This window comes from Cupriavidus taiwanensis LMG 19424 (assembly GCF_000069785.1).
GTDB classification, from domain to species: Bacteria; Pseudomonadota; Gammaproteobacteria; order Burkholderiales; family Burkholderiaceae; genus Cupriavidus; species Cupriavidus taiwanensis.
In genome coordinates this window covers 2,927,501-2,982,927 of record NC_010528.1, presented here as the reverse complement: position 1 = coordinate 2,982,927, position 55,427 = coordinate 2,927,501, and the positions used below count along the sequence as shown (strand labels likewise).

General features: G+C 68.7%; 54 protein-coding genes (2 of these 54 running past the window's edge). 26 read left to right on the top strand and 28 right to left on the bottom strand.

All coding sequences use genetic code 11. From position 1 onward, the window contains the following. The 3 genes in view from RALTA_RS13710 to RALTA_RS13700 are tightly spaced (each overlapping or abutting the next) and all read left to right on the top strand, a layout consistent with a single transcriptional unit that may run on beyond the window. Positions 1-193 carry the 3' end of an efflux RND transporter periplasmic adaptor subunit gene (locus tag RALTA_RS13710; protein WP_012354034.1) on the top strand. It extends 1,013 nt beyond the left edge of the window, so 193 of the gene's 1,206 nt are visible here — the last part of the coding sequence; its start codon lies off the left edge, out of view; it ends in the stop codon at positions 191-193. Then, positions 190-3,378: an efflux RND transporter permease subunit gene (locus RALTA_RS13705; protein ID WP_012354033.1), complete on the top strand. Its 3,189-nt coding sequence runs from the start codon at positions 190-192 to the stop codon at positions 3,376-3,378. The genes RALTA_RS13710 and RALTA_RS13705 overlap by 4 nt, the downstream gene beginning before the upstream one ends. After that, complete coding sequence (locus RALTA_RS13700; protein ID WP_012354032.1) at positions 3,375-4,823, top strand: efflux transporter outer membrane subunit; 1,449 nt, start codon at positions 3,375-3,377, stop codon at positions 4,821-4,823. The genes RALTA_RS13705 and RALTA_RS13700 overlap by 4 nt, the downstream gene beginning before the upstream one ends. Positions 4,824-4,945: 122 nt before the next feature. Here RALTA_RS13700 and RALTA_RS13695 read toward each other — a convergent pair whose 3' ends face one another. The 3 genes from RALTA_RS13695 to RALTA_RS13685 all read right to left on the bottom strand — a co-directional run bounded on the left by RALTA_RS13695 (position 4,946) and on the right by RALTA_RS13685 (position 7,859). Then, complete coding sequence (locus RALTA_RS13695) at positions 4,946-6,304, bottom strand: MATE family efflux transporter (RefSeq protein ID WP_012354031.1); 1,359 nt, start codon at positions 6,302-6,304, stop codon at positions 4,946-4,948. Continuing rightward, on the bottom strand, positions 6,297-6,812 hold the full coding sequence (locus RALTA_RS13690; protein ID WP_012354030.1) for a winged helix-turn-helix transcriptional regulator: 516 nt from the start codon (positions 6,810-6,812) through the stop codon (positions 6,297-6,299). Before RALTA_RS13690 ends, RALTA_RS13695 begins: the two co-directional genes overlap by 8 nt. Positions 6,813-6,944: 132 nt before the next feature. Next, entirely contained in the window at positions 6,945-7,859 is a 915-nt protein-coding gene (locus tag RALTA_RS13685) for a LysR family transcriptional regulator (RefSeq protein ID WP_012354029.1), read from the bottom strand. Positions 7,860-7,865: 6 nt separating this feature from the next. Between RALTA_RS13685 and RALTA_RS13680 the strand changes: the two genes are divergently transcribed. The 4 genes from RALTA_RS13680 (at position 7,866) to RALTA_RS13665 (ending at position 13,050) form a co-directional block, all read left to right on the top strand. Next, positions 7,866-9,479 (top strand): acyl-CoA synthetase, encoded by a 1,614-nt coding sequence (locus RALTA_RS13680; protein ID WP_407637494.1) that lies wholly within the window; start codon positions 7,866-7,868, stop codon positions 9,477-9,479. A 52-nt stretch (positions 9,480-9,531) separates the two neighbouring features. Next, positions 9,532-10,548, top strand: coding sequence for a Bug family tripartite tricarboxylate transporter substrate binding protein (locus RALTA_RS13675; RefSeq protein ID WP_012354027.1), 1,017 nt, complete (start codon positions 9,532-9,534; stop codon positions 10,546-10,548). A 108-nt stretch (positions 10,549-10,656) separates the two neighbouring features. Further along, on the top strand, positions 10,657-12,147 hold the full coding sequence (locus RALTA_RS13670) for a chloride channel protein (RefSeq protein ID WP_081479479.1): 1,491 nt from the start codon (positions 10,657-10,659) through the stop codon (positions 12,145-12,147). Positions 12,148-12,318: 171 nt separating this feature from the next. Beyond that, positions 12,319-13,050 (top strand): hypothetical protein, encoded by a 732-nt coding sequence (locus RALTA_RS13665; RefSeq protein ID WP_012354025.1) that lies wholly within the window; start codon positions 12,319-12,321, stop codon positions 13,048-13,050. Between the two features lie 43 nt (positions 13,051-13,093). Here RALTA_RS13665 and dapB read toward each other — a convergent pair whose 3' ends face one another. Both dapB and RALTA_RS13655 read right to left on the bottom strand, forming a co-directional pair. Continuing rightward, a complete protein-coding gene (dapB, locus tag RALTA_RS13660; protein WP_012354024.1) occupies positions 13,094-13,903 on the bottom strand; it encodes a 4-hydroxy-tetrahydrodipicolinate reductase in 810 nt (269 codons plus the stop codon). Positions 13,904-13,948: 45 nt separating this feature from the next. Continuing rightward, a complete protein-coding gene (locus RALTA_RS13655) occupies positions 13,949-14,398 on the bottom strand; it encodes an Lrp/AsnC family transcriptional regulator (protein WP_010809873.1) in 450 nt (149 codons plus the stop codon). 127 nt (positions 14,399-14,525) lie between these two features. Here RALTA_RS13655 and RALTA_RS13650 point away from each other — a divergent pair, with 127 nt between their 5' ends. From RALTA_RS13650 to RALTA_RS13640, 3 genes are all read left to right on the top strand, one after another. Next, positions 14,526-15,707, top strand: a complete 1,182-nt coding sequence (locus RALTA_RS13650; protein ID WP_012354023.1) for a saccharopine dehydrogenase C-terminal domain-containing protein — start codon at positions 14,526-14,528, stop codon at positions 15,705-15,707. Beyond that, positions 15,704-17,221 (top strand): L-piperidine-6-carboxylate dehydrogenase, encoded by a 1,518-nt coding sequence (gene amaB, locus RALTA_RS13645; protein WP_012354022.1) that lies wholly within the window; start codon positions 15,704-15,706, stop codon positions 17,219-17,221. Before RALTA_RS13650 ends, amaB begins: the two co-directional genes overlap by 4 nt. A 143-nt stretch (positions 17,222-17,364) precedes the next feature. Continuing rightward, positions 17,365-17,565 carry a hypothetical protein gene (locus RALTA_RS13640; protein ID WP_025585764.1) on the top strand — a complete coding sequence of 67 codons (201 nt, stop codon included), beginning with the start codon at positions 17,365-17,367 and terminating at the stop codon, positions 17,563-17,565. A 54-nt stretch (positions 17,566-17,619) separates the two neighbouring features. Here the strand turns inward: RALTA_RS13640 and RALTA_RS13635 are convergent, their stop codons facing one another. From RALTA_RS13635 to hemA, 6 genes are all read right to left on the bottom strand, one after another. Next, positions 17,620-18,243 (bottom strand): UbiX family flavin prenyltransferase, encoded by a 624-nt coding sequence (locus RALTA_RS13635; protein ID WP_012354020.1) that lies wholly within the window; start codon positions 18,241-18,243, stop codon positions 17,620-17,622. An 8-nt stretch (positions 18,244-18,251) separates the two neighbouring features. Beyond that, positions 18,252-18,563: a Grx4 family monothiol glutaredoxin gene (grxD, locus tag RALTA_RS13630; RefSeq protein ID WP_012354019.1), complete on the bottom strand. Its 312-nt coding sequence runs from the start codon at positions 18,561-18,563 to the stop codon at positions 18,252-18,254. A gap of 121 nt (positions 18,564-18,684) precedes the next feature. Beyond that, complete coding sequence (gene prmC, locus RALTA_RS13625; protein WP_041232212.1) at positions 18,685-19,578, bottom strand: peptide chain release factor N(5)-glutamine methyltransferase; 894 nt, start codon at positions 19,576-19,578, stop codon at positions 18,685-18,687. A gap of 155 nt (positions 19,579-19,733) precedes the next feature. Further along, positions 19,734-20,063, bottom strand: a complete 330-nt coding sequence (locus RALTA_RS13620) for a hypothetical protein (RefSeq protein ID WP_012354017.1) — start codon at positions 20,061-20,063, stop codon at positions 19,734-19,736. Between the two features lie 192 nt (positions 20,064-20,255). After that, the gene (gene prfA / locus RALTA_RS13615; RefSeq protein WP_012354016.1) at positions 20,256-21,338 is read right to left on the bottom strand and encodes a peptide chain release factor 1; all 1,083 of its coding nucleotides are present in this window, start codon (positions 21,336-21,338) and stop codon (positions 20,256-20,258) included. Positions 21,339-21,437: 99 nt separating this feature from the next. Further along, entirely contained in the window at positions 21,438-22,742 is a 1,305-nt protein-coding gene (hemA, locus tag RALTA_RS13610) for a glutamyl-tRNA reductase (protein ID WP_012354015.1), read from the bottom strand. A gap of 166 nt (positions 22,743-22,908) precedes the next feature. Between hemA and RALTA_RS13605 the strand changes: the two genes are divergently transcribed. Then, a complete protein-coding gene (locus RALTA_RS13605) occupies positions 22,909-23,154 on the top strand; it encodes a hypothetical protein (RefSeq protein WP_041232211.1) in 246 nt (81 codons plus the stop codon). A 70-nt stretch (positions 23,155-23,224) separates the two neighbouring features. On the opposite strand, the gene RALTA_RS13600 is transcribed toward RALTA_RS13605, so the two are convergent. Further along, positions 23,225-23,992 carry a 5'-methylthioadenosine/adenosylhomocysteine nucleosidase gene (locus RALTA_RS13600; RefSeq protein WP_012354013.1) on the bottom strand — a complete coding sequence of 256 codons (768 nt, stop codon included), beginning with the start codon at positions 23,990-23,992 and terminating at the stop codon, positions 23,225-23,227. Positions 23,993-24,141: 149 nt separating this feature from the next. On the opposite strand from RALTA_RS13600, the gene RALTA_RS13595 reads away from it, so the two are divergent. Genes RALTA_RS13595 through RALTA_RS13585 form a run of 3 tightly spaced genes read left to right on the top strand, consistent with a single transcriptional unit; the run spans position 24,142 to position 26,794 of the window. After that, positions 24,142-25,188: a DUF2157 domain-containing protein gene (locus RALTA_RS13595; RefSeq protein ID WP_012354012.1), complete on the top strand. Its 1,047-nt coding sequence runs from the start codon at positions 24,142-24,144 to the stop codon at positions 25,186-25,188. Beyond that, positions 25,185-26,300, top strand: a complete 1,116-nt coding sequence (locus RALTA_RS13590) for a DUF4401 domain-containing protein (RefSeq protein WP_012354011.1) — start codon at positions 25,185-25,187, stop codon at positions 26,298-26,300. Before RALTA_RS13595 ends, RALTA_RS13590 begins: the two co-directional genes overlap by 4 nt. Continuing rightward, positions 26,297-26,794 (top strand): GDYXXLXY domain-containing protein, encoded by a 498-nt coding sequence (locus RALTA_RS13585; RefSeq protein WP_012354010.1) that lies wholly within the window; start codon positions 26,297-26,299, stop codon positions 26,792-26,794. Before RALTA_RS13590 ends, RALTA_RS13585 begins: the two co-directional genes overlap by 4 nt. Positions 26,795-26,865: 71 nt before the next feature. On the opposite strand, the gene ychF is transcribed toward RALTA_RS13585, so the two are convergent. Beyond that, positions 26,866-27,957 (bottom strand): redox-regulated ATPase YchF, encoded by a 1,092-nt coding sequence (gene ychF / locus RALTA_RS13580; RefSeq protein ID WP_012354009.1) that lies wholly within the window; start codon positions 27,955-27,957, stop codon positions 26,866-26,868. Positions 27,958-28,240: 283 nt separating this feature from the next. Then, the gene (locus RALTA_RS13575; protein WP_012354008.1) at positions 28,241-28,486 is read right to left on the bottom strand and encodes a hypothetical protein; all 246 of its coding nucleotides are present in this window, start codon (positions 28,484-28,486) and stop codon (positions 28,241-28,243) included. A 260-nt stretch (positions 28,487-28,746) separates the two neighbouring features. Between RALTA_RS13575 and RALTA_RS13570 the strand changes: the two genes are divergently transcribed. The 5 genes from RALTA_RS13570 (at position 28,747) to RALTA_RS13550 (ending at position 36,332) form a co-directional block, all read left to right on the top strand. Then, positions 28,747-30,036, top strand: coding sequence for a UbiH/UbiF family hydroxylase (locus RALTA_RS13570; RefSeq protein ID WP_012354007.1), 1,290 nt, complete (start codon positions 28,747-28,749; stop codon positions 30,034-30,036). 54 nt (positions 30,037-30,090) lie between these two features. After that, entirely contained in the window at positions 30,091-30,849 is a 759-nt protein-coding gene (locus RALTA_RS13565) for a DsbC family protein (protein ID WP_012354006.1), read from the top strand. A gap of 112 nt (positions 30,850-30,961) precedes the next feature. Then, positions 30,962-31,969: an acrylyl-CoA reductase (NADPH) gene (gene acuI / locus RALTA_RS13560; RefSeq protein WP_012354005.1), complete on the top strand. Its 1,008-nt coding sequence runs from the start codon at positions 30,962-30,964 to the stop codon at positions 31,967-31,969. Positions 31,970-32,053: 84 nt separating this feature from the next. Further along, a complete protein-coding gene (locus tag RALTA_RS13555) occupies positions 32,054-33,868 on the top strand; it encodes a M61 family metallopeptidase (RefSeq protein WP_012354004.1) in 1,815 nt (604 codons plus the stop codon). Positions 33,869-33,932: 64 nt separating this feature from the next. After that, complete coding sequence (locus tag RALTA_RS13550; protein ID WP_012354003.1) at positions 33,933-36,332, top strand: FUSC family protein; 2,400 nt, start codon at positions 33,933-33,935, stop codon at positions 36,330-36,332. A 67-nt stretch (positions 36,333-36,399) separates the two neighbouring features. Here the strand turns inward: RALTA_RS13550 and RALTA_RS13545 are convergent, their stop codons facing one another. Both RALTA_RS13545 and RALTA_RS13540 read right to left on the bottom strand, forming a co-directional pair. Beyond that, positions 36,400-37,731, bottom strand: a complete 1,332-nt coding sequence (locus RALTA_RS13545; protein WP_012354002.1) for an ABC transporter ATP-binding protein — start codon at positions 37,729-37,731, stop codon at positions 36,400-36,402. A gap of 15 nt (positions 37,732-37,746) precedes the next feature. Next, positions 37,747-39,501, bottom strand: coding sequence for an ABC transporter permease (locus RALTA_RS13540; protein WP_012354001.1), 1,755 nt, complete (start codon positions 39,499-39,501; stop codon positions 37,747-37,749). Between the two features lie 305 nt (positions 39,502-39,806). Here RALTA_RS13540 and RALTA_RS13535 point away from each other — a divergent pair, with 305 nt between their 5' ends. Next, positions 39,807-40,085 (top strand): acylphosphatase, encoded by a 279-nt coding sequence (locus RALTA_RS13535; RefSeq protein WP_012354000.1) that lies wholly within the window; start codon positions 39,807-39,809, stop codon positions 40,083-40,085. A 12-nt stretch (positions 40,086-40,097) separates the two neighbouring features. On the opposite strand, the gene RALTA_RS13530 is transcribed toward RALTA_RS13535, so the two are convergent. The 8 genes from RALTA_RS13530 to rpe all read right to left on the bottom strand — a co-directional run bounded on the left by RALTA_RS13530 (position 40,098) and on the right by rpe (position 47,449). Next, positions 40,098-40,871: a uracil-DNA glycosylase gene (locus tag RALTA_RS13530; RefSeq protein WP_012353999.1), complete on the bottom strand. Its 774-nt coding sequence runs from the start codon at positions 40,869-40,871 to the stop codon at positions 40,098-40,100. Between the two features lie 29 nt (positions 40,872-40,900). Next, positions 40,901-41,530, bottom strand: a complete 630-nt coding sequence (locus tag RALTA_RS13525; protein ID WP_012353998.1) for a CYTH domain-containing protein — start codon at positions 41,528-41,530, stop codon at positions 40,901-40,903. A gap of 11 nt (positions 41,531-41,541) precedes the next feature. After that, positions 41,542-42,345: an indole-3-glycerol phosphate synthase TrpC gene (gene trpC, locus RALTA_RS13520; protein ID WP_012353997.1), complete on the bottom strand. Its 804-nt coding sequence runs from the start codon at positions 42,343-42,345 to the stop codon at positions 41,542-41,544. A 26-nt stretch (positions 42,346-42,371) separates the two neighbouring features. Continuing rightward, entirely contained in the window at positions 42,372-43,400 is a 1,029-nt protein-coding gene (trpD, locus tag RALTA_RS13515) for an anthranilate phosphoribosyltransferase (protein ID WP_085960202.1), read from the bottom strand. Positions 43,401-43,462: 62 nt separating this feature from the next. Beyond that, a complete protein-coding gene (locus RALTA_RS13510) occupies positions 43,463-44,032 on the bottom strand; it encodes an aminodeoxychorismate/anthranilate synthase component II (protein WP_012353995.1) in 570 nt (189 codons plus the stop codon). 20 nt (positions 44,033-44,052) lie between these two features. Then, complete coding sequence (trpE, locus tag RALTA_RS13505) at positions 44,053-45,570, bottom strand: anthranilate synthase component I (RefSeq protein WP_012353994.1); 1,518 nt, start codon at positions 45,568-45,570, stop codon at positions 44,053-44,055. A gap of 437 nt (positions 45,571-46,007) precedes the next feature. Further along, complete coding sequence (gph, locus tag RALTA_RS13500; protein ID WP_012353993.1) at positions 46,008-46,751, bottom strand: phosphoglycolate phosphatase; 744 nt, start codon at positions 46,749-46,751, stop codon at positions 46,008-46,010. Continuing rightward, positions 46,748-47,449, bottom strand: coding sequence for a ribulose-phosphate 3-epimerase (gene rpe, locus RALTA_RS13495; RefSeq protein ID WP_012353992.1), 702 nt, complete (start codon positions 47,447-47,449; stop codon positions 46,748-46,750). Before rpe ends, gph begins: the two co-directional genes overlap by 4 nt. Positions 47,450-47,706: 257 nt before the next feature. Between rpe and apaG the strand changes: the two genes are divergently transcribed. After that, positions 47,707-48,081, top strand: a complete 375-nt coding sequence (gene apaG, locus RALTA_RS13490) for a Co2+/Mg2+ efflux protein ApaG (RefSeq protein WP_012353991.1) — start codon at positions 47,707-47,709, stop codon at positions 48,079-48,081. Positions 48,082-48,094: 13 nt separating this feature from the next. Here apaG and RALTA_RS13485 read toward each other — a convergent pair whose 3' ends face one another. Beyond that, on the bottom strand, positions 48,095-48,310 hold the full coding sequence (locus RALTA_RS13485; protein ID WP_012353990.1) for a hypothetical protein: 216 nt from the start codon (positions 48,308-48,310) through the stop codon (positions 48,095-48,097). 124 nt (positions 48,311-48,434) lie between these two features. Here RALTA_RS13485 and mltA point away from each other — a divergent pair, with 124 nt between their 5' ends. Beyond that, positions 48,435-49,580 carry a murein transglycosylase A gene (mltA, locus tag RALTA_RS13480; RefSeq protein ID WP_012353989.1) on the top strand — a complete coding sequence of 382 codons (1,146 nt, stop codon included), beginning with the start codon at positions 48,435-48,437 and terminating at the stop codon, positions 49,578-49,580. 73 nt (positions 49,581-49,653) lie between these two features. Here mltA and paaK read toward each other — a convergent pair whose 3' ends face one another. The 3 genes from paaK to paaG are packed head-to-tail and all read right to left on the bottom strand — an operon-like array spanning position 49,654 to position 52,330. Continuing rightward, entirely contained in the window at positions 49,654-50,958 is a 1,305-nt protein-coding gene (paaK, locus tag RALTA_RS13475; protein WP_012353988.1) for a phenylacetate--CoA ligase PaaK, read from the bottom strand. 51 nt (positions 50,959-51,009) lie between these two features. Beyond that, positions 51,010-51,462: a hydroxyphenylacetyl-CoA thioesterase PaaI gene (paaI, locus tag RALTA_RS13470; RefSeq protein WP_012353987.1), complete on the bottom strand. Its 453-nt coding sequence runs from the start codon at positions 51,460-51,462 to the stop codon at positions 51,010-51,012. A gap of 43 nt (positions 51,463-51,505) precedes the next feature. Continuing rightward, a complete protein-coding gene (paaG, locus tag RALTA_RS13465; RefSeq protein WP_012353986.1) occupies positions 51,506-52,330 on the bottom strand; it encodes a 2-(1,2-epoxy-1,2-dihydrophenyl)acetyl-CoA isomerase PaaG in 825 nt (274 codons plus the stop codon). Positions 52,331-52,593: 263 nt separating this feature from the next. On the opposite strand from paaG, the gene RALTA_RS13460 reads away from it, so the two are divergent. The 4 genes from RALTA_RS13460 to RALTA_RS13445 all read left to right on the top strand — a co-directional run. Continuing rightward, positions 52,594-53,385, top strand: coding sequence for an amino acid ABC transporter substrate-binding protein (locus RALTA_RS13460; protein ID WP_012353985.1), 792 nt, complete (start codon positions 52,594-52,596; stop codon positions 53,383-53,385). A gap of 106 nt (positions 53,386-53,491) precedes the next feature. After that, positions 53,492-54,145: an amino acid ABC transporter permease gene (locus tag RALTA_RS13455; RefSeq protein ID WP_012353984.1), complete on the top strand. Its 654-nt coding sequence runs from the start codon at positions 53,492-53,494 to the stop codon at positions 54,143-54,145. A gap of 37 nt (positions 54,146-54,182) precedes the next feature. Then, complete coding sequence (locus RALTA_RS13450; RefSeq protein ID WP_012353983.1) at positions 54,183-54,935, top strand: amino acid ABC transporter ATP-binding protein; 753 nt, start codon at positions 54,183-54,185, stop codon at positions 54,933-54,935. Positions 54,936-55,022: 87 nt separating this feature from the next. Further along, a protein-coding gene (locus RALTA_RS13445; protein ID WP_012353982.1) for an enoyl-CoA hydratase crosses the window boundary here: on the top strand, positions 55,023-55,427 show its 5' portion. Its footprint extends 372 nt past the window's final position; the window shows 405 of its 777 coding nt (coding positions 1-405); its start codon is at positions 55,023-55,025; the stop codon falls past the right edge of the window.

Sequence of the window (55,427 nt, the reverse complement as noted above, 5' to 3'; positions counted from 1 at the left end):
GACCGGCGACAACTGGGTGGTGCGATCCGGGCTGAAGCCGGGCGAACGGGTTGCCGTGAGCGGCACGCTGCGGCTGGCACCCGGGGCGCCTGTCAAGGCGGTGCAGGCCGGGCCAGGCGCCGTGCCCGCCGCGGCCAGCGGCGTGGCGGCCGCGCCGGCACCCGCCGCCGCCACGGCGGGAGGCAAGCCATGAAGCTTGCCCACTTCTTTATTGACCGGCCGATCTTTGCGTCGGTCGTCTCCATTGTCATCACCGTGGGCGGGCTGGTGGCGCTGACCAAGCTGCCGATCGCCCAGTTCCCGGACATCACGCCGCCGTCGATCACGGTCACCACCAGGTACCCGGGCGCCAGCGCGGAAGTGGTCGCGCAGAACGTCGCCGCGCCGATCGAGCAGCAGGTCAATGGCGCCGACCGGATGATGTACATGAACTCGACCAGTTCATCGACGGGTGACCTGACGCTGACCACGTACTTCGAGATCGGCACCGATCCGGAACTGGCTCAGGTCGACGTGCAGAACCGCGTCAACCTGGCGCTGCCGACGCTGCCGGAAGCCGTGACCTCGCAGGGCGTATCGGTACAGAAGCGTTCGTCGGCGTTCATGATGGTCATCGCCATCTATTCGCCGGACGCCAGCTACGACCAGACCTTTGTCGGCAACTACGCCAACATCTACGTGCTGGATGCGCTCAAGCGCATTCCGGGCGCCAACCAGTCCTCCATCTTCGGCAGTCCGGACTACGCCATGCGCATCTGGCTGAAGCCGGACCGCATGGCATCGCTGGGCATCACCACCGAGGACGTGAAGAACGCGGTGGCCAACCAGAATCAGCAGTTCTCCGCCGGTCGCATCGGCCAGTCACCCACCGACGGCGCCGTCCAGCTGACCTTTCCGATCGCCACCAAAGGCCGCATGACGGAGCCGGCCGAGTTCGACAACATGATCCTGCGCGCGCAGTCCGGCGACGTCGCGCTGGTGCGCCTGAAGGACATCGGGCACGCCGAACTTGGCTCCAAGGATTACTCGCTGCGCAGCCGCTACAAGGGCAAGACGGCCACGCTGATGGCGGTCTACCAGCAGCCCGGCGCCAATGCGCTGGACGTTTCCAAACAGGTGCGCGCCACGCTGGCGGAGCTGAAGAAGAGTTTCCCGCCGGGGCTGGAATACGAAATCGCACTGGACACCACCACCTTTGTGCAGGAATCGATCGACGAGGTGGTGCATACGCTGCGCGACGCCGTGATCCTGGTGATCCTGGTCGTGTACCTGTTCCTGCAGAGTTTTCGCGCCACCCTGGTGCCGATCCTTGCCGTGCCGGTGTCGATCATCGGCGCCTTTGTCGGCATGAGCGCATTCGGCTTCTCGGTGAACATGCTGACCTTGTTCGGCATGGTGTTAGCGATCGGCATCGTCGTGGACGATGCCATCGTGGTGATCGAGAACGTCGAGCGCAACATGGTCGAGTTCAAGCTGCCACCCAAGGAGGCTGCCAAGAAGGCCATGGACGAAGTCAGCGGTCCGGTGGTCGCCATCGTGCTGGTGCTGCTGGCAGTGTTCATTCCGGTGGCATTCCTGTCAGGCATTACTGGCCAGCTCTACAAGCAGTTTGCCATCACCATCGCGGTGTCGGTGGTGCTGTCGGGCGTGGTTGCGCTGACGCTGTCGCCGGCGCTGGCGGCCATTCTGCTCAAGCCCGGCGAACACAAGAAGAACCGCTTCTTCACCTGGTTCAACGATTCGTTTGACAGGCTGGTGGCCGGCTATGACCGGTCGCTGCAGGTGGTCATCAAGCGTACCGCGATGTCGATTGCGATCATCCTCGCGATGATCGCCGTCAGCGTGCTGATGTTCATGCGCATTCCGGGGTCGTTCCTGCCGGTGGAGGACCAGGGCTACCTGTTCGGGGCCGTGGTGATGCCGGATGCCGCCAGCCTTGACCGCACCGGCAACCTGTCGTCGCGCGCGGAAGCATGGCTGTCGAAGCAGCCCGGTGTGTCCTCGGTGGCAACGGTGGACGGCTACAGCCTGATCGATTCCCAGAACAAGGCCAATGCGGGCACGCTCTTCGTCACGCTCAAGGGCTTCGACGAGCGCGGCGAGGGCGAGAGCGCCGAGGACCTGATCCTCAAGGCCAAGAAGGAGTTCTCCACCTACCAGGACGGCGCGGTCATCCCCATCAACCCGCCCTCGATCCCCGGCCTGGGCACCACGGGCGGCTTCGAGTTCTGGCTGCAGAGCACGGCGGACGGCACTTACCTGCAGCTCGAGGAGAAGGTGCACCAGTTCATCGCCAGGGCGCGCCAGCGGCCGGAACTGACGGGCGTCAACTCCACCATCAATTCGCGCTCGCGCCAGTTCATGGTCGAGGTGGACCGGGAGCGCTCCGAAACGCAGGGCGTGCCGGTCGAGGCGGTCTACTCCGCGCTGCAGACCATGTTCGGTTCGCTTTACGTAAGCCAGTTCCCGAAGAACAGCCGGCTGTTCCAGGTGATCCTGCAGGCCGAGCCGAAGTACCGCTCGCGTCCCGAGGACCTGGACAACGTCTATGTGCGCAACCAGAAGGGCGAGATGGTGCCGATCAAGGCGGTGACCACCACCAAGTACGTCCCTGGCGCCGACATCGTCACGCGCTTCAACAACTTCCCCGCGGCCAAGATCATGGGCGACGCCGCGCCGGGATACAGCTCGGGGCAGGCCATCGCGGCCATGGAGGAAACCGCGCAGGAGGTGCTCGGCGTCGGCTACGCCTATGCCTGGAGCGGGCAGGCCTATGAAGAAAAGACCGCAGGATCCACGGCGGTCTATGTCTTCGCCTTCGCCTTGCTGATGGTGTTCCTGATCCTGGCGGCGCAGTACGAGAAATGGTCGTTGCCGATCGGCGTGCTGCTGGCCGTGCCGTTCGCGCTGTTTGGCGCCTTGCTGGCCATCCTGATGCGCGGCATGCTCAACGATGTCTATTTCCAGATCGGCCTGACCGTGCTGATCGCGCTGGCGGCCAAGAACGCTATCCTGATCTTCGAGTTCGCCGTGGAAATGCGGCAGAAGGAGGGCCTCAGCGCCTATGACGCGGCCATTCACGCCGCCAAGCTGCGCCTGCGGCCGATCATCATGACCTCGCTGGCGTTCATCCTGGGCTGCGTGCCGCTTGCCATCGCCAGCGGCGCCTCGGCGGCGAGCCGGCAATCGCTGGGCACGGGCGTGATCGGCGGCATGCTCGGGGCCACGGTGATTGCGCTGTTCTTTATCCCGATGTTCTTCTGGGGACTGGAGGTGCTGGCCGAGCGCAAGCCCAGGGAAAAGGCGGCGGGCGGTGCGGCGCCGACCTCGGGCGACGGCCCGCCCCAGGCCAGGCCATCGGCCGGAGAACCATCATGAGCGCGCGTGCGTGGATGCTGGGAGCCTGCGCGGCGGCCGCGCTGGGCGGATGCGCCATCGGCCCGGATTACCAGCGGCCGGCGACGCCGGACGTGGCCCAGTACCGCATCGACACCGGCCCGCTGGCAATTGCCGCCGACAGCGACTGGTGGAACCAGTTCAACGATCCGGTGCTCACCGCGCTGGTGGACGAGGCCCTTGCCAACAACTTTGACGTGCGCATTGCGGCGGCGCGCATCGACGAATTCCGCGGCCAGCTGATGGTGGCGCGCTCGGGGTTCTTTCCGCAGCTGAACCTGTCGGCGTCAGCCGCGCGCCAGCGCCTCGGCACGTTCAACGGCACCCCCTTCGCCGGGCTCGACGGCCCGCGCAACACCTACCAGCTGCTGGCCAACGCGAGCTGGGAACTGGACCTGTGGGGCCGCATCCGCCGCCAGGCCGAGGCGGCCGAGGCCAGCCTGTGGAACGCGGAATACGCCCGCCGCGGCGTGGTGCTGTCGCTGGCGGCGTCGGTGGTCCAGGGCTATGCGACGTTGCGGGGGCTCGATGCGCAACTCGACGTCGCAAAGCAGACACTGGCTTCGCGCGGCGACGGGCTGGACATTTTCAGGCAGCGGTACGAGGGCGGCGTCATTTCCCAGATGGAGCTGGCGCAGGCCGAGAACGATTTCTACGTGGCCGAGGCCAGCATCCCGCCGCTGCGCACCGCCATTGCGCAGACCGAGAACGCGCTGTCCGTGCTGATGGGGCGCGAGCCCGGGCCGATCGAGCGCGGCAAGGCGGTGACAGCCTTGCAGGCGCCTTCCATCGGCGCGGACATGCCCGCCACGTTGCTGTCGCGGCGTCCGGACGTGCTGCAGGCCGAGCAGTCGGCCATCGCGGCCAACGCGCAGCTTGGCGCGGCGCAGGCACTGTACCTGCCGGCGGTCAACCTGAGCGGCTTGTTCGGCGCCATCGCCAGCTCGCCGGGAGCGCTGTGGCACAGCGCTTCGCAGGTGTGGGGATTCGGCGCCGGCCTGACCCAGCCGGTGTTCCAGGGCGGCGCCATCCGCGGGCAGGTGCAGACCGCCTCGGCGCAGCGCGACCAGGCCATGCTGGCCTACCAGCGCACGGTGCTGGAGGCACTGGCCGACGTCAACACCGCGCTGGCCAACGGCACCGAGACGCGCACCCGCCTTGGCAGCCTGCGCGAGCAGGAAAAGAGCCTGACGATCTATGCGGACCAGGCCTTCGCACGCTATGAGGGCGGCTATTCGAGCTACCTTGAAGTGACCAATGCCCGCGAGAAGCTGTTCAACGCACAACTGGCGGTGATCCAGGGCCAGGTGGACACGCTGACCAGCACCGCCGCGCTGTACAAGTCGCTGGGCGGCGGCTGGCCGTCGGTGCCGCAAGCGGTGCGCGAGGCGGGCATGCAGGGGGATGCGAAGGTGCTGGCGAGGTAGGCGAGCCGGCGCTTTTCAGGCGATGGCTGCCACGGCGGGCAGCTTCGGCGATTGCCCTTGTGTACGCTCCCTCGCCCGCACGGGAGCGCGAGCAAACCGGCGATGTTGGCCCGGTCACGGCTTCATCGGGCCGACCATTCCCCCTGCCTGACCCCCAGCGCCGTCACCACGCCATAGGCCGTGATCCCCAGCGCCACGCCCAGGAAATGCCCGTCCAGGCCCATGCCGAACACATTGGCCAGCAGCCAGCCGCCGCCCGCGGCCAGCGCGATCCGGCACAGCCCGGCCGCCACCGGCCAGCGCATGCGGCCCGCGCCCATCGAAGCGAAGTACAGCGCCATGCCGAGCCCGAAGCCGCCGAATGCCGGTCCCACCCACGACAGTGCGCGCGCGGCAATGGCGATCACTTCGGGGTCATTGGTGAACAGGCCGGCAAAGCGCACCGGCGCCAGGCCCACGGCGGCGCCGGCGGTGCCGGCGATGGCCAGGGCCAGCAAGGCGCCCACCCAGGCGGTGCGCCGCGCCGTATGCCAGTCGCCGGCACCCACGGCGCGGCCGACCAGCGCCGTCAGCGCCGAGCCCACGCCGAAGGCCAACGGGATCATCAGGAATTCCAGCCGCGCCGAGATGCCGTAGGCCGCCACCGCCGCGGTACCATGGTGGCGCAGCTGCGCGGTGACCAGGATGGTGGTCAGGTTGGCGACCGAGGCCAGCGCGCACGCCACCAGGCCCACCGACAGGATGCGCGCGAACAGCGGCCTCGACAGCCGCACCCGCAGCACCGGCACGAAGCCCGCGCCGCCGCGCGCCACCACGATCGCCATGGCCAGCGCCGCCGCCCACGATACCGCCGCCAGCGCCGCGCCGATGCCGGCCAGGCCCATGCCCGCGGGCTCGGCCAGCAGCCACGACAAAAGCGGGAAGGCGATCCACATCAGCGCCAGCACGCGCGCCGCCAGGGCATGGCGGCCGCCGCCGCGCAGCACCGACGCCAGCGTGTTGGCCAGCCAGGCCGGGACGGCGCCCGCGCCGAACAGCCAGATGGCATAGGTGGCGCCCGCTTCGGCGGCGGTGGCGCCGGCCACCGTGCCCAGCACCGCGTGCGGGAATCCTGCCAGCACCACGGCAAACGCCAGGCCCGCGATCACGGCGATCCACAGCGCGTGCATCACCAGCGCCGAGGCATCGTCACGCTTGTTGGCGCCCAGTGCGCGCGCGATGGCCGCGACCACGCCGCCGCCCATGGCCCCGGTCGACATCTGCTGCAACAGCAGCGCAAACGGCAGCACCACGGCCCAGCCGGCCAGCGCCGCCGTGCCCTGGCGCGCGGCCAGCCAGGTTTCGATCAGCTGGGCCACCGCCTGCAGCAGTGCAATCAGCGCGGTGGGGCCGGCCAGCTTGCCGATGCGGCGGGCGATCTCGGTGGCCGGCACCGCGTCGGCGGGCAGGGTGCAGGCGGGCAATGCGCGCGTGTCAGTCATGGCCGTGCTCCGGCCCGGCCGCTGCGGCCTCGGTGTCGCCGAAGCGCCTGCGCAGGAAGCGGCCGGCACCCGGACCCGGCAATACGCGCACGTCGTCCAGCGTGATGGCACTGCCGTCGGCGCGGGTCAATGCCGGCTCGGCGATCTCGGTGCCCGTGCGGCGGTCCTGCAGCAGCGTCAGCGGTCCCTTGTCGTCGGTCATCCAGCGGTCGGCCCACGCCTTGAGCGCCACGTAGGCCGGGAAGAAGTCGCGGCCCTTTTCGGTCAGCTGGTAGATATGGCGCGCGCCGCCCTCGGGCATCACGCGCGCCAGCAGTCCGTGCGTCACCAGCGTCTTCAGGCGCGCGCTGAGGATGTTGGGGGCGATGCCCAGGTTGCGTTCGAACTCGTCGAAGCGCGTGCTGCCGTAGAAGGCCTCGCGCAGCACGAGGATGGCCCAGCGTTCGCCCAGCACGGCCATCGAGCGGGCCACCGGGCAGGGCATCGCGGTGAAATCGGTAGGGGGCATGGGTCTCCGCCGTTGAGTGCTGCTTGCTTTCGATTTGCAAGCTGGCTGTAGCATAGCTTGCAAATCGCAAGTTTGCAGGCGGGCCGATGCCATGACCCGCGAAAGCGTGCGTTCACCGGCCAGCGGTGCCGGCTACTTCACCGCGTCCCGGAATACCTCGAGCTTGCCCAGTTCCTCGCGCAGGAAGCCGATCAGCGCGCGCGTGGCCATCGACGGATGCAGGTTGGGCGTGGTGATGATGAACAGCTTGTTGCCCAGCCCCTCCGGGCGCCAGTCCGGCAACACCGGCACCAGATGGCCGGCGCGCACCTCTTCCCAGCCGATATAGACCGGCAGCATGCCGATGCCGTGGCCTTCGCGCACGGCTCGCGCCAGGAACAGGAAGTGCTCGGACTGCAGCGTGGGCGTCAGCGCCACGTCCACGCGCTGGCCGTCGCGGTACAGCGACAGCGGGAACTGCCGCGGGGGGAAGGGCGGACACAGGAAGCTGCAGCCTTCGAGATCCGGCGGCACCTGCACGGGCGCAATGCGCGCGAGGTATTGCGGCGCTGCATACAGTTGCCAGCGGATGTCGCAAATTTCGCGCGCCACGTGGTCCAGCGGCGGCGCCGAGGTGACCTTCAGCGCCACGTCGATCTCGGCGGCGATCAGGTCGTTGACGCGATTGGCAAAGAACACGCGCAGCGTGATGCCGGGATGCTTCTGCGCGAACTGCAGCAGCAGCGGCGCGATATAGGCGTCACCCAGCCCGGTGGGCACGCTGACGCGCACATGGCCGCGCAGGGTTCGCCCCAGGCTGTCGATCTCCGCCTGCGCCGAGGCCACTTCCTGCAGGATGCGCACGCCGTGCTGGTACAGCGCGTGGCCGGGTTCGGTCAGCTCGAGCCGGCGCGTGGTCCGGCGCAGCAACTGCGCGCCCGCCTGGTGCTCCAGCTCGCGCAGCTGGCGACTGACCTGCGAACGCGTGACGCCGCGCCGGCGCCCGGCTTCGGCAAGGTTGCCCGCATCGACGATGTCGACGAAGGCCTGGATCAGGTTCAGGTCCATCGGGAATTGCCTGCAGCATTGTCACGTCTGGCGCAACATTGTGATTCCACTGGGCCGGATTGTCGATATGCGGCGACGCCGATACAGTGGTCGGCTGACGAAACCCACAGGCAAGGAGACAAGCGGATGGCCACGGATCTCTGGTATGAAGACATGCACCGCAGCGGTGACGACTTGCTGGCGCGCGGCGCCCGCCTGGCCGGCGGCCTGCGCGCGCTGGGCGTGCAGGAGGGCGACGTGATCGCGGTCCTGCTGCGCAACGACCCGGTGTATGCCGACGTGGTCCATGCCTGCCGCATCGCCGGCTGCTACTACTGCCCCATCAACTGGCACTTCACCGCCGAGGAAGTCCGCTTCCTGCTGACCGACAGCGGCGCCAGGGTGCTGCTGGTGCAGGACGACCTGCTGCCCGCGGTGCGCGACGCGGTCCCGGCCGGCATGCCGGTGCTGTCGGTGGGCGGTCCCGCGGCAGGTGCTACCGAATACGAAGCCTGGCTCGCGCAGCAGCCCGCCTACGACGGCCCGCGCGTGGCGCCGCGCGGCCATATGGCGTACACCTCCGGCACCACCGGCCGGCCCAAGGGCGTGCTGCGCCAGGCGCTGCCGCTGGAAGGGCTCGAGGAACAGCTTGCGCGCATGCGTTCGGTGGTGCGGCAGACCTACGGACTGGAGCCGGGCTGCCGCGCGCTGATGTCGGCGCCGCTGTACCACAGCGCGCCGGGCTCGTTTATCCAGAACGCGCTGCAGATGGCCGAGCGCCTGGTGCTGACGCCGCGCTTCGACGCCGAACAGGTGCTGGCGCTGGTGGAAAAGCACCGCATCGACGTGCTCTACCTGGTGCCCATCATGTACGTGCGCCTGCTCAAGCTGCCGCCCGAGGTGCGCGCCAGGTACGACCTGTCTTCGATCCGCTTCGTCGCCTCGACCGGGTCGCCGTGCGCACCCGAGGTCAAGCGCGCGATGCTGGAGTGGCTGGGCCCGGTGATCCATGAAACCTATGCCTCCAGCGAAGCCGGCATGATCACCGTGGCCACCCCGGCCGACGCAGCCGCGCGTCCGGGCACCGCCGGCAGGCCGGTCGACGACGCGCAACTGCGCATCCTCGACGAGCACGGCCGCCAGTGCGCGCCCGGCGAGATCGGCCTGGTCTACGTGCGCCAGCCCGCTTACCCGGACTTCACCTACCGCAACAATGAGGCCGCGCGCGCCGCCATCGATCGCGACGGTCTGGTGACGCTGGGCGACATGGGCTATGTCGATGCCGACGGCTACCTGTTCATCTGCGACCGCGCCTCGGACATGGTGATTTCCGGCGGCGTCAACATCTACCCGGCGGAGATCGAGCATGAGCTGGTGCGCTACCCCGGCGTGGCCGACTGCGTGGTGTTCGGCATTCCCGACGCCGAGTACGGCGAGCGCCTGCTGGCGATGGTTCAACCGATGCCGGGCGCGGAGATCCGCGAGGCCGAGGTCATCGACTGGCTGCGCCAGCGGCTGTCCGGCTTCAAGGTGCCGCGCAGCATCGTGGTCGAGGCGCAACTGCCGCGCGACGAAACCGGCAAGCTCGCCAAGCGCCGGCTGCGCGACCGATACTGGGAAGGCCGCCAGCGCCGCGTCTGAGCGCACCGGTGGGACTGCGAAGCACAAGCCGATCACGACAGGAGGAGACGCGATGCAGAACGAACCGACCAAAGCAACCGCAGCCAACAAAAGGCGCGCCTGGCTCGCCGCATTGGCGGCCGGCGCGGGCTGCGCGCTCGCCATCTGGGGCGGGACCGTGCAGGCCGCTTATCCGGACCACCCGCTCAAGCTGGTGGTGCCGTACACGCCGGGCGGCTCGACCGACCAGTTCGGCCGCGCGCTGGCCGACGGCATGTCGCGCCAGCTCGGCCAGACCGTGGTGGTGGAAAACCGCCCCGGTGCCGCCACCATGATCGGCACCACCAGCGTGGCGCGCGCGCCGGCCGACGGCTACACCATGGTGCTGGCGACCAACGGCAGCATGGTGCTCAACCCGATGCTGTACAAGAAGATCCAGTACGATCCGCCCAAGGATTTCCGCATCTTCAGCATCGGCGCCGAGGCCCCGCTGGTGGTGGTCACCAACACCCGCGTGCCGGCCAACAATATCCGCGAGTTCGCGGCCTACGCCAAGGCCGAGGGCGGCAAGCTGAACTATGCCTCGGTGGGCCTGGGCAATGCGCTGCAGCTGGCCACCGAGATGCTCAAGACCGAACTGGGCATCGGCGTCACGCACGTGCCCTACAACGGCAGCGCCCCCGCGCTGGCGGCGCTGCTGGCCAACGACGTGCAGCTGATGGTCGATGTGGTCAGCACCTCGCTGCCGCATATCAAGGCGGGCAAGCTCAAGGCGCTGGCGGTCACCGGGCGCAGCCGGCTGGATGTGCTGCCGAACGTGCCGACGGTGGCCGAGAGCGGCTATCCCAACTTCCAGGCCGCCACCTGGTTCGGCCTGGCCGTACCCGCGCAGACGCCGCCCGAAGCCGTGGCCAGGCTTCAGGCCGCCGCCGACCATGTGCTGAAGGACCCGCAGTTCCGTGCCACGTTCAGCGCCCTGGGGCTGCTGGTGCAGCCGCCGCGCACGCAGGCCGAGATCGACCGCTATATCGAGGCCGACCGGGCGCACTGGGGCAAGGTGATCAAGGCGAACAACATCTCGCTGGACTGACGCGCGGGTTGGGGGGGCGGGGACCAGGTGGCGATGGGCGTATAGTTGCAGGTCATCAAGGCGGCGGGGCGCGTTCCCCGCCGGATGCCTGTGCACGCCCCAAGCCACATGCCCGATCGCGACCCCAACGATCCCAAGCCTTCCGCATCTTCGTCCGACGCTCCGGGTGCCAGCCCGGACCTCCAGGCGCAGCCCGACGCCGGCACGCCGCCCCCCGATCCCCGCCTGCTGAACCAGTTCAGCCGCCGCGCGCGCGTGGCGGCGTGGCGCAAGTCGCGCCAGGCCGGGCGCATCTCGCGCACCACGCTGCGCTATGCCGTGTTCATGTTCGGCGCGGGCTGCGTCGGGCTGTTCTCGCTGGTGTTCGCTTGGATCGCCGAGGTCGCGCTGCACTGGAACCGCCAGTTGACTCAAGCCACGCCGTGGCTGGCGTTCGTGATGCTGCCGTTCGGGCTGGCCGCGCTGCGCTGGCTCACCATCCGGCTGGCGCCGCAGGCGCGCGGCAGCGGCATCCCGCAGGTGATCGCGGCAGTCACGTTGCCGCCGTCGGGCCCGGCGCAGACGCTGCTGGTGTCGTTGCGCCAGTCGATGTGGAAGGTGGTGCTGACCGCCGCGGCGCTGCTGGCCGGCGCCTCGGTCGGGCGCGAGGGCCCGTCGGTGCAGGTGGGCGCGGCGGCGATGCTGGCCTGGGGCCGCTGGTGCCAGGAAAAACTGCGCTTTCGCATCGGCTTCCATCCCAATGCGCTGATCGCCGCCGGCGCGGCCGGCGGGCTGGCGGCGGCGTTCAACACGCCGCTGGCCGGCGTGGTGTTCGCCATCGAGGAGCTGGGCCGGGGCACCGCGGTGCGGTGGGACCGCCTGGTGCTGTCGGGGGTGCTGACCGCCGGTTTCCTGTCGCTGGCGGTGCTGGGCAACAACCCGTATTTCGTGGTCAAGGTGCCGATGCTGGGTTTGCATGAAGCCTGGGGGCCGGTGCTGCTGTGCGCGCTGGTCACCGGCGTGCTCGGCGGCGTGTTTGCCAAGGCGCTCAAGGGCGGCGTGCCGGCGCTGCTGCCCGCGGCGTGGCGCGACTGGCCGGGGCGGCACCCAATATGGGTAGCGTTCGGCTGCGGGCTGGTGGTGGCGATGCTCGGCTGGGCCACCGCGGGTGCGACCTTCGGCACCGGCTATGAGCAGGCCGCCGCGCTGATCAACGGCGAATCGCATGCGACGCTGTGGTTCGGGCTGGCCAAGCTGGCGGCGACGGTGGTGTCGTACTTTGCCGGCATCCCCGGCGGGATCTTCACGCCCGCGCTGGCGATCGGCGCGGGCATCGGCGAGAACGTCGCGCATTTCGTCAGCGGCATGGCCGAGCCGCGCGTGCTGGCGCTCGTATCGATGGCGGCGTTCCTGGCCGCGGCGACGCAGGCGCCGATCACCGCCAGCGTGATCGTGATGGAAATGACGCGCACGCAGGACCTGACGGTATTCCTGCTGGCGGCGTCGCTGCTGGCGTCGTTCATTTCGCGGCAGTTCTCGCCGCACCCGTTCTACCACCAGGTTGGCCACACCTTCCGGCGCGAGGCGCTCGCGCTGGCGCGCAAGGCGCCGGCAGGGTGACTGCCGGCGCGGCGCGCAAGTGCCGGCGGCGTCGGCGCCATCGGGTAAGCTAGCGCACGCCCCTTGTCATGCGCGTGCCGGAAGTGAACCGTTCGCCACGGTCTCGCGCCGCGAGAGGAACAACCCGGCAGGGGCGGGCTCCAACCCGGAGCCTTTCACCAGGAGTCCGTTTTGAAATTCCCCGTTGCCGGGCTGGCGCTTGCCGGCCTGCTTGGCGCCGCCGGCGCCAATGCTGCTACACCCGCCGTCCCTGCCGCCACCCCCGCCTCCGCACCGGCCGCCAAGCCCTCGGCCCAGGCCGAAAACAGCGCGCTGTCGCCGCTGCTGGCCATGCTGGAAATCGGCAACCCGCTGCCGGCGCTGCCCGACTGCGCCGACAAGCGCTCGCCCGACGGCCGCGATGTCACCGGCTATTGCGTCGAACTGAAGGGCGATGGGCTGATGCGCCAGGTTGGCGTGCCGCGCGCGCAGCGCCCGGCGTTCATGGATGGCTCATACGTGGTGGCCTTTGTCGACCGCAATGCGCTGGTCGGGCTGATGGTGCCGACCGCCGGCGCCAATTCGCAGCAGGCCGCGGCCGACAGCATCAGCGCGCTGTATGGCAAGCCGTTCCGCCAGGAGCAGGAGGACATGCGCGACAAGGCCGGCAAGACCGTCAAGACGCTGCATGCCGGCTGGATGCACAAGCCGCTGACAGTGGAGTTGTACGCGATGCCGGAAGACCCCAACACCGGCACCATCGAGATGCTGCTGCCGCAGGCGCGCGCGCTGATGGCGGACAAGGACGCCGAGGTCGACAAGCAGCTCAATCCGGCCTCGGCGCCTGCGGCCAAGGGCAAGACCGCCGCCGCCAAGCCCGCGCCGAAGGCCGCGCCCAAGCCGGAAAAGCCGGGCAGCTGGTAATGGCCCGGGGCAGGCGGATCGCCGCCTGCCCGCGCCGGCCGCCTCACAGTCCTTCCATCACCTTGTCCAGTCCCCGCACCACGCCGCGCACGGTGTGGACCTTGCGGATCGCCAGCAGCGCGCCGGCAACATAGGGCTTGGAGCCGTCGCCGGCCTCGTGCTTGAGGTGCAGGCGCTGGCCGTCGGCGCCGAAGATGACTTCCACGCCGAGCTGGTAGCCCGGCAGCCGCACCGCATGCACCTGCGTGCCCGACAGGGTGGCGCCGCGGGTCTCCTTCGGGCCGTTGACCTGGTCCACCGGCACCGCCTGCGCGGCGGCCTTGACCTGGCCAAGCCGGTACGCCAGTTCGCGCACCGTGCCGGAAGGCACGTCGATCTTGCCGGCCTTGGCGTAGTCGATGATCTCCCAGTGTTCCAGGTGGCGCGCCGCCATCTCGGCAAACTTCTGCAGCAGCACCACCGTGATGGCGAAATTGCCGCACGCCAGCACGCCGCGCTCGGCCTGGCGCGCGGCCGCGTCGATCTCGGCATAGTCGTCGTCGGTCAGCCCGGAGGTGCCCACCACCACGTGCGCGCCGTGCGCCAGCGCCTGCATGATGTTGTGCTTGGCGATGCCGGGCTTGGTGTATTCGACATAGACGTCGTAGGGCGTGTCGCCCAGCGCTTCGATGCTGGCGGCGGCCACGCCGGGGGTGCCGGCATGGCCGGTCAACTGCGCCAGGGTCTGGCCGGCGGCGCCGCGCGACAGGCCGGCCACCAGGGTCATGCCGGCTGCATGGGCCACGCCGCGCGCCAGTTCGCCGCCGGCCCAGCCAGTCACGCCGCCCACGGCGACACGGATCGGGTTGTTCATGTTCTGTTTCTCCGCAAAGGCTGATGGGTCTGGCAGCATACCGCGTCAGCCGGCGGCGCGCCGGCGGTCCAGCTTGCGCGCCAGCACGATCGAGGTGGTGGTGTGGTTGACGCCGTCGAGCATGCCGATCTCGTCGAGCAGCCGGTCGAGCCGGTCATGTGTGTCGCAGCGGATCGCCACCAGGTAGTCGACCGGGCCGCTGACGGAATTGACCTCTTCGATCTCGGGCAGCCGCTGCAGCGCGCGCAGGATCGCGGGCGCCGCCTTGGGCTGCACCGACAGGCCGCAATACGCCAGGATGGCGTTGTCTTCCATGCGCTGGCCCAGCCGCACGCCGTAGCCGGCGATCACGCCGCTGCGCTCCAGCCGCGCGATGCGCGCCACCACGGTCGTGCGCGCGATACCCAGGTGCCGGGCCAGGTTCGCGGCGCTCTCGCGGGCGTTGGCCTGCAGCAGCGAAAGCAGATGGCGGTCGGTGGTGTCGAGTTCGGTCATTGCGTCACGATACCTTGTCGTTTCGTTCGATTATGGCGGTTTTTCGTCGTTCTTGCGCCTTCATTGTGGCGGCCCGGCTATCCATACTCCAGACAACGGAATCCTTCATTTTGTGGACGGAGACACCATGCAAGCTTCGAACCTCGGCCGGCAGGCCCCGCGCGACCTGCCCAAGGCGGCCCGCCCGCTGCACGTGACGGTGCTCGGCGCCGGCAAGATCGGCCGCACCATTGCGGCCATGCTGCACGACAGCGGCGACTACCGCGTCAGCGTGGTCGACCATGACGGGCGCCGCCTCGATGGCCTGCCGCGCGGTGTGCTGGCGCGCGCCGGCGATCCCACCGAGCCTGGCACCTGTGCCGCGCTGCTGGCCGGCGCCGATGCCGTGCTCAACGCGCTGCCGTTCCACGCCGCGACCAGCGTGGCCTCGGTGGCGGCGCGCCTGGGCGTGCATTACTTCGACCTGACCGAGGACGTCGCCGCCACCCAGGCGATCCGCCAGCTGGCGCAGGGCGCGCGCTCGGTGCTGATGCCGCAATGCGGACTGGCGCCGGGCTTTATCGGCGTGGTCGGCCACGACCTCGCGCAGCGCTTCCTGCGCGGCGGCGGCGAGCTGCTGGACCTGCAGATGCGGGTGGGGGCGCTGCCGCGCTACCCCAGCAACGCGCTCAAGTACAACCTGACCTGGAGCACCGAGGGGCTGATCAACGAGTACTGCAACCCATGCGAGGCCATCGTCGACGGTCGGCGCGTGGAACTGACGGCGCTGGAGGGGCTGGAGAGCTTCGCGCTGGACGGCATCGAGTACGAGGCCTTTAATACATCGGGCGGGCTGGGCACGCTGCCCGAGACGCTGGCCGGGCGCGCGCGCCACGTCGACTACAAGTCGATCCGCTATCCCGGCCACTGTGCGCTGATGAAGCTGCTGCTCAACGACCTGCGACTGCGCGAACGCCGCGACTGGCTGCGCGATATCTTTGACCGCGCCATCCCGGTGACCGAGCAGGACGTGGTGATCGTGTTCGCCACCGCCACCGGCTATCCGGCCGGCGGCGAACGCGGGCGCGGTCCGCTGACGCAGGCTTCGTTCTCGGCGCGCATCGGCGGGGTGGACGGCGCGGCCGGGCATGTCAATGCGATCCAGCTGACCACCGCCGCGGGCATCTGCACCGCGCTGGACATGGTGGCCACCGGCGCGCTGCCGCAGGCGGGCTTCGTGCGGCAGGAGTCGATGCCGCTGGATGCCTTCCTGGCCAACCGCTTCGGCCGCCATTACACGCAGCATCCGCTCCAGGAGAGCCTCGTATGAAAGCGCAAGAATTTGCTGCCTGCTGGGATTCGCTGGGTCTGCCGCGGCCATGGCAGGAGGGGACGCCGGCCGGCGCCGTGACGGTGCGCTCGCCGATCGACGGCGAGGCCATCGGCCACCTGCCGGCCTGCACGCCGGCGCAGGCCGACGCGCTGATCGCGCGCGCGCACGCGGCCCAGGCCACCTGGGCGCTGATGCCGGCGCCGGCGCGCGGCGAGATCGTGCGGCGCTTTGGCGAGGTGCTGCGTGAACACAAGACGGCGCTCGGCCGGCTGGTGTCGCTCGAATCCGGCAAGATCCTGCAGGAAGGGCTGGGCGAGGTCCAGGAGATGATCGACATCTGCGACTTCGCGGTCGGACTCTCGCGCCAGCTGCACGGGCTGACCATCGCCTCCGAGCGCCCGCAGCACGCCATGCGCGAGACCTGGCACCCGTACGGGCTGTGCGGCGTGATTTCGGCGTTCAACTTCCCGGTGGCGGTGTGGGCGTGGAATGCGGCGCTGGCGCTGGTGTGCGGCAACGGCGTGATCTGGAAACCTTCGGAAAAGGTGTCGCTGTGCGCGCTGGCCGCGCACGGCCTGCTGGAACGCGTGCTGGCCGCCGCGGCGCCGCAGCACAACGGCATCTCGGCGATATTGCCGGGCGGGCGCACGCTCGGCACCCACCTCGTGGCGCACCCCGCGGTGCGGCTGGTCAGCGCCACCGGCTCGACCCGCATGGGCCGCGAGGTCGGCATCGCCTGCGCCGGGCACTTCAAGCGCTGCATCCTGGAACTGGGCGGCAACAATGCCGCCATCGTCGCGCCCTCGGCCGATATCGAGCTGGCGGTGCGGGCCATCACCTTCGCCGCGGCCGGCACCGCGGGGCAGCGCTGCACCACGCTGCGCCGCTGCTTTATCCATGCCGACCTGATGGACACCATGGCGAGCCGGCTGATCACCGTGTTCGACCGGCTGCCCGTCGGCGATCCGCTGGAAGACGGCACCCTGGTCGGCCCGTTGATCGACAGCGCCGCCGGCGACGCCATGGCCAACGCGCTGGCGGCGTGCCGGGCGCAGGGCAATATCGTCACCGGCGGCGAGCGCCTGCTGGCCGACCGCTATCCGCATGCGCACTACGTGCGGCCCGCGCTGGTGATGACCGACGCGCAGCACGACACCATGCTGACCGAGACCTTCGCGCCGATCCTGTACCTGATGCCGTACACCTCGCTGGACGAGGCCATCGCGCTGAACAATGCCGCCGCCCACGGGCTGTCGTCGTGCATCTTCACCGAATCGATACGCGAGGCCGAGCGCTTCCTGTCGTCGGCGGGCAGCGATTGCGGCATCGCCAACGTCAATATCGGCACCAGCGGCGCGGAAATCGGCGGCGCCTTCGGCGGCGAGAAAGCGACCGGCGGCGGCCGCGAATCAGGCTCCGATGCGTGGAAGGGCTATATGCGCCGCGCCACCAACACCATCAACTACGGCGATTCGCTGCCGCTGGCACAGGGCATCCGCTTCGAAATCTAGACGGCATCCAGGGGTGGCGACATGACAAGTAGGGAACGGTAACAAGCGTTACACGGCTTTGACGCCGTATTACGCGTTCCACCCGTATAACGTCAGCAAGGCACGCACATGCCCGTTGCGACCCCAAGGATGAAATGATGAGAATGCTGACGATTGGACTGGCTGCCGGTGCGGCATCGGTGACCCTGCTGGGCGGCTGCGCCGTCTATCCCACGCCCGCCGGCCCGGCGGTCGGTCCGGCGCCGGTGTACGTGGCGCCCGCGCCGGTGGTCGTGGCGCCCCGTCCTTACTACTACGGCGGCTACGGCTATGGCTACTATGGCCGCGGCTATCGCCGCTGGTAATCGTCGGCGGTGATCGTTCGCGGCAATCGTTCGCGGCAATCGGGGCGGCCGGACTCAGTTGCCGGCCGCGTCGCCGGCGCGGGCGTTGAGCCCGCCCCAACTCGGCGCGAGGGTCTGGCCGATCTGCGGCAGGTCCACCAGGTCCAGCACGCGCCCGACCGTATGGTCGACCAGTTCGGCAATGCTCTGCGGCTTCTGGTAGAAGCCCGGCACCGGCGGGAACACGATCCCGCCCATCTCCGTGACCGCCGTCATGTTGCGCAGGTGAGCCAGGTTCAGCGGCGTCTCGCGCACCATCAGCACCAGCTTGCGGCGCTCTTTCAGCGTGACGTCGGCGGCGCGCGTGATCAGGTTGTCGGAGAAACCATGCGCGATCGCCGCCAGCGTGCGCATGGAGCAGGGCGCCACCACCATGGCCTGCGCGCGGAACGAGCCGCTGGCGATGGTGGCGCCGATGTCGCGCACGTTGTGCACGACGCTGGCCAGCGCTTCCACCTCGGCCCGGCCGATGTCCAGCTCATGCTGCAGGTTCATCACGCCGGCCGGCGAAATCAGCAGATGGGTCTCCACCGCGGGCGCCGCGCGCAGCACCTGCAGCAGGCGCACGCCGTAGATGGCGCCGGTGGCGCCGGTGATGGCGACGATCAGCCGTTGCGGTGTGCCGCCAGCCCCGGACATGGCCTGGTTCAGCCCTTCAGCAGGGTTTGCAGTTCGCCGTTCTGGTACATCTCCATCATGATGTCCGAGCCGCCGATGAACTCGCCGTTCACGTAGAGCTGGGGAATGGTCGGCCAGTTGGCGTATTCCTTGATGCCCTGGCGGATGCCTTCGTCGTCCAGCACGTTGACCGTGGTCGGCGCATCGACGCCGCAGGCCTTCAGGATCTGGATGGCGCGGCCGGAGAAGCCGCACATCGGGAATTGCGCGGTGCCCTTCATGAACAGGACTACGGGGTTGCCCTTGACGATCTGGTCGATCTGTTGCTGCACGTCGCTCATGGTTTGCTTTTCAGTGGGGCGAGGCCGTGTCGCGGGCGCCGCCTGGGGAGAAAGGGATACCGTGCGGCCGGGCCGCACGGCGGGAGTCTGATAACGATTTTACCGGAATCGCCGCTGCGCTTCAGGGCGCCGCGGACGTGCCGGCAGGCCGTGCGCCCGGCCAGCGTCCGCCGGTGCAGCGCTCCAGCCCGGCCAGGTCGCGCGCCGTGAACACGTCGGCGAAGCCGGAGGCTTCGAGCAACTGGCGCGTCGCCGCGGCCTGGTCATAGCCATGTTCCATCAGCAGCCAGCCACCGGGCAGCAGCCGCATGCCGGCGCCGCTGACGATGGCGCGCAGGTCGGAGAGGCCATCGTCGTGGTCGGTCAGCGCGTCGATCGGCTCGAAGCGCAGGTCGCCTTCGGCCAGGTGCGGGTCGCCCGCGGCGATATAGGGCGGGTTGCTGACGATCAGGTGAAAGCGCAGGTCCGGCGGCAGCGCCGAGTACCAGTCGGAGACCAGGAACTCGATATGTTCGGCGCCCAGCGCGCGGGCATTGTCCTGCGCCACCATCAGCGCGCCGGGCGAGATGTCGGTGGCCCAGACCCGCGCGTCGCGCCGCTCGCGCGCCAGCGTCACGGCAAGGATGCCGGAGCCCGTGCCGAGGTCCAGCACATTGGGGTGCGGCACCGGGGCCAGCCGAGCCAGCGCGGCTTCCGCGGCAACCTCGGTATCGGGGCGCGGGATCAGCACGTCGGGCGTGACCCGGAACTTGCGGCCAAAGAACTCGCGTTCGCCGATCAGGTAGGCCATCGGCTCGCCCGCCAGCCGCCGCGCCAGCAGCGTCGCCAACGCATCGCGCTGGGCGATGGTCAGCACGTCGGTGTCGCGCGTGATCAGCTGGGTGCGGCTCAGGCCGGTGACGTGGGTCAGCAGCATGCGCGCTTCCAGCGCAGGCAGCCCGGCCATGGCGGCGAGGGTCTGGGCCTCGCGCAGCGTGGGCGTTGCCGGCAGCGCGGCGGAGTCGGGGGTGGACATCAAGTGGGCAAGAGACGGTTCTGGTGCCGGCTACAAAAAACCCCACCGGTGCGGGACCTGGCGGGGCTTCGGGGGCGGTGCTCTGGGGGACTTCCGGCTTCGCGCCAGTGTACCGCTCCTCGGCGGCGGCGGGCGCAATACCCCCGCCGGGGCGATTACTTATTGACGGCGTCCTTGGCCTTGTCGGCGCCGGCGTTGACGGCATCCTTGGCGGCCTGCTTGGCATGCTCCATGGCGTTGCCGGCGTCTACCTTGGCCTTCTCCGCGGCGGCGGAGGCGTTGGAGGCGGCGTCGCTCGCGGCAGCCTTGGCGGCGTCTGCGGCGTTGCTGGCGGCAGCGGCGGCATCGCTGGCGGCGGCCTTGGCGGATTCCGCGGCGCTTTGCATGGCGCTCTCGGCGTTCGAGGCGGCAGGCGGCGCTTCTTCCTTCTTGCTGCAAGCGGCCATGGCCGCGGTGATCATCAACAGCGCGAGCAGTTTTTTCATGATTTCGTCCTAGCTATGTTCTCGGGAGTGACTACCCGGCACCATTCTCCGTTTGCCGGTCGAAATCGATTATAGACAGCGACTATACCCCTGCCAGTGCTGTTTCAAGCATTTACAACAGATACAAAGACATCGGCGACTTTACGCGGTGTTCATCGCCGAAGCCTCGACTGGCTATCGCAACGTAGCGGTTCAGGCGTCTTCGCCCAGCGCAGCCAGCTGGTCCGCCTGGTGCTCGGCGGACAGCGCCGACAGCAGCTCGTCCATGTCGCCATCCATGATCATGTCGATCTTGTACAGCGTCAGGTTGATGCGGTGGTCGGTCACGCGGCCCTGCGGGAAGTTGTAGGTGCGGATGCGGTCGCTGCGGTCGCCCGAGCCGATCAGGTTGCGCCGCGTGCTGGCCTCGCGCGCCTGTGCGGCACGCGTCTGCATGTCCTTGATGCGGGCGGCGAGCACCTTCATCGCCTTGTCCTTGTTGCGGTGCTGGCTGCGGTCGTCCTGGCACTCGACCACGATGCCGGTCGGCAGGTGGGTCAGCCGCACCGCGGAATCGGTCTTGTTGACGTGCTGGCCGCCCGCGCCCGAGGCGCGAAAGGTGTCGATGCGCAGATCGGCCGGATTGATCTCGACCTCGCCGACCTCATCGGCCTCCGGCATCACGGCGACGGTACAGGCCGAGGTGTGGATGCGGCCCTGGGCCTCGGTGGCCGGCACGCGCTGCACGCGGTGGCCGCCCGACTCGAATTTCAGCCTGGAAAACGCGGCATCGCCGGCGATCCGGATGATCACTTCCTTGTAGCCGCCCAGGTCCGATTCCGATTCGCTCATCACCTCGACCTGCCAGCGCTGGCGTTCGGCGTAACGCGTGTACATCCGCAGCAGATCGGCGGCGAACAGCGCGCTTTCCTCGCCGCCAGTGCCGGCGCGGATTTCCAAAAGCAGGTTGCGGTCGTCGTTGGGGTCCTTCGGCAGCAGCAGGCGCTGCAGGCTGGCTTGCAGCGCTTCGAGCCGGTCGCGCGCGGCGGCGATCTCGTCGGCGGCAAAGTCCTTCATTTCCGGATCGTCGAGCAGCGCCTGCGCGGTCGCCAGATCGTCCTGGGCCTGCCGGTACTGGCTGTATTGCTCGGCCACGGGCGACAGCTCGGCATGCTCGCGGCTGAGCTTGCGGTACTGGTCGATATTGGCGGTCGCGTCTTCGCGCGCAAGCAGGGCGTTGACTTCGTCGAGTCGCTCGGCCAGTTGGTCGAGCTTGGCAAGCATGCTGGCTTTCATCGGGGCAGACAGGAAATGGGGTGGGCCGGGCCGCGCGCGTCATGTCGAGGGCGGCCGCAAGGGCATGCCGGGCGCGCGGCGCCGGCGCGGGGAGCGTGGCTAGCGCTCGGAATGGCTGCTGTGGCGGAACAGGCCCGGCACCAGGCGCAGCAGCGCCTCGCGGTCCTCGCCCTGGGTGTGGTTCAGCGCGTGCGTGGGGCCGTGCAGGAACTTGCGCGTCAGCGCGCCGGAGAGCGCCTCGAGCACGGCCTGCGGGTCGTCGCCGCGCGCCAGCATGCGGCGCGCGCGCTCCAGTTCGGCCTGGCGGATGGCTTCGCCGTTGCTCTGCAGTTCTCGGATGACCGGCACCACGCTGCGGGTTTCCAGCCAGTGCATGAAGTTCTGCACGCGGCTTTCGATGATGGCCTCGGCCTGCGCCACGGCGGCCTGGCGCAGGGCATTGCCTTCGCGCACGACCGCGCCGAGATCGTCGACGGTATAGAGGAAGACGTCGTCCAGGCGCGCGACCTCGGGCTCGACGTCGCGCGGCACGGCGAGGTCGACCATCATGATGGGGCGGTGCTTGCGCCGCTTGACCGCGCGCTCCACCGCGCCCAGGCCGATGATCGGCAGCGAGCTGGCGGTGCACGACACCACGATGTCGAACTCATGCAGGCGTTCGCCCAGTTCCGACAGGCGGATCGCGTTGGCGGTCAGGCCCTGGCCGCTGAGCTGCTCGGCCAGCTTTTCGCCGCGCTCCACGGTGCGGTTGGCCACCACGATCTGGCGCGGCTGCTGCGCGGCAAAGTGGGTGGCGCACAGCTCGATCATCTCGCCCGCGCCGATAAACAGCACGCGCTGGGTCGAAACGCTTTCGAAGATCCGCTGTGCCAGCCGCACCGCGGCCGCGGCCATCGATACCGAATGCGCGCCGATCTCGGTCTGGCCGCGCACTTCCTTGGCCACGGCAAAGGTGCGCTGGAACAGCTGGTTCAGGTACGTGCCCAGCGAGCCGGCTTCGCCGGCGGTGCGCACGGCGTCCTTGAGCTGGCCCAGGATCTGGGTCTCGCCCAGCACCATCGAATCCAGCCCGCTGGCCACGCGGAAGGCGTGGCGCACGGCCTCGGACTGCGGCAACGCGTACAGGTGCGGCGCCAGTTCCGTGGCCGGCACGTTGTGATGCTGCGCCAGCCAGCGCAGGGTGTGCTCGAAGCCGTCCGTGCCCGGCGTCAGGACGTCGGTGGCACAGTAGATCTCGGTGCGGTTGCAGGTGGACAGGATGGCGGCTTCGGTGCCGCTGCGCCCCGACAGGTGGGAGCGCAGCGCGCCCAGCGCCGGCTTGATCTGCTCGAGCGGAAACGCCACCCGCTCGCGCAGCGAGACGGGTGCCGTAGTGTGATTGATGCCGATCGCGAGCAGTTGCATTGTAGGGGACTGGTGTGGCCCGGAGCGCGGGCGGGCCGGATGTCATTATACCGCCGGGACCGATCATTGCAGTCGCCCGCCGCAGCGGGTGGCAGGGGCGCCGGATTGCAGTATCGTTACGCCGCAGCCCCATGCGGCTGTGATGCGGACAACACAGGAGAAGCGGATGCTGGGCACCTTGATCGTGGGTTTGCTGGTCGGACTGGCGGCGCGCCGGCTGCATCCGGCAGGGCGCGTGGTGACCCTGCCGGCCGCGCTGGTGCTGGGCGCGGCGGGTGCGGCGGCGGCCTTCTACACCGGCCGCGCGCTGCACTGGTTTGTCGACGGCCAGCTCAGCAGCTGGCTGGCGGTGATCGCCGGCTCGGCGCTGCTGGTGGGGTTGTGGGGCACGGTGCGGCCGCGCGGACGGTAAATTCTGAACCGACCCGCAGGTCGGGAATCTGCATGCCGTTTGATCCTGGTCAGGTGCCAGGGGGGTGGCTTCAGGCCCTTGCCGCCAGCAGGCGGCGTAGTACCCCGCTGGAATAGTGGCTGGCCACCTCGGTCAGGAATGCCGAAAAATCCACATGCGCCGTGTCGTCGGCGCGGTCGGAGATGGTCCGCATCACGGCGTACGGCACCCCGTATTCATGGCAGACCTGCGCCACCGCGGCGCCTTCCATTTCCACTGCCAGCAGGCCGGGCAGCCGCTCGCGCAGCTCCGCCACCGCGGTGGGCGAGCCGATGAACTGGTCGCCGCTGGCGATCATGCCCTGGTGCAGGGTCGGCGCCGCGACGCCAAACTTCTCGCGCACCGCGCGCGGCACGTCGACGGCCAGGTCGTGGCGCAGGAACTCCGCCGCGGCGGCATGCAGCTCGGCCGTCAGCGCCGCATCGGCCGGGAATTCGGCGCGCTCCAGCAGCGGCACTTCATGGCGGCCGAAGAACGGGCGCGCGTCCAGGTCATGCTGCAGGGTGCGGTCGGCGATGACGATGTCGCCCACCTGCGTATTGGGGCCGATGCCGCCGGCCAGGCCGGTAAAGACGATCTGCGTGGCCCCCAGTTCGCGGATCAGCGTGACCGTGGTGGCCGACGCCGCCACCTTGCCCATGCGCGCCAGCACCAGCACGCACGGCTGCCCGTACAGGTGGCCGGCGTAGTAGTCGCGCATGCCGATGGTCCGTACCGTGGCGCGGCTGTCGTCATGGCGCATGGCGGCAACGAGGCCGTCGACTTCATCGTGGATGGCGGCAAGGATTCCGAGGGTCATATGGCGGGCCTGGGACAAAGGCCACAGCATACCGGCCCGCGCCGGCAGGGCCTAGATGGCGAGCGACCGCACACCCCCTCCCTCGCAACAGGTGCGGCCCACCTATCACTTTGCTAAAGTCGCCGTCATTCCAGCACGCAAGGGCGAGCATGCAAGCAACCCGCATCGGAGCAAATGGCCCGGACCGCGAAGCAGTCGGCGAGCGGCGCGCCATCCGCCAGGCACTGGCCCACTGGCGCGCGCTCGGCCGCCTGGCCCCGGCTGCGGTCGCCGCGCCATGGGCGCGCACCGAACCGGTCGCCGCGGACTGGCGCCGCTGGCTGGACACCGCGCTGATGGCGCTGGGCACCGCGCTGCTGTGTGCCGGCGTGATCGTGTTCTTTGCCTTCAATTGGCAGGACCTGCACAAGTTTTCCAAGTTCGGCCTGCTGGCCGGCGCCATCACGCTGCTGGCCGGCTTTGCCTGGCTGCGCCCGGTGGGCGATGCCGCCGGCCGGGCCGCGCTCGGCGGCGCCCAGGTAGTGTCCGGCGTGCTGCTCGCAGTGATCGGCCAGACCTACCAGACCGGCGCGGACGCCTGGCAACTGTTCGCGCTGTGGGCGCTGCTGGCGCTGCCGTGGGCGCTGGCAGCGCGCGCGGCGCCGCACTGGTGGCTGGTCATCCTGGTCGGCAACGTGGCGCTGCTGCGGTATTTCAGCATCCGCTTCGGCGTCGACGGGGTGTTCTCGCTGCTGTTCGATTCGCGCCACGTGCGCACGGCAACGCTGTCCTTGCTGGGCGCGGTGGCGCTGCAGCTGGCGCTGTGGCAATGGCTGTGCGCGAAGGCGCCGGCGCTTGGCTTTCGCGGCCTGACCGGCGGCCGCATGCTGGCCGCGCTGGCGTGCCTGCATGCCGGCTCGCTCGGGCTGGCCAGCCTGCTGCGCAGCGATTTCGACGGCGCCGCCTTCGCGCTGGCGGTGCTGGCGCTGGCCGCGCTGGTCTGGTGGTTCCGCTGGCACGCCTTCGACATCGTGGTGCTGAGCCTGGCCTGTCTGACCGGCATCGTGCTGGCGGTGGCCGCCATCGCCAAGGTGCTGTTCGAGGGCAAGGACGATTTCGGCGCGTTCCTGTTGCTCGGCCTGCTGACCATCGGCCTGGCTGCCGCGGCGGCCGCCTGGCTGATGCGGGCCTGGCGCAGCCAGATGGAGCAGGCATGAGCAACGTACTGCAGACCGAACAACGCCTGTGGCAACAACTCGCCGCGCGCGGCGAGGTACAGGGCGAGCCGCCCGCGCATCCCCATACGCCGTGGGCGGTGCGCTGCCTGATGGGCGCGGCGGGCTGGCTGGGCGCCTTGTTCTTCCAGTTCTTCCTGGTCGGCACGGTGTTCGTTGCCGCGCGCGAGAACGGTGTGGCGATGGCCGTTACCGGGCTGGCGATGATCGCGCTGGCGGCGCTGCTGTACTGGCGCGGCGGCGGCATCGCCGCAGGGCAGTTCGCGCTGGCGGTCAGCCTGAGCGGGCAGGGCATGGCGGTGTTCGGCCTGACCGAGGCGCTGGGCTTCACGCGCGTGGCCGAGAGCGCCGGGTTCTGGGCCGCGCTGGCGCTGTTCGAAGCCGCGCTGGCCTGGCTGGTGCCCAACCGGCTGCACCGGCTGCTGTGCGGGCTGGGCGCGTGGATCGGCCTGGCCGGCGCGGTGCACCTGCTCATGGCTGGCAGCAAGCCGGAGGACTGGTTGTTGCTGACGTGGTCGCTCGGCTGGCTGGTGCCGCTTGGCGCCGCCCTGGCGGCCGGCTTCACGCTGGCCGAGGCGCGCCTGTGCGCGCACGGCCGCCATGCGGTGCTGGAACCGCTGGCCGACGCGACGCTGCTGTTCACGCTGGCGGCGGCGCTGGTCGTCACCGGCATGAGCCATCCGCTGGCCTGGCTGGACGGTCCGGACGCGGCGCGCATCCCGCTGGCGCACTGGGCCGCGGGCGGACTGGTCACGGTGATGCTGGCCGGCTTCGCGCTGGCCGAATGCCGCCGCCTGGCGCTCGGCCAGGCCATGCAGGGCGCCGTGCTGGGCGGCCTGGTCGCGTTCGGCGCGCTGATGGCAGCGGCGCCCGCGGTCGTGGCCGGTGTGCTGGCGCTGGGGCTGGCGCTGCGGCGGGCGTCGATGCCGTGGCAGGGGCTGGGCGTCGCCAGCATTGCCATCGGTTTTATCTGGTACTACTCGGCGCTGCACTGGACCCTGCTGGCCAAGTCCGCCACGCTCGCCGCGGCCGGCGTGCTGCTGCTGGCCGGGCGCCACTGGCTGCTGCACCGCGCACAGATGGAGGCCGCATGAGACGCTGGATCCTGATTGCCTGGGCGCTGACACTGGCGCTTGCCGCCGCCGGCATCGCCGGCAAGGAGCGCCTGCTGGCGCGCGGCGATACCGTCTTCCTCAGGCTGGCTCCAGTCGACCCGCGCTCGCTGATGCAGGGCGACTACATGGCCCTGAACTTCGACATCGGCAACCAGATCCGCGCCACCCGGGCGCAGGACGCTCAGGTGCCGCGCGACGGCGTCGCCGTGATCCGCCGCGATGAACAGGGCGTTGCCAGTTTCGTGCGCGTGCACGGCGCCGAGCCGCTGTCGCCGGGCGAGCAACTGCTGCGTTACCAGACCGCGCGCTCGCGCTGGGGCGGCATGCAGGTGCAGGTGTCGACCGACGCGTATTTCTTCCAGGAGGGGCAGGCTAAGCGCTTCGCCCAGGCCGAATACGGGGAATTCCGCGTGGGGGCGGACGGGCAGGCGCTGCTGGTGGGCTTGCGCGGCAAGGGGATGGAGAAGCTGTGAGGCGGGCGCGGTGCGCCGCGCCAATGAAAAAGCCCGCATCGCTGCGGGCTTCCTGACGGGTCTGGCGGGAATCAGACGTTGAACAGGAAGTTCATCACATCCCCATCCTTCACCACATATTCCTTGCCTTCGGCGCGCATCTTGCCGGCTTCCTTGGCGCCCGTCTCGCCCTTGAAGGCGATGAAGTCGTCATAGGCGATGGTCTGCGCGCGGATGAAGCCGCGTTCGAAGTCGGTGTGGATCACGCCGGCGGCCTTGGGCGCGGTGTCGCCCACGTGGATGGTCCAGGCGCGCACTTCCTTGACGCCGGCAGTGAAGTACGTCTGCAGGCCCAGCAGCTTGAAGCCGGCGCGGATCACGCGGTCCAGGCCCGGCTCTTCCATGCCCAGGTCGGCCAGGAACTCGGCCTTGTCGGCGTCGTCGAGGTCGGCGATCTCGGCTTCGATGGCGGCGCACACGGCGACCACGGGGGAATCGGTCTGCTTGGCGTATTCGCGCACCGCATCCAGGTGCGGGTTGTTGTCGAAACCATCCTCGCGCACGTTGGCCACGTACATGGTCGGCTTGGCGGTGATCAGGCAGAACGGGCGGATCGCATCCCATTCTTCCGGCGCCAGGTCCAGGGTGCGAACCGCCTTGGCCTGGTCGAGCACCGACTGGGCCTTTTCCAGCACGGCGACCAGGCGCTGGGCTTCCTTGTCGCCGGCGCGGGCCGGCTTGACGTAGCGCGCCAGGGCCTTTTCCACCGTGGCCAGGTCGGCCAGCGCCAGTTCGGTGTTGATGACTTCGATATCCGACAGCGGGTCGACTCGGCCAGCCACGTGGATCACGTTGTCGTCCTCGAAGCAGCGCACGACGTGGGTGATGGCATCGCATTCGCGGATATTGGCCAGGAACTGGTTGCCCAGGCCTTCACCCTTGGAGGCGCCCGCCACCAGGCCGGCGATGTCGACGAATTCGACCGTGGCCGGCAGGATGCGCTCCGGCTTGACGATGTCGGCCAGTTTCGCGAGCCTCGGATCCGGCACCTCGACCACGCCCACATTGGGCTCGATGGTGCAGAACGGATAGTTTTCGGCGGCGATGCCGGCCTTGGTCAGGGCGTTGAACAGCGTGGACTTGCCGACGTTGGGCAGGCCGACGATGCCGCATTGGAGGCTCATGGTGTGGTCTTCGGAATCAATGGGTTGCGTGATGCCACCGGGTCCGCGAAGCCGGCGCGGGCGCGGATCGCGCGCTGCCGCGGGCAAGGGCTTCGGGACGAGACAAAGGCATCACATCGCGCTGGCTCGGCGAGGTTGCGCGCCTTTGCCACGAAAAACGCGATTGTAACCTTTTGGGGGCCGGGAACGGTGCGGGGACGAGCGCGGCCCAGGTAAAACAAACGGCCAAGGGATCAACCTTGGCCGTGCATCGTGGTCGGATGCCAGATCGTGTGGGTGGCGATCAGGCTCCGTCGCTGAATCCGTCCCGCATATCGGTGGTCTTCGCGCCATCGGTGAACATGTCGCGCTGGTCCACGGTTCGTGCGCCATCGGTGAAGCTGTCGCGCGTGCGCGCGCCGTCGGTGTAGACATCAAACTTCGAAACCTTCGCGCCATCCGTATAGACGTCGCGAGGACCGGTACCCCCGAATGCCGTGCCCATGGCCCCCGCGGCGGCTACGGCAATCAATAGTGATTGTTTAATCATTGGTCCACCTCCCTTCAGGTGGTGAGTTCCCCGGCCAGAAACATTTCGTTTCAATATAGGCCCGAGCCCCTGCGCGGGCGGCAATGCCCATCCTATTGTTTTGTTCTAAGGCTTATGACCTGCGGATATAAGGAGCGGGCCAACGAGATGGGTACCCTCGGAGGCTTGTCCATAAGTGTCCGGATGCGCCGGGCGGGCCACCTTCGTACCGACGGGGCGGCTCGGACGGAGCCCCGGAGTGACGTGGCTATAATCCAGCCATGACCCGATCCCACGCGTCCGCGCGACCCGCCGCGCGCAAATCCTCCGCTTTCCAGGTTGCCGTCGTCGGTGGCGGCATCGTCGGCAAGTCCTGCGCGCTGCTGCTGGCCCAGCAGGGCATGGACGTCGCGCTGATCGCGCCCAGGCCGGCGCGCGCCGCGGCCGCCGCCGGGCCGGACGACTGGGACAGCCGCATCTATGCTTTCTCCGCCAGCTCGCAGGCGCTGCTCGAGCGCATGCGCGTGTGGGAGGCGCTGGACCCGGCGCGGATCCAGCCGGTGCGCGACATGCGCGTATTCGGCGACGTCAGCGCCGCCGAGACCTCGCCCAGCTTCGATGGCGACCTGCATTTTTCCGCGTATGCCGCGGCGGTGCCGCAGCTGGCGTGGATCATCGAGTCGCGCCTGGTCGAGCGCGCGCTCGACCAGGCGCTGGGCTTCCAGCACCAGGTGACGTGGCACGACGGCACCGCCGGCGTGTGCGAGCGCGACCCCGACGGCATCACACTGACGCTGGACAACGGCAGCAAGGTGCGCACCGCGCTGGCGATCGGCGCCGACGGCGCGCGCTCGTGGCTGCGCCAGCAATGCCATATCGGCGTCAGCACGCGCAAGTACCGCCAGCTTGGCGTGGTGGCCAACTTTGCCTGCGAGCGGCCGCACCATGAAACCGCATGGCAGTGGTTCCTGGGCGCGCCGGAAAAGCTGATGGCCGACGAGGAACCCGCCAACGGCGAAGTGCTGGCCATGCTGCCGCTGCCGGACAACCACGTGTCGATGGTCTGGTCCGCCGACGAGGCCCACGCGCGCGAGCTGCTGGCACTATCGCCCGAGGCGCTGGCCGCCACCGTGATGCAGGGCGCCAGCGGCGCGGTCGGCGCCCGCTTCGGCGCGCTGCGCTGCGTGACCCCGGCGCAGGGCTTCCCGCTGGTGCTGCAGCGTGCCGACCAGTTCGTGCAGCCGCACGTGGCGCTGGTGGGCGACGCCGCCCACGTGGTGCATCCGCTGGCCGGCCAGGGCATGAACCTGGGCCTGCGCGACGTCGCGGAACTCGGCCGCGTGATGGCCGACAAAGAACCTTTCCGCAGCGAGGGCGACCTGCGCCTGCTGCGCCGCTATGAGCGCGCGCGCGCCACCGACCTGTTGTCGCTGACCGCCGCCACCGACGGGCTGCACCGGCTGTTCTCGCTGCCAGGCAGCGTGGCGCGGGTAGTCCGCAATACCGGCATGCGCGCGGTCGGCGGACAGTCCCTGCTCAAGCGCTTGCTGATCGGGCGCGCGCTCGGCTAGGTCCGCACGCACTGTCCGGCCCGTACGCCCCCTTACCGAATTCCTGGAGTCCACATGTTCCCATCCCTGCGCCGCCGTCCCGCCGTCTACGCCACCATCACCGCCATCGCCGGCGGACTGGCCGCGGCCGGCTTCGCGCTGCACGCCATGGCGGCGGGCGAGCCCGGCACCGACCGCATCAAGGAATCCCTGCAGAAGATGCTGGGCGGCCGCGCCGAAGTGAAGAGCGTCGGCAAGACTCCGGTGCCGGGCCTGTTCGAAGCCAATATCGGCGGCCAGGTGGTGTACACCGATGCCACCGGGCGCTACATCCTGAACGGCGAGATGATCGATACCCGCACCGGCACCAACCTGACCGAGGAGCGGCTGGCCGAGATCAACCGCATCAAGTGGTCGGACCTGCCGCTGGCGCGCGCGATCAAGTGGAGCAAGGGCGATGGCAGCCGCCAGATCGCGGTGTTCTCCGACCCCAACTGCGGCTACTGTAAGCGCATCGAACAAACCTTCCAGCAGATGGACAACATCACGGTGTACACCTTCCTGTACCCGGTGCTGTCGCCGGATTCGGAGACCAAGTCGAAACAGGTCTGGTGCGCGGCCGACCGCACCAAGGCCTGGCGCGACTGGATGCTCAAGCAGGTGGCGCTGACCGGCAACGGCAGCTGCAAGACGCCGCTGGAAGAGAACCTGGCGCTGGGCCACAGCATGAACGTGACCGGCACCCCCGCGGTGTTCTTCACCGACGGCACCCGCATCCCCGGCGCGGCGGACGTCGCCACGCTGGAACGCAAGCTCGCCAGCATCAAGAAATAAGCGTGCGCCGGACCTGTCCCGGCTCGAGCGACGGCCGGACCTGTCCGGCCGTTGTGCTTTCTGGCTTTCCCATCATCGCATGCGATCGCCGCCAGGCGACCAAGGAGACACCATGACTTTCCAGGCAGTGCTGTTGACCCAGGCCCCCGACGGGGCTACCCAGGCCAATCTCGCCACGCTCGACGATGCGCAGTTGCCCGCCGATGGCGACGTGCTGGTTGCCGTCGATTACTCCACCATCAACTTCAAGGATGGCCTCGCCATCACGGGGCGCTCGCCGGTGGTGCGCAAGTGGCCGATGGTGGCGGGCATCGACGGTGCCGGCACGGTGCTGGAGTCCGCGCATCCGCGCTGGAAGGCCGGCGACAAGGTGGTGCTGAACGGCTACGGCGTGGGCGAGACCCACTGGGGCTGCCTGGCGCAGCGCGCGCGCCTGAAGGGCGACTGGCTGGTGCCGCTGCCAGCCGCCTTCACCACGCGCCAGGCCATGGCGATCGGCACCGCGGGTTATACCGCGATGCTGTCGGTGCTGGCGCTGGAGCGCGGCGGCGTCAACGGTCCGGTGCGCCCCGGCGACGGCGAGGTGCTGGTAACCGGGGCCTCGGGCGGCGTGGGTTCGGTGGCGATCGCGCTGCTGAGCAAGCTGGGCTACAAGGTGGTGGCTTCGACCGGCAAGACGCGCGAGGCGGATTTCCTGAAGGCGCTCGGCGCCGACGACGTGATCGACCGCGCCGAGCTGGGCGTGCCCGGCAAGCCGCTGCAAAAAGAACGCTGGGCCGCGGTCATCGATTCGGTCGGCTCGCACACGCTGGTCAACGCTTGCGCGCAGCTGCGCTATGGCGGCGTGGTGACGGCGTGCGGGCTGGCGCAGGGGCTGGATTTCCCCGGCTCGGTCGCGCCCTTCATCCTGCGCGGCATCACGCTGCACGGCATCGACAGCGTGATGGCGGCAATGCCGCTGCGCGAACAGGCCTGGCAGCGCCTGGCCAGCGACCTTGAGCTGGACCGGCTCAACGCGCTGACGCGCGAGATCGGCCTCGGCGAAGCCATCGACGCCGGCCGCAAGATCATGGAAGGCGCCATGCGCGGGCGCGTGGTGGTGGATGTGAATCGCGGCTGAGCAGCACCGGGCCGTCTCGCCGCGCCTTCCTCGCGCGTTCCCCGCGTCGGCGCTGCATGCAGCGCCGACGTTACAATCCTGCCCATGACGCCGATCCGCTACGCCATCGCCCCGCTTCAGCCTGAAGCGCACCTGTTTGCCGTTACCGTCACCGTAAGCGAGCCCGATCCGGCCGGGCAGTGTTTCTCGCTGCCGGCGTGGATTCCCGGCAGCTACATGATCCGGGACTTCGCGCGCAATATCGTGCGCATCCGCGCCGATGCGGGCGGGCGCGAGATCGCGCTGGCCAAGCTCGACAAGCAGCGCTGGCAGGCCGCGCCGGTCACCCTGGCCGACGGCCCGCTGACGCTCAGCTACGAGGTCTACGCCTGGGACCTGTCGGTGCGCGCCGCGCACCTGGACACCACGCACGGCTTCTTCAACGGCAGCTCGGTGTTCCTGTGCGTCGAGGGGCAGGCCGAGCGGCCCTGCACCGTCGACATCCATGCGCCCGCGGGCGAGGCCTACCGCGACTGGCGCGTGGCCACCGCCATGCGCGAGGCGCCGGGCCGCGACGGGGCGAAGCGCTACGGCTTCGGCCGCTACCAGGTGGCCGACTACGACGAACTGGTCGACCACCCGGTCGAGATGGGCACCTTCCAGCTGGCCAGCTTCCGCGCCTGCGGCGCGCAGCACGACGTGGTCTTCACCGGCCGCGTGCCGCAGCTGGACCTGGAACGCGTGTGCCGCGACCTGAAGCGCATCTGCGAGACCCAGATCCGGCTGTTCGAGCCCCGCACCGCGCAGGCGCCGTTCCTCGACAGCAACCGGCGCTACGTGTTCATGACCATGGTCACCAGCGACGGCTACGGCGGCCTGGAGCATCGCGCCAGCACCGCGCTGATCTGCTCGCGCAATGACCTGCCGGTGCGCGGCGACAGCGAAACCAGCGAGGGCTACCGCACCTTCCTCGGGCTGTGCAGCCACGAGTATTTCCACACCTGGAACGTCAAGCGCATCAAGCCGGCCGCATTCGTGCCGTACCGGCTGGCGCAGGAAACCTACACGCCGCTGCTGTGGCTGTTCGAGGGCTTCACCAGCTACTACGACGACCTGGTGCTGGTGCGCTCGGGCTGCGTCACCGAGGCGCAGTATGTCGAGATGCTGGCCAAGACCTGGAACGGCGTGCTGCGCGGCAACGGCCGCACCAAGCAGAGCGTGTCCGAAAGCTCTTTCGACGCCTGGACCAAGTACTACCGCCAGGACGAGAACGCGCCCAACGCCATCGTCAGCTATTACACCAAGGGCGCGCTGGTGGCGCTGGTGCTGGACCTGACCATCCGCGACAAGACCCGCGGGCGGCGCTCGCTCGACGATGTCATGCGCGCGCTGTGGCGCGGCTACGGCCGCGGCTTCTATGCGCCGGACGCGGTGCAGCGCGGCGTGACCGAGGCCGAGGTCTATGCGCTGTTCGATGAAGTCACGGGCCTGCGCCTGGGGCCACTGCTGCGCGCGCTGACCGAAGGTACCGGCGAGCTGCCGCTGCCGGCGCTGTTCAAGCGGTTCGGCATCAAGGCCGAGGCGCAGAAGCCGGCGCGCACCGCCGCGCTGGGAATCAAGGTCAAGACCGAGGACGGCTGGGTGCGCGTGACCCAGGTGCTCGACGGCGGCGCCGCGCAGGCCGCGGGCCTGTCCGCCGGCGACCTGCTGGTGGCCGTCGACGGCGTGCGCATGGCGCCGGGCCAGCTCGACAAGCTGCTGGCACGCTACCGCCCCGGCGACCGCGTCGAGCTGCACGCGTTCCGCCGCGACGAGCTGCAGGCGCTGCCGGTGACGCTGGCGCGCGAGCCGGCGGCGCAGTTCAAGCTCAAGGCGGAGGGCGGGCGGCATGCGGCGCGCTCGCGCTGGCTGGGCCAGTGAGCTAGCCTGGTCTTCTTTCGCCGCGACACCCGACACCGCCACCGCAGTCCAACGCCCCCGCTGCATGCAATACGCGCACGACCCCCGCACCTTCCTGTATTCGCACTATGTGTACCGGGGGCTGCGCTCGGCCACGGGCGTGATCGGCGCGACGCTGATCGCGCTGCATTTCAGCGACCTGCCCACCGCGATGGTGGTGTCGATGGGCGCGCTGTGCACCAGCCTGATGGACCTGCCCAGCCCGCTGAACCACAAGTTCAACGAGATGCTGGCCAGCGTGCTGCTGTGCAGCGTGGTCACGCTGGTGGTGGCGCTGGCCACGCCGTTTCCGCGCGTGATGCCGTTCCTGCTGGTGCTGGTGACGTTCATGGCCGGCATGATGACGGTGTACGGCAACAAGACGCTGCCGCTGCAGTTCGCCGCGCTGTTCGTGATGACGCTCACGATCAATGAAGACTTCCTCGTGCGGCGTGCGCTGGAACATGCGGCACTGTTCAGCATCGGCGCGGTCGCCTATCTCGGTTACGCGATGCTGGTGAGCTGGGTCACCGAGCGCCGCACCCGGCAGCAGGTGCTGGCCGAATCGCTGTACGAGCTGGCGGGCTACCTCGAAATCAAGGCCGGCTTCTACGACGCCGGCAATGACTTCGAGGCGCAGTTCAACCAGCTGGTGCGCCAGCAGATCGTGGTGGCCGAGCGCCAGCAGGCCGCGCGCGACCTGGTGCTGCGCGGCAACCGCACCCCGCACGATGGGCTGCTGGTGCAGGTGCACCTGCGCATGCTCGACCTGTACGAGTACATCCTGTCGACCAACACCGACTATCCGATGCTGCGCCAGACCTTCGCCGGCACGCCGGTGCTGGACCACCTGCGCGGGCTGGTGATGCAGATGTGCAAGGACGTGGAAGAGATCGCCTACGAAGTCACGCGCGGGCGTGGCTCGTACGCCACGGTGGAATACCGCCCGGGACTGCGCGCGGTCGAGGCCGAGATCGCGCAGTTGCGCCACCACCATATCAACCCGGCGGCGATGACGGCGCTGGTCGAGACGCTCGACATGATGCGCGGCGCGATCACGCTGATCGGCCAGCTGCACGAGGCCTCGCGCACCCCGGTGGAACCGGCCAAGGTGCTGCCCGGCTCGGACATGACACCGTTCCTGACGCGCCAGAAGTACGAGCTGAGCGTGCTGCGCGACAACCTGAAGTGGAGCTCGCCGGCATTCCGCTTTGCGCTGCGGGTGTCGATGGCGGTGGCGCTGGGACTGTGGATCGCCGAACGCCTGCCTTACGTGTCGCACAGCTACTGGATCCTGCTGACCATCATCGTCATCCTGAAGCCCAACTTCAGCATGACCAAGCAGCGCTACAACGACCGCGTGATCGGCACGCTGATCGGCTGCGTGGTGTCCGTCGCGATCCTGAAGGTGGTGCACCAGCCGCTGATCCTGTTGGGCGTGCTGTTCCTGTCGCTGGTGGCCAGCGCCGCCTTCGTCACCATCAAGTACCGCTACACCGCCATCGCCGCCTGCATCCAGGTGCTGATCCAGATCCACCTGCTGATGCCGGGGAGCCCCACCGTGGCGGGCGAGCGGCTGGTGGATACGGTGATCGGCGGCATCATCGCGTCGCTGTTCAGCTTTGTGCTGCCGAGCTGGGAGTACCGCGCCATCCCCAAGCTGGTGGAGGCCGTGCTGCAGGCCAACCGCCGCTATATCGCCGCGACGCGCGACCTGCTGCTGCGCCGGGCCAAGGATGACTTTGCCTACCGCGTGCAGCGCAAGCAGTTCATGGACAACCTGTCGGCGCTGATCTCGTCGTTCCAGCGCATGCTGGACGAGCCCAAGAGCCGGCACCGCGCGGTGGACAACCTGAACCGCTTCATCGTGCAGAACTACCTGGTCGCCGCGCACGTAGCCGCGGCGCGCATCCAGGTGCGCCAGCACTACGATGAGCTCGATATCCCGGCCGCCGAGGCCGCGATCGAACAGGCCACCGAGGCCGCCAGCCACAGCCTGCAGGTGGCCAGCGAGCGGCTGCACGCCGACGAGCGCGGCGGCGGCCGCGGTGCCGGCTTCATACGACGGGAAACCGTGGCGGCGGATGCCGGCAAGCCGGTTGCGGCTGGTGCCGAAGCGGCGGCCCAGGCGGCGGTTCAGGCGGCTCCTGAACAAGTCGTCGAAACCGTCACGCCCGAAGCGGCCGAAGTGGCCGAAGCCGCGGAAGACGCCGCCGCGGAACGCCGCGCCCGCCTGGCGGATTCCGCCGACAAGCGCCGCACCGACACCCTGGTGCAGGCCGCCGCGGCGGGCGAGTCGAGCGAACAGGCCGGGGCGACATCGAGCTCCACCGGCCGCCCCGCCAACGCGGTGCTGGAGCGCCGGCTGCGCGCGTTGCGCGAGGACGCGGCCAAGATTGCGCTGCGCACGGGCGCGATCGGGCGGGCGATGCGGGCGCGGTCGTAGGATCCGAAACCGATTTTTTTCTCCCCTCTCCCGCGCGCGCGGGAGAGGGAAGCAGCCCAGCGCGAAGTTAAATGCCGTGCCCGGCAGCCCCCTCGTCCTCCGGCAACGTCAGCATCCCGCTGTGATAGCTGTACTCGAAGATCTCCCCATACCGCCCCCATCCGATCGCCACGCTCAGCACGCGTTCGGCCTCGGCCGGCTTGAGGAACTGCTCCAGCTCTTCGAGCACTTGTTCCTCGCGGATCTCTCCCGCTTCGCTCGCCACCAGCTCGCGGCGCACATGCGCGGCCAGCGCGACGTTGGCGAGCAGTTGCCGGCCGAAGATCGCCTTGCGCTGCTGTGGCCCGGCGGCGTAGTAGGCGCGACCCGCGTCGGTGGCGGCGATGTCGCCGGCCTCGATCGACACCAGCTGCACCAGTTGCAGCGCTTCGCAGGCCGGCAGCAGCTCGTCGTCGGTCAGGCCGGCTTCGTCGGCCAGGTGGGGCAGGTCGGCGCGGCAGTGGAAGGGCGCCTCGCACAGCAGGTCGAGGATGGCTTCCATCTGGCTGATGTCGGCGTCCGGCAGCCGGTAGCCGATCTCGCGCGCGTGCGCCGGCACGCGCGCCTCGGCCGCCGGGGCCGTCATCAGCGCGTAGATCTGGTCGACCAGCGCGCGCACCTGCGCGCTGTCGCGGTTGCGCGGGCGCGGCAGCGCCACCGGCACTTCGGCGCGGATGCGGCCCGGGTCGCTCGACAGGATCACGATTCGGTCGGCCATCATCACCGCTTCTTCGATATTGTGCGAAACGATCAGGATTCCCTTGATATTGGCGCGCCCGCTTTCCCACAGCGCCAGCATCTCGTCGCGCAAGGTCTCGCCGGTCAGGACGTCCAGCGCCGAGAACGCTTCATCCATCAGCAGCAGGTCGGGCTCGGTCACCAGCGCGCGCGCGATGCCAACGCGCTGCCGCATGCCGCCTGACAGCTCGCGCGGCAGCGCGCTGTTGAAGCCCGCCAGGCCGATCATGTCGATCGCGGCCTCGGCGCGGCGCTCGCGCTCGGCCCGGGGCACGCCCTGCGCCTCGAGTCCCAGTTCCACGTTCTGCTGCACCGTCAGCCACGGAAACAGCGCGAAAGACTGGAACACCATGGCGATGCCCTCGGCGGTGCCGGCCAGGCGCTGGCCGCGGAAACGCACCTCGCCGCGGTCGGCACCGACCAGCCCAGCCATGATGCGCAGCAGCGTGGACTTGCCCGAGCCGGACTTGCCCAGCATGGCGACGATCTCGCCCTCGCGCAGGGTCAGGTCGACGCCCTCGAGCACGGCGCGGTCGCTCTGGCTGGCGGTGCGGAAGACCTTGCCGACGCCGCGCAGTTCAATCACCGCCGCGGCGGTGGGGGTTGCAATGTTCTCTGCCATCGTTGCCTTGGTGCCTTACAAGCGTGTGCGCTCCTGCGCGAGTTGGTACAGGCGGTTCCACAGCAGCCGGTTGAAGCCGACCACGAACAGCGCCATCACGACGATGCCCAGCGCAATGCGGGGGAAGTCGCCGCGCGCGGTGGTCTCGGCGATATAGCTGCCGAGGCCGGTGGCGACGATGGTGCGGTCGCCCCAGGTCACGTATTCAGACACGATGCTGGCGTTCCACGAGCCGCCCGCTGCAGTCACCAGGCCGGTCAGCAGGCTGGGGAACACCGCCGGAATCAGGAAGCGCTTCCACAACAGCCACCCGCGCAGGCCGAAGTTGCGCGCGGCAAGCCTCAGTTCCGTGGGGATGCCCGACGCCCCCGCGATCACGTTGAACAGGATGTACCACTGGGTGCCGAAGATCAGCAGCGGGCTTAGCCAGATCTCGGGATTCAGCCCGAAGCGCGCGATCAGCATTACCGCCAGCGGGAACATCAGGTTGGCCGGGAACGCGGCCAGGAACTGGGCGACGGGTTGCGCGATGCGCGCCAGGTCCGGGTTCAGGCCGATGCGGATGCCGATCGGCACCCACACCAGCGCCGCAAGCGCGATCAGCACGATCACCCGCACCATGGTCAGCGTGCCCAGCCACAGCACATGGACCACTTCGGACCAGCCCACCTCGCTGTGGACGAAATAGCCCACGCGCAGCAGCGCGGCCAGCGCGACCAGCACGATCGCCGTATCGCGCGCACGGCCCAGCCATCGCGCGCGGCGCGGATCGATCGGCCTGGCCGGCGCCGGCGCACGCCCGCGCGCGCCCCACGCCAGCGTGCGCGAGCCCAGCGCCGCGGCCTGCGCCAGCAAAGCCCCTGCCCACGCCGAGCGCCGCAGCAGGTCCAGCAGCCACGACTGCGGCAGCTTGTCCTGCGCCAGGGTCTCGAAGCGGAAGCGGTCGGCCCAGGCCACCAGCGGGCGGAACAGCAACTGGTCGTACAGCAGGATGCCCGCCAGCATTGCCACGATGGCCCAGCCGATCGCGGCCAGGTCCTGTTGCTGGATCGCCAGCGCGATATAGGAGCCGATGCCGGGCAGCCGGATATCGTGGCCCGATACCGAGATCGCCTCGGACGCGACCACGAAGAACCAGCCGCCGGACATCGACATCATCATGTTCCACAGCAGCCCCGGCATGGCGTACGGCACTTCCAGCCGCCAGAAGCGCTGCCACGGCGACAGCCGGAACATCGCCGCGGCCTCCAGCAAGTCGCCCGGGATGGTGCGGAACGACTGGTACAGGCTGAACGCCATGTTCCAGGCTTGCGAGGTGAAGATGGCAAAGATCGCCGCGCACTCCACGCCCGCCAGGTTGCCCGGAAACAGGGCGATGAACCCGGTCACGGTGATCGACAGGAAGCCCAGCACCGGGATCGACTGCAGGATGTCGAGCGCGGGCACGAGCACCTTTTCCGCGCTGCGGCTCTTGGACGCCAGCGCGGCGAAGGCCAGCGAGAACAGCAGCGACGCCGCCAGCGCGGCCAGCATGCGCACGCTGGTGCGCATCAGGTAGTAGGGCAGGTAGGCCACGTCCAGATGCACCGCCAGCGGCTGGTCGGGGCGGAACGGGACATTCATCTGCTGCGCGGCGAACGCGATCATCACGATCACCGCAAGGATGATCGGCAGCAGCGCCAGGTCGAAGCGGTTGGGCGGGGCGCGCAGCAGCTGGCTGTCAAAGCCCGGAGCGGGCTGGGCCGCGTTGCGGTCGGCGGGTGGCATCATGGACGCTTCTCGGGTGGATTCGAGCGAAAGGGCGTGCTTGTGGCCTGCCCGGGTTCAGTTCGCCAATCCATGGCTACTGTCATTCCCGCGTAGGCGGGAATCCAGCGTCTTTCATGCCCCGGGGACAAAGTCACTGGGTTCCCGCCTGCGCGGGAACGACCGTGGTGAGCTGAGCTTATTGGCGTATGCCGCCGGCTTCACCCCGTGCAGCGCGCACCCTTTGTAACGCCCGGCATGGCGGTCTAGTTTACTTGGTGTCGATGACAGAACGCGCACGCGTCGCGTGCGCTCACGGGAAAACGGCCATGAACAAGGCAACCTGGCGCCTGGTCGCGCATGGGCGCGTGCAGGGCGTGGGCTATCGCGCCGCCTGCGCCGACGCGGCGGATGATCTCGGCCTGGGCGGCTGGGTGCGCAACCGGGCCGACGGCACGGTCGAGGTGATGGCGCATGGCACGGTCAGGCAGCTGGAAGCGCTGCAGGCGTGGATGGAGACCGGCCCGCCGGCGGCGCAGGTGACGTTTGTCGAGGTCGGGCGCGGAGACGGTGAGTTCGCCGGCTTCGAACTCCGGCCGACGGTCTAGCGGCGCGGCCTGCTAGGCGGCGGTCCAGTCGACCGGCGTGCGGCCGTGGGCCTGCAGCCAGCGGTTGGCCTCGCGGAAGTGGCCGCAGCCGAGGAAGCCCCGGTGCGCCGACAACGGCGACGGGTGCGGCGCTTTCAGCACGCAGTGGCCCGCGCCCAGCAGCGGCTTCTTGGCCTGGGCATGGCTGCCCCACAGCATGAACACCAGGTTCGGCCGGCTTGCGGCGAGGTGCTGGATCAGGCAATCGGTGACCGCTTCCCAGCCGCGCCGCGCATGGCTGGCGGCCTGGCCCTGCTCGACGGTCAGCACGGTGTTGAGCAGCAGCACGCCCTGGCGCGCCCAACCTTCCAGGTTGCCGGAAGTGCGCGGCGGGCAGTTGCCGTCGGCGCCGAATTCCGCGGCGATTTCCTTGAAGATGTTGCGCAGGCTGGGCGGCACCTTGATGCCTTCGGGCACCGAGAAGGCGAGCCCGTGCGCCTGCGGCAGCTCCACCCCGCCGACCGTGCCGGTGCCGTGGTAGGGGTCCTGGCCCAGGATCACCACCTTGACCGCGTCGGGCGGCGTCAGGTGCAGCGCGTGGAAGACATGGTGCGGGAACACGGGCTTGCCGGCGGCGCGCTCGCCGTCGACAAAGGCGGCCAACTCGCGCCACGCCGGAACGGCGATGCAGGGCTCGAGCAAGGCGCGCCAGGCGGCGGGCAGGGCGTCGGCCTGGGCTTGCAGGCTGGCGGCGGGGGAGGGTTCGCCGGGGGCGCGTGGCGCCTCGGCAAATAGATCGGCTTGCATGCGGTAAATGCGCGGCGGGAAAACCGCGATTATGACGCCTTGCCCTCGGCGATTCCCGCCAGGCGGTAGCCGCGCGCGGCCTTGCTCAGGTCCGACGGCGCCAGCGCAGCCACGGCGGCAAGCCGTGCGGCGAAGGCACGCAGCGCATCCGCGGCGTGCGCGGCGTCGCCATCGAGCCATTCCAGCTCGAGTTCCTGGATGCGCTCCTGCGCGGCACTACTTGGCGCGCTGATGGTGCCGGTGTCGAGCGCGGCTTCGATGCGCGCGCCGTCCTGCGTGACGATCCAGGTGCGGCGGATGAAGTCGGTGCGGAATACCGGCGCCAGGCTGCCGATCAGCGGCGCCAGAACGGCTTGCGCCTCTGCGGGAAAGCTGTGCAGCTCGATGGCCTCGCCGGCGATGGCGGTCTCCCACTCATGCCGCGTGGCCAGGCCGCCCTGGCTGCTGCCGGCGGTCTTCAGCGTCTGCAGCCACTGCTCGCCCTTGCGGCGCAGGCGCAGCGCGGCGCGCGCCCGGGCCAGGTGACGCTCGGGTGTGTCGAGGTAGACGTTGAGCAGCGTGCCTTTGCCTTGCGGCTGGCCGTTGGCGTCGAGCCACGCGGCCAGCGGGGCCAGCGCGGCGTCGGGGACGGCGAGTTTGAGTTCGATTTCCTGGGGCATGGGGGAGGAAATCAACCAAACAACCGCGCCAGCTCCACCCCGGGTTCCTTCGCCCGCATGAAGGCCTCGCCCACCAGGAACGCGTGCACATTGGCATCGCGCATGCGCTTCACGTCCGCCGGCGCGAGGATGCCCGATTCGGTCACCACCAGCTTGTCGGCCGGAATATGCGGCAGCAGGTCCAGCGTGTTGTCCAGCGACACCTCGAAGGTGCGCAGGTTGCGGTTGTTTACGCCCAGCAGCGGCGTCTTCAGCCGCAGCGCGGCTTCCAGCTCATCGTCGCCGTGCACTTCCACCAGCACGTCCATGCCGAGTTCCAGCGCGCACGCTTCCAGCTCCGCCATCAGGCCATGGTCCAGCGCGGCGACGATCAGCAGGATGCAGTCGGCTCCCCAGGTGCGCGCTTCATAGACCTGGTACAGGTCGACCATGAAGTCCTTGCGCAGCGCCGGCAGCGGGCAGGCGCCGCGGGCGCGCTTCAGGTAGTCGGCGTGGCCCTGGAAGAAGTGCTCGTCGGTCAGTACCGACAGGCAGGCCGCGCCATGCGTGGCATAGCTCTCGGCGATGGCCTCGGGCAGGAACTGCTCGCGCAGCACGCCCTTGGACGGCGAGGCCTTCTTGATCTCGGCGATCACCGCGGCGTGGCCGGCCGCGATCTTGTCGCGCAGCGCGCGCTCGAAGCCGCGCGGCGCGAGGCCGGCCTCGCTGCGCAGGCTTTCGGCCTCGGCGCGCAGGCTGGGCAGGTCGCGCCGCTTGCGCGCGGCGGCGACTTCGTCGGCCTTGACGGCCAGGATCTTTTGCAGGATGTCGGACATGCGGCTATCTGGCGGAAATAAAGGGATCAGGCCTTGAACTGCTGCGTGGCCCGCACGAAGGCGTCGAGCTTCTGCCGTGCCGCGCCGCTGGCGATGGCCTCGCGCGCGCGGCGGATGCCGTCTTCGACCGAGTCCGCCACGTTGGCGGCGTACAGCGCGGTGCCGGCGTTCAGCGACACGATCTCGCGCGGCGTGCCCGGCGCGTTCGATAGCGCCTCGAGCAGCATTTCCTTCGATTCGGCAGCGTCGGCAACCTTGAGGCCGCGGTTGGAAATCATCGACAGGCCGAAGTCCTCGGGATGGATCTCGTACTCGCGCACTTCGCCGTCCTTCAGTTCGCCCACCAGCGTGGCGGCGCCGAGCGAGACCTCGTCCATGCCGTCCTTGCCGTACACCACGATGGCGTGCTGCGCGCCCAGGCGCTGCATCACCCGCACCTGGATGCCGACCAGGTCGGGGTGGAACACGCCCATCAGGATGTTGGGCGCATCGGCCGGGTTGGTCAGCGGCCCCAGGATATTGAAGATGGTCCGCACACCCATTTCCTTGCGGATCGGCGCGACGTTCTTCATCGCCGGGTGGTGCGTGGGCGCAAACATGAAGCCGATGCCGGTTTCTTCGATGCACTGGCCGACCTGCTCGGGGGTCAGCATGATGTTCACGCCCAGCGCCTCCAGCACGTCGGCGCTGCCGGACTTGGAGCTGACGCCGCGGTTGCCGTGCTTGGCGATCTTCGCGCCCGCGGCGGCGGCGACGAACATCGACGCGGTCGAGATATTGAACGTGTGCGAGCCATCGCCGCCGGTGCCGACGATATCGACGAAGTTCTCGCGGTCCTTCACCGCCACCTTGTTGGCGAACTCGCGCATCACCTGCGCGGCGGCGGAGATCTCGCCGATGGTTTCCTTCTTGACGCGCAGACCGGTCAGGATCGCGGCGGCCATCACCGGCGAGATCTGCGCCTGCATGATCTGCCGCATCAGGTGCAGCATCTCGTCATGGAAGATTTCGCGGTGCTCGATGCAGCGCGTCAGGGCTTCTTGCGGCGTGATCATGGCGTTCTCGTTGACAGTCTGGATGGCGTGGTGCGGGCTGGAAGGTGCGGAATCGAGCAGTCTCATCGCGGCGCCTTGACGAAGTTGGCCAGCATCGCATGGCCATGCTCGGACAGGATCGACTCGGGATGGAACTGTACGCCTTCGACGGCGAGCGTTTTGTGGCGCACGCCCATGATCTCGCCGTCCGGGGTCCAGGCGGTGATCTCCAGGCAATCGGGCAGGGTCTCGCGCTCGATCGCCAGCGAATGATAGCGCGTCACGTCGAAGTGCTTGGGCAGCCCGGCGAAGACGCCTTGCTGCGTGGTCTCGATAGTGCTGACCTTGCCGTGCATCACCTGCTTGGCCCGGATCACCTTGCCGCCGAAGGCTTCGCCGATGGCCTGGTGGCCCAGGCATACGCCCAGCATCGGGATCTTGCCGGCGAAGTGCTGCAGCGCCGCGACCGAGATGCCGGCCTCTTTCGGGCTGCACGGGCCGGGCGACACGCAGATGTGGTCGGGCTTCAGCGCCTCGATTTCCTCGATGGTGATCTCGTCGTTGCGATAGGTGCGCACGTCCACGCCCAGTTCGCCGAAGTACTGGACCAGGTTGTAGGTGAACGAATCGTAGTTGTCGATCATCAGCAGCATGGCGTCTGTCTCCTGTTCTCTCAGATGTCGGAGTCCAGGCCATCCTGGACCTGCTCGGCGGCGCGAATCACGGCGCGCGCCTTGGCCTCGGTTTCCCTCCATTCGGCTTCGGGATCCGAATCGGCAACGATGCCGGCGGCTGCCTGCACGTAGAGATTGCCGTCCTTGACGATGCCGGTGCGGATGGCGATGGCCAGGTCCATCTCGCCGCCGAACGACAGGTAGCCCACCGCGCCGCCATAGATGCCGCGCTTGCGCGGCTCGAGTTCGTCGATGATTTCCATCGCGTGGACCTTGGGCGCGCCCGACAGCGTGCCGGCCGGGAAGGTCGCGCGCAGCACGTCGAGGTTGCTCATGCCCTCGCGCAGCGTGCCTTCGACCGAGCTGACGATATGCTGCACATGCGAGTATTTCTCGATCACCATCTTGTCGGTGACCTTGACCGAGCCGGTCTCGGCGATGCGGCCGATATCGTTGCGCGCCAGGTCGATCAGCATCACATGCTCGGCGATCTCCTTGGGATCGTTGAGCAGCTCAGTGGCAAGCTGGGCGTCTTTTTCCGGTGTATTGCCGCGTGGGCGGGTGCCGGCCAGCGGGCGGATGGTGACGATGTGTTCGCTGCGGGTGTCACCATTGGTGCCGACCTTGCGCTCCTCCTGGCGCACCAGGATTTCCGGCGACGCGCCCACCACCTGGAAATCGCCGAAGTTGTAGAAGTACATGTACGGCGACGGATTCAGCGAGCGCAGCGCGCGGTACAGCGACAGCGGCGCGTCGCGGTACGGCTTGACCAGGCGCTGGCCGATCTGCACCTGCATCATGTCGCCGGCCATGATGTACTCCTTGGCCTTGTGCACGGCGGCCAGGTAGTCGGCCTTGGCGAATTCGCGGTAGACCTCGGTCTGCACCGACGGGCTGGTCACCGGCACGTCGACCGGCTGGCGCAGCTTCATGCGCAGCTCGCGCAGGCGCTGGCGCGCGCGGGAATAGGCTTCCGGCGTGGTCGGGTCGGCGTAGACGATCAGGTAGAGCTTGCCCGACAGGTTGTCGATCACCGCCAGCTCTTCGCACAGCAGCAGCTGGATGTCGGGCAGGTTCAGGTCGTCGGGCTTCTGCGTATTGGCGAGCTTCTTCTCGATATAGCGCACCGCGTCGTAGCCGAAGTAGCCGGCCAGGCCGCCGCAGAAGCGCGGCAGGCCGGGGCGCAGCGCCACCTTGAAGCGGCTCTCGAACTCGGCGATGAAATCGAGGGGATTGCCTTCGTGGGTTTCCGCCACCTTGCCGTCGGTCACCACTTCGGTGCGGTTGCCGTAGGCGCGCAGCAGCGTGCGCGCATGCAGGCCGATGAAGGAATAGCGGCCGAAGCGCTCGCCGCCGACCACCGATTCCAGCAGGAAAGTGTTGACCCCGCGCGTCTGCGACTGGGCCAGCTTCAGGTACAGCGACAGCGGCGTTTCCAGGTCGGCAAAGGCCTCGGCGATCAGCGGGATGCGGTTGTAGCCCTGGTCGGCCAGCGATTTGAATTCCAGTTCGGTCATGTCGGTCCTCTTGTTCGGCCCGCGCCGCGAGCGATGGTCAGGCGCGGTGCCGGATGTCGGCAGAGTTGGCTGGAGCGTATGGGAATCCCGCCCCGGTTGCGGACCGTGGTGCAGCAAGCTTGCGGACAAGGCTGCACACGGCCGGAAAGAGGGCGCGCGGCGCATTCTTGAGCTAAACGTAGCAGAGAAACAAGGCTACGCCGGCTCGGCGGGTTTGGGTGGTGATGCCCGGCATGGCTGGTCGCCTGGGCCGGATGTGGCGACGCCTTCGGATCGAAGGCGTGTCAGCAGACTCGCGAACGCACTTTACGCCTGTTGGGAGGCGCGCCAGCGACGCCAGGGCCAGGCCTGCCGATCACTGCCAGAAGAGATGCGTTTGCGGTTGAGAAACATTGAATGTTCAGGGATTTCAGTCGCGGCCGGTCTCGGAACCGGCCTCAGCGATGACCTGCCCGGTGTGCCGCAAACAGCGCTGCGGCGTGGGCAATGGTGTCGACTATACCATCGGCCTCGACGGCTTGTACAGGATTGCCATGGTTGTAGCCATAGGGCACCAGCAGCACGCCCATGCCCGCCGCGCGCGCCGCCTGGGCGTCGTTTTCCGAGTCGCCGAGGGCGGCCATCGCCGACGGATCGAGCCGGAACGCTTCCGCCACCTTGAGCAGCGGGAACGGGTCGGGCTTGCGCAGCTGGAACGCGTCGCCGCCGTAGACCAGCTCGAAATACGCCGCCAGCCCGGTCTTGGCCAGCAGCGGCTCGGTAAAGCTGTAGGGCTTGTTGGTCACGCACGCCAGCCGCAGCCCGGCCGCCTTCATTGCCGCCAGGCCTTCGCGCACGCCCGGGTAGACCTGCGAGAACTGCCCGTTGATGCGGATGTACTCGCGGTCGTAGAGCGCGTAGGCATCGGCAAAGAGGCTGTTGGCATGCAGCGGCGAGAAGCGCGCGTCGAGCACGCGCCGGATCAGGTTCTCCGAGCCCTTGCCGACGTAGCTGACGATCTCCTGCCCGGACATCGGCGCCACCGGTCCCAGGTTCGGGTGCTGGCGGCCCAGCGCCAGCAGCATGGCGTTGATCGAGGCGTGGAAGTCGCCTGCCGTATCGACCATGGTGCCGTCCAGGTCGACGATCACGCCTTCGATGCCGCTCCAGTCGGTGCGGCGCAGCGCCATGCCCGCCGTCATTGGCCGGCCTTGGCCAGTTCGCCGCGCAGCGCCGAGATGATGCCGCGGTAGCCCCCGTCGGCGTCGGGCTTGCCGAACACGGCCGAGCCGGCCACGAAGGTGTCGGCGCCGGCCCTGGCGATCTCGGCGATGTTGTCGACCTTCACGCCGCCGTCCACTTCCAGCAGGATGGTGCGGCCGGTGCGGGCGGTGTACGCGTCGATGCGCTGGCGCACGGCGCGCAGCTTGTTCAGCGTCTCGGGGATGAACGACTGGCCGCCGAAGCCCGGGTTGACCGACATCAGCAGGATCACGTCCAGCCGGTCCATCACGTGGTCCAGGTGGTGCAGCGGCGTGGCGGGGTTGAACACCAGGCCGGCCTGGCAGCCGTGATCCCGGATCAGCGCGAGCGAGCGGTCGACGTGTTCGCTGGCTTCCGGGTGGAAGGTGATGATGTTGGCGCCGGCCTTGGCAAAGTCCGGGATGATCCGGTCCACCGGGCGCACCATCAGGTGCACGTCGATGGGCGCGCTTACGTGGGGGCGGATCGCCTCGCACACCAGCGGGCCCACGGTCAGGTTCGGCACGTAATGGTTGTCCATCACGTCGAAGTGGATCCAGTCGGCGCCGGCCTCGGTCACGCGGCGGACTTCCTCGCCCAGGCGGGCAAAGTCGGCGGACAGGATGGAGGGGGCGATGCGGAAGGTGGGCTGGGTCATGGTGGCGGGCGGTGAATGCAGGGAATGCTGTTATCGCCGCTGGCGGCGGGCCGCGGGCGACGCCGCCAGGCCGCCAGGACCAACCGGGAGGCAAGGGCGGCCGGGGCCACGGCAGGCGGCACGGCGTTGAAAGACCGATATTCTACGCCCGCCCGGGGCGATCGCGGCCGGCCGCGCTCTTGCCCGTGTCGCGCCCATCCCGCACAATGCGGCTACCCCTTTCCCTGCCGGCCGCTCCCGCCGCCGGCCCTGCCCAAATGAGCGAGTACGCCTTCTCCGTGTCGGTACGCACCCAGTACCTGCCGGACCAGTCCGACCCCGAGCGCGGGCGCCATGCCTTCGCCTACACCATCACCATCCACAATACCGGCGAGGTCGCCGCACAGCTGATCTCGCGGCACTGGATCATCACGGACAGCGACAACGGCACGCAGGAAGTCGCGGGTCTTGGGGTGGTCGGCCACCAGCCGCTGCTCAAGCCGGGCGAGCATTTCGAGTACACCAGCTGGGCCACGATCTCGACCCCGGTGGGCTCGATGAAGGGCGAGTACTTCTGCGTGGCCGAGGACGGCCACCGCTTCGAGGTGCCGATTCCCGAGTTCGCGCTGGTGCTGCCGCGCATGCTGCACTGAACGCGCGGGGAACCTACGGGCGCGGTGCGCTGTCCTGATCTTGCGGCGGCGCTTGCGTGTCGCCCTGCGCCGGCCGGCGCGACGGGTGCTCCGACGGCGCGCGGGTGGGACGCGGGTGCTTTTTCGCCGTGCCCATGGTCCAGACCACGATAAAGATCAGCAGGAACAGCGCCACGCCGGCTTCCAGGGCGAACAGCAGCATGGGATGGGCTTCGAAGAACTTGCTCATGTCAGATGCAGCGCGGCCCGCGGGGGCGCAGGCGGTGGTTGGGGGATGACGCTGGCATTGTAGGGGCATTCCGCCGGAATGCGCCCCGCCGGCCGCGGCTTCCAGGACTTTGAACAATAGCAAGATGGCATACGCGGACGCTTTCCCGATTCCACAGGTTTCCCAGGTTTCCTCCCACCCGCAGCGCCGCCTGCGCGGCTGGCTTGCGCTGGCCGGCGCAGCGGTGCTGCTGGCCGGCTGCATGAGTGGCCCGCCGCCGCGCATCGAGACCACCCCGTCAGGCACCGCGCCGCCGACGGCGTCGCCGCAGAAGGGCCGGCTGCAGGCCGCCAGCTGGGCCGAGCTCGGCGGCTGGGCCCAGGACGATGTGCGCGCCGCCTGGCCGGCGCTGCAGCAAAGCTGCCAGGCGCTGAAGAAGCGGGCGGAATGGAGCCGCGCCTGCGCCGCGGGCATGATGGTCAATGCCGGCGACATCAACGCCATGCGCGCGTATTTCGAAAGCAACTTCCAGCCGTACCGCGTGGTCAACGGCGACGGCACCGACAGCGGCCTGATCACCGGCTACTACGAGCCCATCCTGCATGGCTCGCGCACGCGCCAGGGCAGGTTCCAGGTGCCGCTGTACCGCAAGCCGGCGCAGTTCGGCAACCGTGCGCTGCCGGCGCGCGCCGAGCTGCTGCAGAACCCGGCCATGCGCGGCAACGAGCTGGTCTGGGTCGACGACGCGGTCGAGGCCGCGTTCCTGCAGATCCAGGGCTCGGGCCGCATCCGCATGGCGGACGGCAGCATGATGCGCGTGGGCTTCGGCGGTACCAACGAGCAGCCGTTCCGCTCGTTCGGCAAGTGGCTGCTGGACCGCGGCGAGATTACCCCGGCGCAGGCCACCATGCAGGGCATCAAGGCGTGGGCGCGCGCCAATCCCGGCCGCGTCGAGGAGATGCTCAACGTCAATCCGCGCTTTGTCTTCTTCCGCGAACTGCCGCCGAGCAACGACGGCCCGGTGGGCGCGCTGGGCGTGCCGCTGACCGCGGAGCGCTCGATCGCGGTCGATCCGGCGACGATTCCGCTGGGCGTGCCGGTGTTCCTGTCGACCACGCGTCCGCTGTCGACCGAGCCGATCCAGCGCCTGATGTTCGCGCAGGATACCGGCAGCGCGATCAAGGGCGGCGTGCGCGCGGACTTCTTCTGGGGGGCCGGCGATGCCGCCGGCGAGACCGCCGGACGGATGAAGCAGGGCGGCAGGATGTGGGTGCTGATGCCGCGCAGTTGACGGCGACAGAACCAAGCCTACGAAGGTTTGCTTCCCTCTTCCACAATCGGGCGAGGGAAGCAAACCGGCGGATTCAGCGCCTGCGCTGGTCCACGATCCGCTTCGCCTTCCCCACCGACCGTTCGATTCCGCCCTCGGGCAGCACCTCGATCCCGGCGGTCACGCCGATGTAAGACTTGATCTCGTGCGCCAGCCGCTCGCGCGCGGGGTGTGCCAGCGCCGTGTCGCTGCCATGCGCGCATTCGACCCGCACCGTCAGCGTATCGAGGTGGCCTTCCCTGGCCAGCACGCACTGGTAATGCGGCGCCAGCTCGGCGTGCCGGAGGATCAGTTCCTCGATCTGCGACGGGAACACGTTGACGCCGCGCACGATCATCATGTCGTCGGTCCGGCCGGTGACTTTCTCCATGCGGCGAAATGCCGCGCGAGCCGTGCCCGGCAGCAGCCGGGTCAGGTCGCGCGTACGGTAGCGCACCACCGGCATCGCTTGCTTGGTCAGCGAGGTGAACACCAGTTCGCCGAACTCGCCGTCGGGCAGCACCGCGCCGGTGTCCGGGTCGATGATCTCCGGGTAGAAGTGGTCTTCCCAGATGGTCGGGCCGTCCTTGGTCTCGGCGCATTCGTTGGCCACGCCGGGTCCCATCACTTCCGACAGGCCATAGATGTCGACCGCCGAAATGCCCATGCGCTTCTCGATCGCCAGCCGCATCTCCGGCGTCCACGGCTCCGCGCCGAAGATGCCGACGCGCAGCGAGGTGCTGGCCGGGTCGATGCCCTGGCGCTCGAATTCATCGGCGATCGCCAGCATATAGCTGGGGGTCACCATGATCACTTCCGGCTTGAAGTCCTGGATCAGCTGCACCTGCCGCTCGGTCTGCCCGCCGCCGAACGGGATCGCGGTCAGGCCGGCCTTCTCGACCCCGTAGTGCGCGCCCAGTCCGCCGGTGAAGAGCCCGTAGCCATAGCTGATGTGCACCTTGTCGCCGCGCCGCGCACCCGAGGCGCGGATCGAGCGGGCCATCACCGTGGCCCAGTTGTCGATGTCCTGCAGCGTGTAGCCCACCACGGTGGGCTTGCCGGTGGTGCCGGACGAGGCATGGATGCGCGCGACCCGCTCCTGCGGCACTGCGAACATGCCGAACGGGTAGTTGTCGCGCAGATCCTGCTTGCTGGTGAACGGAAAGCGAGACAGGTCCGCCAGCGATTGCAGCTGGTCCGGATGCACGCCGGCCTCGTCGAACTTGCGCCGGTAGACCGGCGAATTGGCGTAGGCGTGGTGAAGCGACCATTTCAGGCGCTCCAGCTGCAACGCCTGCAGCTCGGCGCGGCTGGCGGTCTCGATCGGGTCCAGGGGCAGATCGGTCAGGCGCGTGCTCATGAGGTCTCCTGCACGGGGGGCGTTTGTCGTCAGTGTCTAGCCGGGCCTGGCTCAGGCGCCATCGGTGGCGTCGGGCGGCGGCACCACGTGTCCCTTGATCTGCGCGGACTTGCCGCGGAACATCGCCACCGCCTGGCCCGCCGCGTTGGTCACGCGGATATCGTAGATGCCGTGCCGGCCGGACAGCACCTGCTCGGTGGCCTCGGCGGTGAGCACGTCTTCGCCATGCACGGGCCGCAGGAACTCGATGCTGCAGCCGGCCGCCACGGTGTTGATGTTATGGCTGTTGCAGGCAAAAGCGAAGGCGGAATCGGCCAGCGTAAACATCAGGCCGCCATGGCAGATGCCGTGGCCGTTGAGGAATTCCTTGCGCACCGGCATGGTCAGCCGCGCATAGCCGGGGCGCACGGCCTGGACCGTAATGCCCAGCCAGCGGCTGCACGTGTCGGCTTCGTACATCGCGGCCGCGGCGGCTTCCGCGAGGGCCTGGGGGTCCTGTTTCAAGCTGGTCTCCTGTGTGTGGGGATGCGCGGGGCAAGCCCGCGCTCTACTTGCCGGTGAAGTGCGGGGCGCGCTTGGCGAGAAAGGCGTTGACCCCCTCCGCATAGTCGGCGGACTGGCCCAGCTCGCGCTGCAGGTCGCGTTCCAGGTCGAGCTGGGCGTCGAGCGTGGCGGTGGCGCTGGCATACATGGCGCGCTTGATCGCCGCCAGCGCGCGGGTCGGCTGGCCGGCCAGATGCGTGGCCAGGGCCAGGGCCTGTTCCGGCAGCAGCGGATCGTCCATGGTCTGCCAGACCAGGCCCCAGGCTTCGGCATCCTCGGCACTCAGGCGCTCGCCGGTCATGGCCAGGCCCAATGCGCGGGCCATGCCGATGCGCTGCGGCAGCAGCCAGGTGCCGCCCGAATCCGGCGCCAGCCCGATCTTGACAAAGGCCTGGATAAAGCTGGCGGAGCGCGCCGCCAGCACCATGTCGCAGGCCAGCGCCAGGTTGGCGCCGGCACCGGCGGCGGTGCCGTTGACGGCCGCCACCACCGGCAGCGGCAGGCCCTGGAGGCGGCGGATCAGCGGGTTGAACCAGGTATCGATCAGCTCGCCCAGGTCGGTCATATGCCCGGGAGTGAAATCCAGGTCGGCGAGGTCCTGGCCCGCGCAAAAGCCGCGGCCGGCGCCGGTCAGCAGCAGGGCGCGGGCGCCGCCGGCCTCGACGTGATCCAGGGCTTGCTGCAGCGCCTGGTGCATGGCGCGGGTGAAGCTGTTGAGCTTGTCAGGGCGATTGAGGGTGATGATGGCGACCCGGCCCCGCCATGCCAGCAGGATGGGACCGTTCTCGATGCTGACCGGCTGGCCAGCGGGCGTGGACGTCGGGGGCATTGTTGTCTCCTGCCGGATGGAACCGAGGACTCCAGGCTTGCGGTCGGTACGGGCTGACGCCTCTAAAATAAACCGACCAGTCGGTCGGCAAATGTTAGCATCAATTTTTGCCCGCGGGTAGGACGAGATTGGCGCGAATGCCGGCCGCAGCGCAATGCCGGCCCATGGCACCGCTCTATAATCGCGCTGCCAACAACAATCTGAAACCCGCCGGCCTGCGCGAGCGAAGCCCGGCGCGCTCTCCCCTCCGCATTGGAAATCCTATGAAGAAGTTCGCTGCATTGCTCCTGATCTCCTCCGTCGCGCTGTTCGCCGCCTGCGGCAAGAAAGAATCCGCGCCCGCGCCAGCTGCCGGCACGGATACGGCCACCCGGATCGTCGTGGGCCTGGACGACAATTTCCCGCCGATGGGTTTCCGCGATGCCAACAACGAGCTGGTCGGCTTCGATATCGATATGGCCAAGGAGGCCAGCCGCCGTCTCGGCATGACGGTCGAGTTCAAGCCGATCGACTGGAGCGCCAAGGAGGCGGAACTGAACGGCAAGCGCGTCGACGTGCTGTGGAACGGACTGACCATCACCGAAGAGCGCAAGAAGAACATCAGCTTTACCGCGCCGTACATGACCAACCACCAGATCGTGATCGTCGGCACCCAGTCGCCGGTGAAGGCCAAGGCCGACCTGGCCGGCCGCATCGTCGGCGCCCAGGACGGCAGCAGCGCGGTGGATGCCATCAAGAAGGAAAGCCAGATTGCCGCCAGCCTGAAGGAACTCAAGACCTTCGGCGACAACGTGACGGCGCTGATGGACCTGTCGGCAGGCCGCCTCGACGCGATCGTGGTCGATGAGGTGGTGGGCCGCTACCTGATCAGCAAGCGTGCCGGCGAATACCGCGTATTGGAAGAGAACTTCGGCACCGAGGATTACGGCGTCGGCGTGCGCAAGGATGACGCCGAGCTGCTCGGCAAGCTCGACAAGACGCTGGCGTCGATGAAGCAGGACGGCACCGCGGCGCGTATCGCCACCCAGTGGTTCGGCACCGACATCACCAAGTAATCCAGACCCTGCGCAACGCCCCTCGCGCTTCAGGCGAGGGGCGCGCCAACTCCGGACCCGTTCCCCGGGCTTCCCGGAGGCCTCACCTCCTTCTGTACGCGCGAGCATGGATTACGTCTTATCTCTTCTGCTGCCACTGGCGCAGGGTGCCAAAGTCACGCTGACGCTATTCGCCATCACGCTCGCCCTGTCGGTGCCGCTGGGGCTTGCGCTGGCACTGGCGCGCATTTCGTCATGGCCGCTGCTGAGCGGCCTGGTCAACGGCTATATCTGGCTGATGCGCGGCACGCCGCTGATGCTGCAGATGCTGTTCATCTATTTTGCGCTGCCGTTCGTGCCGGTCATCGGCGTGCGGCTGCCCGATTTTCCTGCGGCGGTGGTGGCCTTCGCGCTCAATTACGCCGCTTACTTCGCCGAAATCTTCCGCGCCGGGATCAAATCCGTCGACCGCGGCCAGTACGAGGCCAGCAAGGCGCTGGGCATGACGTACTTCCAGACCATGCGGCGGGTGGTGCTGCCGCAGATGGTCAGCCGCGTGCTGCCGCCGGTCAGCAACGAGACCATTACGCTGATCAAGGACACCTCGCTGATCTACGTGCTGGCGCTCAACGACATCCTGCGCACCGCGCGCGGCATCGTGCAGCGCGATTTCACCACCACGCCATTCCTCGTCGCCGCGCTGTTCTATCTGGTGATGACGCTGATTCTGACCTGGTTCTTCCAGAATCTCGAAAAACGCTATGCCAAACATGATGACTAGCCCGAACGGCGCCCCTTCCCACGATGCGCCCGGCGTCATGATCGCGGCACGGGATATCTTCAAGTCGTTCGGGCCGCTGGAGGTTTTGCGCGGCGTCTCGCTGACCTTGCGCAAGGGCGATGTCACCGCGGTGATCGGCCCGTCGGGGTCGGGCAAGAGCACCTTGCTGCGTTGCCTGAACCATCTCGAGGTGATCGACCGCGGCAGCCTTCACATCGAAGGCGAGATGCTGGCCGCCCCGGGCCCCGACGGCGCGGCCCGCTATGTGCCGGACGCGGACGTGCGTCGCATCTGCCGCAAGATGGGCATGGTGTTCCAGTCGTTCAACCTGTTTCCGCACATGACGGTGTTGCAGAACATCATCGAGGCGCCGGTGACGGTCAAGGGGCTGCGGCGCGATGCGGTGATCCCCAAGGCCGAGGAACTGCTGCGCAAGGTCGGCCTGCTGGCCAAGCGCGACAGCTACCCGGCACGGCTGTCCGGCGGCCAGAAGCAGCGGGTGGCGATTGCGCGCGCGCTGGCGATGGAACCCGACATCATGCTGTTCGACGAACCCACATCGGCGCTGGATCCCGAACTGACCGGCGAGGTGCTTCGCACCATGCGGCAGTTGGCGGAAGAACATATGACCATGCTCGTCGTCACCCATGAGATGGGGTTTGCCCGGGAAGTGGCCAACCATGTCGTCTTCATGGACGAGGGCAAGATTCTCGAGGAAGGGCCGCCGGGCGAAGTGTTCGGCGCGCCGGCCCACGCACGCACCCGCGAATTCCTGGCGCACATGCTCTAGCCGGCGCCGTCACGCCGCAACCGATGGCAGAATAGCCCGCAGCCGGTGGCGACCATGCCATCCGCCTGACCATACATAGGAGAAGACATGCCGTACGAGAACATCCTGGTCGAGACCCGCGGCCGCGTTGGCCTGGTCACGCTGAACCGCCCGAAGGCCCTGAATGCGCTCAATGACGCGTTGATGGATGAACTGGGCGCCGCGCTGACCGCGTTCGACCAGGATGAAGGGATCGGCGCCATCGTCATCACCGGCAGCGAGCGCGCCTTTGCCGCCGGCGCCGACATCGGCATGATGGCCAAGTACTCCTTCATGGATGTCTACAAGGGCGACTACATCACCCGCAACTGGGAAACCATCCGCAAGATCCGCAAGCCAGTCATCGCGGGCGTAGCCGGTTATGCGCTGGGCGGCGGCTGCGAACTGGCGATGATGTGCGACATCATCATCGCGGCGGATTCGGCGAAGTTCGGGCAGCCCGAGGTCAAGCTC

Bases quoted from the DNA above. Each gene is read 5' to 3' on its own strand.
- RALTA_RS13705 (WP_012354033.1), top strand. From the start codon at position 190: ATGAAGCTTGCCCACTTCTTTATTGACCGGCCGATCTTTGCGTCGGTC.
- RALTA_RS13700 (WP_012354032.1), top strand. From the start codon at position 3,375: ATGAGCGCGCGTGCGTGGATGCTGGGAGCCTGCGCGGCGGCCGCGCTG.
- RALTA_RS13695 (WP_012354031.1), bottom strand. From the start codon at position 6,304: ATGACTGACACGCGCGCATTGCCCGCCTGCACCCTGCCCGCCGACGCG.
- RALTA_RS13690 (WP_012354030.1), bottom strand. From the start codon at position 6,812: ATGCCCCCTACCGATTTCACCGCGATGCCCTGCCCGGTGGCCCGCTCG.
- RALTA_RS13685 (WP_012354029.1), bottom strand. From the start codon at position 7,859: ATGGACCTGAACCTGATCCAGGCCTTCGTCGACATCGTCGATGCGGGC.
- RALTA_RS13675 (WP_012354027.1), top strand. From the start codon at position 9,532: ATGCAGAACGAACCGACCAAAGCAACCGCAGCCAACAAAAGGCGCGCC.
- RALTA_RS13670 (WP_081479479.1), top strand. From the start codon at position 10,657: ATGCCCGATCGCGACCCCAACGATCCCAAGCCTTCCGCATCTTCGTCC.
- dapB (WP_012354024.1), bottom strand. From the start codon at position 13,903: ATGAACAACCCGATCCGTGTCGCCGTGGGCGGCGTGACTGGCTGGGCC.
- RALTA_RS13655 (WP_010809873.1), bottom strand. From the start codon at position 14,398: ATGACCGAACTCGACACCACCGACCGCCATCTGCTTTCGCTGCTGCAG.
- RALTA_RS13650 (WP_012354023.1), top strand. From the start codon at position 14,526: ATGCAAGCTTCGAACCTCGGCCGGCAGGCCCCGCGCGACCTGCCCAAG.
- amaB (WP_012354022.1), top strand. From the start codon at position 15,704: ATGAAAGCGCAAGAATTTGCTGCCTGCTGGGATTCGCTGGGTCTGCCG.
- RALTA_RS13640 (WP_025585764.1), top strand. From the start codon at position 17,365: ATGCTGACGATTGGACTGGCTGCCGGTGCGGCATCGGTGACCCTGCTG.
- RALTA_RS13635 (WP_012354020.1), bottom strand. From the start codon at position 18,243: ATGTCCGGGGCTGGCGGCACACCGCAACGGCTGATCGTCGCCATCACC.
- grxD (WP_012354019.1), bottom strand. From the start codon at position 18,563: ATGAGCGACGTGCAGCAACAGATCGACCAGATCGTCAAGGGCAACCCC.
- prmC (WP_041232212.1), bottom strand. From the start codon at position 19,578: ATGTCCACCCCCGACTCCGCCGCGCTGCCGGCAACGCCCACGCTGCGC.
- RALTA_RS13620 (WP_012354017.1), bottom strand. From the start codon at position 20,063: ATGAAAAAACTGCTCGCGCTGTTGATGATCACCGCGGCCATGGCCGCT.
- prfA (WP_012354016.1), bottom strand. From the start codon at position 21,338: ATGAAAGCCAGCATGCTTGCCAAGCTCGACCAACTGGCCGAGCGACTC.
- hemA (WP_012354015.1), bottom strand. From the start codon at position 22,742: ATGCAACTGCTCGCGATCGGCATCAATCACACTACGGCACCCGTCTCG.
- RALTA_RS13605 (WP_041232211.1), top strand. From the start codon at position 22,909: ATGCTGGGCACCTTGATCGTGGGTTTGCTGGTCGGACTGGCGGCGCGC.
- RALTA_RS13600 (WP_012354013.1), bottom strand. From the start codon at position 23,992: ATGACCCTCGGAATCCTTGCCGCCATCCACGATGAAGTCGACGGCCTC.
- RALTA_RS13595 (WP_012354012.1), top strand. From the start codon at position 24,142: ATGCAAGCAACCCGCATCGGAGCAAATGGCCCGGACCGCGAAGCAGTC.
- RALTA_RS13590 (WP_012354011.1), top strand. From the start codon at position 25,185: ATGAGCAACGTACTGCAGACCGAACAACGCCTGTGGCAACAACTCGCC.
- RALTA_RS13585 (WP_012354010.1), top strand. From the start codon at position 26,297: ATGAGACGCTGGATCCTGATTGCCTGGGCGCTGACACTGGCGCTTGCC.
- ychF (WP_012354009.1), bottom strand. From the start codon at position 27,957: ATGAGCCTCCAATGCGGCATCGTCGGCCTGCCCAACGTCGGCAAGTCC.
- RALTA_RS13575 (WP_012354008.1), bottom strand. From the start codon at position 28,486: ATGATTAAACAATCACTATTGATTGCCGTAGCCGCCGCGGGGGCCATG.
- RALTA_RS13570 (WP_012354007.1), top strand. From the start codon at position 28,747: ATGACCCGATCCCACGCGTCCGCGCGACCCGCCGCGCGCAAATCCTCC.
- RALTA_RS13565 (WP_012354006.1), top strand. From the start codon at position 30,091: ATGTTCCCATCCCTGCGCCGCCGTCCCGCCGTCTACGCCACCATCACC.
- acuI (WP_012354005.1), top strand. From the start codon at position 30,962: ATGACTTTCCAGGCAGTGCTGTTGACCCAGGCCCCCGACGGGGCTACC.
- RALTA_RS13555 (WP_012354004.1), top strand. From the start codon at position 32,054: ATGACGCCGATCCGCTACGCCATCGCCCCGCTTCAGCCTGAAGCGCAC.
- RALTA_RS13550 (WP_012354003.1), top strand. From the start codon at position 33,933: ATGCAATACGCGCACGACCCCCGCACCTTCCTGTATTCGCACTATGTG.
- RALTA_RS13545 (WP_012354002.1), bottom strand. From the start codon at position 37,731: ATGGCAGAGAACATTGCAACCCCCACCGCCGCGGCGGTGATTGAACTG.
- RALTA_RS13540 (WP_012354001.1), bottom strand. From the start codon at position 39,501: ATGATGCCACCCGCCGACCGCAACGCGGCCCAGCCCGCTCCGGGCTTT.
- RALTA_RS13535 (WP_012354000.1), top strand. From the start codon at position 39,807: ATGAACAAGGCAACCTGGCGCCTGGTCGCGCATGGGCGCGTGCAGGGC.
- RALTA_RS13530 (WP_012353999.1), bottom strand. From the start codon at position 40,871: ATGCAAGCCGATCTATTTGCCGAGGCGCCACGCGCCCCCGGCGAACCC.
- RALTA_RS13525 (WP_012353998.1), bottom strand. From the start codon at position 41,530: ATGCCCCAGGAAATCGAACTCAAACTCGCCGTCCCCGACGCCGCGCTG.
- trpC (WP_012353997.1), bottom strand. From the start codon at position 42,345: ATGTCCGACATCCTGCAAAAGATCCTGGCCGTCAAGGCCGACGAAGTC.
- trpD (WP_085960202.1), bottom strand. From the start codon at position 43,400: ATGATCACGCCGCAAGAAGCCCTGACGCGCTGCATCGAGCACCGCGAA.
- RALTA_RS13510 (WP_012353995.1), bottom strand. From the start codon at position 44,032: ATGCTGCTGATGATCGACAACTACGATTCGTTCACCTACAACCTGGTC.
- trpE (WP_012353994.1), bottom strand. From the start codon at position 45,570: ATGACCGAACTGGAATTCAAATCGCTGGCCGACCAGGGCTACAACCGC.
- gph (WP_012353993.1), bottom strand. From the start codon at position 46,751: ATGACGGCGGGCATGGCGCTGCGCCGCACCGACTGGAGCGGCATCGAA.
- rpe (WP_012353992.1), bottom strand. From the start codon at position 47,449: ATGACCCAGCCCACCTTCCGCATCGCCCCCTCCATCCTGTCCGCCGAC.
- apaG (WP_012353991.1), top strand. From the start codon at position 47,707: ATGAGCGAGTACGCCTTCTCCGTGTCGGTACGCACCCAGTACCTGCCG.
- RALTA_RS13485 (WP_012353990.1), bottom strand. From the start codon at position 48,310: ATGAGCAAGTTCTTCGAAGCCCATCCCATGCTGCTGTTCGCCCTGGAA.
- mltA (WP_012353989.1), top strand. From the start codon at position 48,435: ATGGCATACGCGGACGCTTTCCCGATTCCACAGGTTTCCCAGGTTTCC.
- paaK (WP_012353988.1), bottom strand. From the start codon at position 50,958: ATGAGCACGCGCCTGACCGATCTGCCCCTGGACCCGATCGAGACCGCC.
- paaG (WP_012353986.1), bottom strand. From the start codon at position 52,330: ATGCCCCCGACGTCCACGCCCGCTGGCCAGCCGGTCAGCATCGAGAAC.
- RALTA_RS13460 (WP_012353985.1), top strand. From the start codon at position 52,594: ATGAAGAAGTTCGCTGCATTGCTCCTGATCTCCTCCGTCGCGCTGTTC.
- RALTA_RS13455 (WP_012353984.1), top strand. From the start codon at position 53,492: ATGGATTACGTCTTATCTCTTCTGCTGCCACTGGCGCAGGGTGCCAAA.
- RALTA_RS13450 (WP_012353983.1), top strand. From the start codon at position 54,183: ATGATCGCGGCACGGGATATCTTCAAGTCGTTCGGGCCGCTGGAGGTT.